Raw genomic sequence first — 55,367 nt, 5'->3', positions numbered from 1 at the left:
GGTGGACTCCTCCTACGGCAATCTCACCGACTCCCCCGCCCCCGACGTCGTCGTCAACGTGATGACCTGCGGTGACGCCGTCGGCATCGGCACGTACGTCTACCGCAAGCAGAACGACCGGTACGAGAACGTGTTCATGTCCGAGGACGCGGCGGTCTACGCCACGATCGACCGGGGGGACCTCGTCGTCACCAAGCAGGTGTACGCGAAGGGCGACCCGGTCGCGTACCCCTCGGGCGAGGACGTGATCACCTACCGCTGGTCGGGGAACAGGTTCACCCAGCACGACTGGGTGCACAACGACTACAGCCGGGCCGTCGGCGACGGCGAGGGCGCGAGCGCGGGCGTGGAGCCCGCGCCGAGCGAACCCGCCGCGAACTGAGCCGCAGACCCCAGCACACGCACACCGAAGGGCACGCACGATGGCCGAGACCCATGTCCTGTTCGTCGAGGACGACGACGTCATCCGTGAGGCCACCCAGCTCGCCCTGGAGCGGGACGGCTTCCGGGTGACCGCCATGCCCGACGGGCTCTCCGGCCTGGACGCCTTCCGGGCGCAGCGGCCGGACATCGCCCTCCTCGACGTGATGCTGCCGGGCATGGACGGGGTCAGCCTCTGCCGCCGCATCCGCGACGAGTCGACGGTGCCCGTCATCATGCTGTCGGCGCGCGCCGACTCGATCGACGTCGTGCTCGGCCTGGAGGCCGGGGCCGACGACTACGTCACCAAGCCCTTCGACGGCTCCGTCCTGATGGCCCGCATCCGGGCCGTGCTGCGCCGCTTCGGCCACGCGGGCGGGGCCGGCGCCGGCGAGCACGACGAGCCCGCGGACGGCGGCGGGCTCCTCGTCTTCGGCGACCTGGAGGTCGACACGGAGGGCATGGAGGTCCGCAGGGGCGGGGTGCCGGTGGCGCTGACCCCGACCGAGATGCGGCTGCTCCTGGAGTTCTCCTCGGCGCCGGGCACCGTGCTGTCGCGGGACAAGCTCCTGGAGCGGGTCTGGGACTACGGCTGGGGCGGTGACACCCGGGTCGTGGACGTCCATGTGCAGCGGCTGCGCGCCAAGATCGGCCAGGACCGGATCGAGACCGTGCGCGGCTTCGGTTACAAGCTCAAGGGCTGACCCCGTGCAGGTGAAGCTGTTCCCGCTCCGTACCGGGGTCCGCTGGAAGATCGCCGTCGCCATCGCGGCGGTCGGCGCCCTCATCGCGGTCACCCTGAGCATCGTCGTGCACAACGCCGCCCGCATCTCGATGCTCGACAACGCGCGCGAGGTGCAGATGGAGCGGCTGCTCTTCGCGCAGCGGATGTACGAGACGTCGAAGCCGAAGGAGCCCCGCTTCGGCACGAAGATCAACGATCCGGCGCTGCCGTCCCCGCTGCACCAGCTGATGCGGGACAAGCGGCGCGGGACGTACGTGCAGGAGCACCGGCACGGCGGGCCGCCGGACGTGTGGGCGGCCGTGCCGCTCGCCAACGGCGACGTGCTCTCCCTGCACATCCCCTTCGCCGACCGCAGCGCGACGATCATGAACGATCTGGACCGGGCCCTCGTCATCGGCTCGGTGTCGGTGGTCTTCGGCGGCTGCGCGCTCGGCGTCCTCATCGGCGGGCAGCTGTCGCGGCGACTGCGGAAGGCCGCCGTCGCGGCCGGGCGGGTGGCCCAGGGCAATACGGACGTACGGGTGCGGGACGCCGTCGGCGGAGTCGTACGGGACGAGACCGACGACCTGGCGTGGGCGGTGGACGCCCTGACCGACGCCCTGAACGAGCGGATCGAGGCCGAGCGGCGGGTCACCGCCGACATCGCGCACGAGCTGCGCACCCCCGTCACCGGGCTGCTCACGGCGGCCGAGCTGCTGCCGCCGGGGCGTCCGACCGAGCTCGTACGGGACCGGGCACAGGCCATGCGGACGCTGGTCGAGGACGTCCTGGAGGTGGCCCGGCTCGACAGCGCGTCGGAGCGGGCCGAGCTCCAGGAGATCTCGCTCGGCGAGTTCGTGGAGCGGCGGGTGCGGGCCCTGGATCCGGAGGTCGTCGTCCGGGTCGTGCACGAGTCCTGGGTGAACACCGATCCGCGCCGTCTGGAGCGGGTCCTGGGCAATCTCCTCGCCAACGCGGCCAAGCACGGCAAGCCGCCGGTCGAGGTCACCGTCGAGGGCCGGGTGGTCCGCGTCCGCGACCACGGGCCGGGTTTCCCGGAGGCGCTGCTCAAGGAGGGCCCGAGCCGGTTCCGTACGGGCACGAGCGACCGCGCGGGCCAGGGCCACGGCCTGGGCCTGACGATCGCGGCGGGCCAGGCGCGGGTCCTCGGCGCCCGGCTGACCTTCCGGAACGTGGCCGCGGAGGGGGCTCCGGAGGGGGTGGGCGGCGCCATCGCGGTGCTGTGGCTGCCGGACCACGCGCCGACGAACACGGGCAGCTTCCCGATCCTGCGGCTGCCGGAGTGAGGGTACGGCGGAGGGGCCGGGTCCATGAACAGGACCCGGCCCCTCCGCCGTACGTACCGCTGCCGTCAGACCGTCTCGGCGACCTTCGCGGTGTCGCCGGACTCCGCCTTCGGGGCCGCGGCCGGTCCGGCGCCGCGGAGCGCCACCTCCTTGACGAAGAAGGCGAGGACGAAGCCGAGGACGGCGACGGCCGAGGCGACGAGGAAGGCGCCGTGCGTGCCGGTGGCGACCGCGTGCTGGTAGGCCTCGCGGAGCGCGGCCGGCAGCTTGGCGAGGCTCGCCGCGTCGAGCTGGGCGGTGCGCTCGGTGAGCCCGCCACCGCCGCGGGAGGCCATCTCGTCCTGGACGCGGCTGGTGAAGAGCGCGCCCATGATCGCGACGCCGAAGGAGGAGCCGAGCGTCCGGAAGAGGGTGGTGGAGGAGGAGGCGACGCCCATGTCCTTCATCTCCACGCTGTTCTGGGCGACCAGCATGGTGATCTGCATGAGGAAGCCCATGCCGGCGCCGAGGAGGGCCATCCAGATCCCGGAGACGAGGCGCGAGGTGCCGGTGTCCATCGTCGAGAGCAGGAAGAGGCCGGCGACCATGAGCGCGCCGCCCACGATCGGGAAGACCTTGTACTTGCCGGTGCTGGTGGTGAAGCGGCCGACGAGCAGCGAGACGACCATCATCGACAGCAGCATCGGCAGGAGCAGCAGGCCGGAGTTGGTGGCCGAGGCGCCCTGGACGGACTGCTGGAAGATCGGCAGGTAGAGGACCGCGCCGAACATCACGAAGCCGGTGATGAAGCCGATCAGGGACATCAGGGTGAAGTTGCGGCTGCGGAAGATGTGCAGCGGCATGATCGGGTCGCTCGCCCGGGTCTCGACGAAGAGGAAGGCCGCGAGCGCGGCGACGCCGCCGATGATCAGGCCGACGATGGTGGCCGAGCCCCAGGCGTACTCCGTGCCGCCCCAGGTGGTGACGAGGACGATCGCGGTGATGCCGGCGGTCAGCAGCGCGGCGCCGAGGAAGTCGATCCGGGTGTCCGTGGCGCGCTGCTTCTTCGGCAGGTGCAGGACGGTGGTGAGCATGGCGAGGGCGACGACACCGAGCGGCAGGTTGATGTAGAAGGACCAGCGCCAGCCCCAGTGGTCGGTGATGGTGCCGCCGACGAGGGGGCCGCCGATCATGGCGAGGGCCATGATTCCGGCCATCATGCCCTGGTACTTGCCGCGCTCACGGGGCGGGATCAGGTCGCCGATGATGGCCATGACGCCGACCATCAGACCGCCGGCGCCGAGGCCCTGGATCGTGCGGAAGCCGATGAGCTGGCCCATGTCCTGGGCCATGCCGCTGAGCGCCGAACCGATCAGGAAGATCACGATCGAGACGAGGAAGACGCCCTTGCGGCCGAACATGTCGCCGAGCTTGCCCCAGATGGGGGTGGAGGCGGCGGTGGCCAGCGTGTAGGCGGTGACGACCCAGGAGAGGTGCTCCAGGCCGCCGAGCTCACCGACGATCGTCGGCATCGCGGTGCCGATGATCATGTTGTCGAGCATCGCGAGCAGCATCGCGATCATGAGGGCGAGGAGGACGACGCGTACGCTGCGCGGCTGCGGGTCCGCAACCTCCCCCTCTGCTGCCTGAACGTTCTGTTTCGTCGCCATGTCGATCCCTTACTTGCCGCCCGGCTAGTTACTACACTGGGACGGTAGGCCCGTAACTAGCCGGGCGTCAAGTAAGTTTTCTGGAAAGCGGAGACCCGTCATGGCCCGAGGCAACACCCGCCAGCGCATCCAGGACGTGGCTCTCGAACTCTTCGCCGAGCAGGGCTACGAGAAGACCTCGCTGCGCGAGATCGCGGAGCGGCTGGACGTCACGAAGGCGGCGCTCTACTACCACTTCAAGACCAAGGAAGACATCATCATCGGGATCTTCCAGGACCTGGCGCGCCCGATCGACGAGCTGGTCGTCTGGGCCGGCGAGCAGCCGCGCACCCTGGAGACCAAGCAGGAGATCCTGCGCCGCTACCAGAGGGCCCTGCGCGCCGCTGCCCCGCTGTTCCGCTTCATGCACGAGAACCAGGCGACCGTGCGCGACCTGAGCATCGGGCTCACCTTCAAGGAGCGCTTCATCGCGCTCAACAAGTTCATCCAGGAACCCGACGCCCCGATGAAGGACAAGGTCCGCGCCGTGAGCGCGATCTTCGCGCTGCACGCCGGGACCTTCTTCATGGAGAACGTCGAGGGCGACCCCGAGGAGAAGCAGGAAGCCGTCCTCGAGGTCGCCCTCGATCTGATCGAGCAGGCCCAGGGGGCCTAGCCGCGGGTGCGTCAGACGCCGACGCCGTGGGCCCGCAGGAAGGTCATCGGGTTGACGGCGGAGCCGTAGTTCGGGGTCGTGCGGATCTCGAAGTGCAGGTGCGGGCCGGAGGAGTTGCCGGTGTTGCCCGAGAGGGCGATCTGCTGGCCGGCGCCGACGGCCTGGCCGATGTGGACCTGGATCCGCGACAGGTGGGCGTACTGGGAGTACGTGCCGTTGGCGTGCTTGATGACGATCGCGTTGCCGTACGCGGGGCCGTCGCCGCCGCCGTTCGGGCCGGCCTTCACGACGGTGCCGGCGGCCGCGGCCTTGACCGGGGTGCCGACCGGGACGGCGAAGTCCTGGCCGGAGTGCTTGTGGGCCCACATGGCGCCGCCCTGGTTGAAGCTGGCGCTGAGGGCGTAGACGGAGACCGGCTTGACCCAGGCCGGGGTCGCCTTCTTGACGGCCTTCACCGGGGTGGCCTTCACGGCGGTGGCCTTGGCGGCGGCGGCCTTCACCTGGGCGGCGAGGTGGGCCTGGGCGTCGGCCTGGGCGGCGACGGCGGCGGACGCGGTGAGCGCGACCGGGGCGGTCGCGACCTTGCCCTCGGCGGCGAAGGCGGACCCTGCTCCGGCCACCAGCGACGCTCCCAGACCCGCGGCGGCGAGAGCGACGGCGGTGATACGGGCGGCGGGGTTCATGACGCGCTTCGACATACGGGGGAAGACCTCCGGGAAGTACGGGACCCGACGCGGACGGTCGCCGTGTCGGGCTTGCTCATCCTTGGTAACCCGGCCCCCAGCTCATCCCAAAACACCCCATCTACGACATTGCGTCGTAGCGATCTCCGGGGAAGTTCGCCGCGCGACGACCCCGGAGGGGGCTCGCGAAATCGGACATAACGGAACAAGAGAATCGGTTTACGCGCACGTCGCGGGGCCCGGAACCGCCCGAAACGCCGCCCGACGCCTGGTTCGGGACCTCCCGGGACCAAAGCCCCGACGGTTCACTCCGAAACATCCCGAATCCACACCAAAGGTCGCCACTATTCCACTTAGTACCCCTCGAAACGCCTGTGCGCCTTGTCACCAGCGCCCGCCCCCGAATGGGACCTGGGTCACGCAACCGAGCCGCCCCGAACGCCGTCCCGCACTACGCTGATCACTTCGGGACACCACGGGGGGCACACATGGAACCGGCACTCATCGGCACGCGCCTCGCCTCGGCCGCGATCAGCCCGCTGCTGAGGAAACTGCTGGTCAGCGACGGCCCGGGGGCAGGTCTCACCGGCTCCTCGAAGATCCGGCTCTCCTCCCTGGTCTCCTTCCGCGGCGAGAAGCGCACCCTCACGGAGAAGGACGTCCGGAAACTCGCCGCGACCCTCGTCGGCCGCTCGACGGGCGGCCCCGGCGAGACCCCCTTCCCCGCCGACGAGACCGAGGCCGTCACCGACACCCTCGCCCGCACCCTCCTCTCCCTCGGCGACCTCGACATGGACGACGTCCAGGCCGTCCGCCTCGGCCACCGCGACCTCGCCCGCCGCCTGCGCGCCGCCGCCCCGGCCCCCGACGGCCTCTCCACCGACTCCGTCCTCTACCTGGAGTCGATGACGGAGTGGGCCTGCCTCCACATCCTGGAGTTCTTCACCCAGCGCTCCACGTTCATCGCCCGCAGCCTGGTGGAACAGACCAGGAACCAGGCCGAACTCCTCGCCAAGGTCGACGCCGTCCTGACCCGCACCCCCCGCGCCGACGGCCGGGACACCGACTTCGAGCACCGGTATCTGTCCCACCTCGCGAAGCGCCACGGCCGGCTCACCATCTACGGGATCGACCTGCACGAATCACCCCGGGAATGGCCGCTGGACATGGCCTACCTGTCGCTGGAGGCGACCGGGACCGGCCCCCGGCCGGACGAGACGATCCGCCTCCTCCCCCAGCGACGGGAACACACACCCGTCCACGCCGACCTGGCCCTGGCCCGCCACGACAAGGTCCTGCTGCGGGGCCTCGCCGGCTCCGGCAAGACCACCCTCGTCCAGTGGCTGACCGCGTCCGCCGCCTCGGACGCCCCCGCCGAGGGCATGGCGTACCTGAGAGGCCGCATCCCCTTCGTCCTCCCGCTGCGCACCCTCACCCGCCACGGCGAGCGCCTCCCGGCCCCGGACCGCTTCCTCCGCGCCGCCGACTGCCCGCTCACGGCACCCGACGGCTGGGCCGACCGGGTCCTGGCCGCCGGACGGGGACTGATCCTCGTCGACGGCATCGACGAGATCCCCGAGGCCGAACGCGGACGCGCCCGCGCATGGCTCCGGGGCCTCCTCGACGCGTACGACGGCAACCGCTGGCTGGTCACCGCCCGCCCCACCGCCGTCGGCAGCGACTGGCTGGCCCGGGACGGCTTCACCGACCTGACCCTCGCCCCCATGTCACGCGCCGAGGTCGCCACCTTCGTGCGCCGCTGGCACCAGGCCGCCGGGCCCGAGGCCGAACCGTACGAGCGACCGCTCCTGGACGCCCTGCACACCAACGAGCACGTCGCCCAGCTCGCCACCAACCCCCTGATGTGCGGACTGATCTGCGCCATCCACCGCGACCGGCGCGGCTATCTGCCCCGGGGCCGCAAGACGCTCTACGACTCCGCGCTCTCGATGCTCCTGTCCCGCCGGGACCGCGAGCGGGACATGGCGAACCCGTACGGGATCGAGCTGGACGAGGCACCGCAGATCCAGCTGATCCAGCGGCTCGCGTACTGGCTCACCCTGAACGGCCGGCTCCAGCTGGACCGCGACCACGCCGAGGCGATCGTCGCGGAGGCCGTCCCCGCCATGATCGAGGCCTCCGCCTACGCCCCGGACCAGGTCTTCACCCATCTCCTCCACCGCAGCGGTCTGCTGCGCGAGCCGACGGCCGAATCCGTCGACTTCGTCCACCGCACCTTCCAGGACTACCTGGCGGCCAAGGCCCTGGTGGACCGCTGGGACATCGGCGTCCTCGTGGAACACGCCACGGACGACCGCTGGGAGGACGTCATCCGCATGGCGGTCGGCCACGCCCGCCCACGCGAGTGCGCCGAGATCCTCCGCGAACTCCTCAAGGCGGCGGACGCCGCCGAGGACCGCCCGACACAGCTCCGCCTCCTCATCCTGGCGGCGACCGCGCTGAACCACGCGACCGAGGTGACACAGGAGGTACGGGAGGAGGTACGGGCCCGGGCGGCGGCCCTCGTCCCGCCCCGCTCGCCGGAGGAGGCCAGGGAACTGGCGACGGCGGGCCGGCTGGTCCTGGACCTGCTGCCGGGTCCGGAGGGACTGAGCGACGAGGACGCCCGCCTGGTGGTCACGACGGCGACGCACGTCCCCTCCGACGCGGCGATCCCGTATCTGGCCCAGTTCGCCGAGCACACGTCGGTCGAGGTCCGCGCCCAGCTGATCTGGGGATGGCGGCGCTTCGACGACAGCGCCTACGCCGAGTCGGTCGTGACGGTCATCGACCCGGCCGACCTGGACTTCTCCGTCGCCCGCGACGGTCACGTCGCGGAACTCCTCCGCCGGGGAATGGCCCCCGACCGGCTCACCATCGACGCGGACGTCTCCGACGGGGCCGTGAGGGAACTCCTCACCGCCTGCGACCCGGTCCGCCTCAACCTGACCCGCGAGGGCGAGCACCCCGACCTGACGGCGCTCTCCGGCCTCACCCGGCTGGAGAAGCTCGTCCTGGACGTCCCCTCCGCCCCGTACTGGCGCCTGAGCGACCTCCCCACCGGCGCACCGCTGGTGGACCTCGCCTTCTCGGCCTGGCCCCAGGAGGGCCTCGCGGCGCTGCGCTCCGCCACCGGCCTCCGCGAACTCGACCTCTGGCAGGCCTACCAGGTGACGGCCCACGACTGGCGGGAACTCGCCTCGCTGACCCAGCTGAACTTCCTCGCGATCGACGCGACGGACCTCGAATCGGCGCCGGCCGATGTCACGCTCCCGCACATCCGGACCCTCCTGTTCTCCGCTCCCCTCGGCAAGCCGCCGCTGGAGACGGTCACGCGGCTGTTCCCCCTCGCCCAGCGACTCGGTCTCTTCGTCGAGGAGCTCCACGGGCAGGAGGTCGACGTGACACCGCTGGGGCGGCTGGAGCACCTGAAGATCTTCCACATCAACGCCACGCGCCTGAAGGGCGCCGACCGGCTCCCCCCCGCCGTGGAGATCATCTCCTTCTGACCACGGCCCCTTCCGGCCGCGGAAAAGGGGCGGCCCCGGAACCACCAGGTTCCGGGGCCGCCCCTTGTGCGCCTACGCCTTACGCGTCCTTCGACAGGTTCGGGCCCGCGCCGCCCGTGGCCTCGATCGGCGGGGCGTCCGGGAGGGAGGTCTTCTCCTCGCCGCGGAAGGTGAACTTGCGCTCTTCGCCCTCGCCCTCGGTGTCCACGACCACGATGTGACCGGGGCGCAGCTCGCCGAAGAGGATCTTCTCGGAGAGCGTGTCCTCGATCTCGCGCTGGATCGTCCGGCGCAGCGGCCGGGCGCCCATCACGGGGTCGTAGCCCTTCTTGGCGAGGAGCTCCTTCGCGGTCTGGGAGAGCTCGATGCCCATGTCCCGGTCCTTGAGGCGCTCGTCGACGCGGCTGATCATCAGGTCGACGATCTGGAGGATGTCCTCCTGCGTCAGCTGCGGGAAGACGATGATGTCGTCCACACGGTTGAGGAACTCCGGGCGGAAGTGCTGCTTCAGCTCGTCGCTGACCTTCGCCTTCATCCGCTCGTAGTTGGACTTCGTGTCGCCCTGGGCGGCGAAGCCCAGGTTGAAGCCCTTCGAGATGTCCCTGGTCCCGAGGTTGGTCGTCATGATGATGACCGTGTTCTTGAAGTCCACGACCCGGCCCTGGGAGTCGGTCAGGCGACCGTCCTCCAGGATCTGGAGAAGGGAATTGAAGATATCGGGGTGGGCCTTCTCGACCTCGTCGAAGAGGACGACGGAGAACGGCTTGCGGCGCACCTTCTCGGTGAGCTGGCCGCCCTCTTCGTAGCCGACGTATCCGGGCGGCGAACCGAAGAGACGCGAAACCGTGTGCTTCTCGCTGAACTCCGACATGTCGAGGGAGATCATCGCGTCCTCGTCGCCGAAGAGGAATTCGGCGAGCGCCTTCGAAAGCTCGGTCTTACCGACACCGGACGGACCGGCGAAGATGAACGAACCACCGGGGCGCTTCGGGTCCTTCAGACCCGCACGGGTGCGGCGGATGGCCCGCGAGAGGCCGATGACGGCGTCCTTCTGGCCGATGACGCGCTTGTGGAGCTCGTCCTCCATGCGGAGCAGACGCGAGGACTCCTCCTCGGTCAGCTTGAAGACCGGGATGCCGGTGGCGGTCGCGAGGACCTCGGCGATCAGCTCGCCGTCGACCTCGGCGACGACGTCCATGTCGCCGGCCTTCCACTCCTTCTCCCGCTTGGTCTTCGCGGCGAGGAGCTGCTTCTCCTTGTCGCGCAGGGAGGCGGCCTTCTCGAAGTCCTGCGAGTCGATCGCGGACTCCTTGTCGCGGCGGACGCCGGCGATCTTCTCGTCGAACTCGCGGAGGTCCGGCGGCGCGGTCATCCGGCGGATGCGCATCCGGGAGCCGGCCTCGTCGATCAGGTCGATCGCCTTGTCCGGGAGGAAGCGGTCCGAGATGTACCGGTCGGCCAGGGTCGCGGCCTGGACGAGGGCCTCGTCGGTGATGGAGACCCGGTGGTGGGCCTCGTACCGGTCACGGAGACCCTTGAGGATCTCGATGGTGTGCGGCAGCGACGGCTCGGCGACCTGGATGGGCTGGAAGCGGCGCTCCAGGGCCGCGTCCTTCTCCAGGTACTTGCGGTACTCGTCGAGCGTGGTGGCACCGATGGTCTGGAGCTCACCGCGGGCCAGCATCGGCTTGAGGATGCTGGCGGCGTCGATCGCGCCCTCGGCGGCGCCCGCACCCACGAGGGTGTGGAGCTCGTCGATGAACAGGATGATGTCGCCGCGGGTGCGGATCTCCTTGAGGACCTTCTTCAGGCGCTCCTCGAAGTCACCGCGGTAGCGGGAGCCGGCGACCAGCGCGCCGAGGTCCAGGGTGTAGAGGTGCTTGTCCTTGAGGGTCTCGGGCACCTCGCCCTTGACGATGGCCTGCGCCAGGCCCTCGACGACGGCGGTCTTGCCGACGCCGGGCTCGCCGATGAGGACCGGGTTGTTCTTGGTGCGGCGGGACAGCACCTGCATGACCCGCTCGATCTCCTTCTCGCGCCCGATGACCGGGTCGAGCTTGGATTCGCGGGCCGCCTGGGTGAGGTTGCGGCCGAACTGGTCGAGGACCAGGGACGTCGAGGGGGTGCCCTCGGCAGGACCGCCGGCCGTGGCGGCTTCCTTGCCCTGGTAGCCGGAGAGCAGCTGGATGACCTGCTGCCGCACCCGGTTGAGGTCGGCGCCCAGCTTCACGAGGACCTGGGCGGCGACGCCCTCGCCCTCGCGGATCAGGCCGAGCAGGATGTGCTCGGTGCCGATGTAGTTGTGGCCGAGCTGGAGGGCCTCCCGGAGCGACAGCTCCAGGACCTTCTTGGCACGAGGGGTGAAGGGGATGTGCCCGGACGGGGCCTGCTGGCCCTGGCCGATGATCTCCTCCACCTGCTGGCGGACCGCCTCGAGCGAAATCCCGAGGCTCTCCAGGGCCTTAGCGGCGACACCCTCACCCTCGTGGATAAGGCCCAGAAGGATGTGCTCGGTGCCGATGTAGTTGTGGTTGAGCATCCGGGCTTCTTCCTGAGCCAGGACGACAACCCGCCGCGCGCGGTCGGTGAACCTCTCGAACATCGTTAATCGCTCCTCAGAGCGGTCAGTCAGTTAGGGGTCGATCCCCTCCCTGTCCTTCCGCAGCTTAGTCCCGCAAGCGGGGACCGCTCATTCCAACTGCCGACATCCGTCCGGATCACCCCCCTTCTCAGTGGGGAGACCTGCTGCCGAACAGCCGACAAATGCTCCAACCCGATGGTGCGAGACGATGTTCCCGCAGGCCAAGTAGTTACCCTCGCCATGACTACGCCGATGGCGAACGTGAGACGCCGAAGCCCGCGAGTCGTCCCTCTCCACTAGGAATGTCTTACCCGTAAGGACTGACACTCCATGCGGCGCACCCCGGTTCCCTCCGCTACCAGCGAACACCCTCACGCTGCCGAATGCACGCGTACGCCCCATCACGGACACCTTGCGCGTTCGTCGGGGGACCGTGTGTCACCGCGGGCGTAACCAACACGCCCTCGCGGGAGTTCCCCCGGTATGGCCGTCACCGTCCCGCTGCCCCGTACGCCGCCCGAGGGCGGGATCGCGCGGTGGTACGAGGACGAGCTCGGCTGGGCCACGGCGGCGGGCCCGCCGGTGGCTCTGGTCACCGGGCTGCGCTTCGACGTCCTGGAGCTGCCCGCGGCGGCCGGCCGGGGCGTGCTGCGCCGGATGGGCGCGGCGACGGGTCCGGTGGCCCTGCTGGGGCACCGGATGGGGCTGCTCGTGGCCGCGGGGAGCGCGGAGGAACTGCCGGGGCTGCTCGACTGGCTGGAGTGGGGCGGGATCTCACTGGATCTCGTGGCCCTCGGTGCCGACGGCCGGATGACCGCGCCCCTTCCCCCGGGGCGGAGCGGATCCGGCGCGCCGGGCGCCGCGGTGTGGCTGCGGGCGCCCGCGCCGGGTCGCGAGGTCGAGTCCTCGCTGCCGGCGCTGCGGTCCGCGCCGTGGGGCGTTGCGGATGCCCCGTGTCTGGTGCGTCTCGTGGCCGCCGCCGCGGCGGAGTGCCACCGGGTGCGGCTGCTGAGTGCCCGTGTCGGTGGGACCGCTCAGCAGCTTTCGCCTCAGCGGTTCGCGTCCTCGTAGGCGGCCTTGATGTCGGCGGGAACGCGACCGCGGTCGTTGACGTTCAGGCCGTTCTCCTTGGCCCACGCGCGGATCTTCGCGGTGTCCTGGCTGCCCGTCGCCACGGCGCGGCCCTTGCCGCGGCCGCCGGTGGTGCGGCCGCCGGTGCGACGGCCACTCGTGGTGTACGGCTCGAGCAGGCCACGGAGCTTTTCCGCGTTGGCGGTGGTGAGGTCGATCTCGTAGGTCTTGCCGTCCAGCGCGAACGTCACGGTCTCGTCCGCCTCGACGCCGTCGAGGTCGTCGACAAGAAGGACCTGAACCTTCTGTGCCACCGGATTTCCTTTCATCGAAAATGCAGTACGCGGAAAGGAAACCGCTTTTCCCGGAAAAACACAAACCCCTGGGAGAGGTTCAGAACCCCGGCAACGCGGGAAACGTGCGCGATTCGGACATAGGGTTCCGCGAGAGGATCGCCGGGCTTCCCCGTCACAGGTGCAGAAGCATCCTGCTGTTGCCCAAGGTGTTCGGCTTCACTCGTTCGAGACCGAGGAACTCGGCGACTCCCTCGTCATAGGAACGGAGGAGCTCGCTGTAGACATCTCCGTCGACGGGGGTCTCGCCGATCTCGACGAAGCCGTGCTTCGCGAAGAAGTCGACTTCGAAGGTCAGGCAGAATACCCGCCGCACCCCGAGCCATCGGGCGGTGTGCAACAACTTGTCCAGCACCTGATGTCCGACGCCGGCGCCCTTGAAGTCGGGATCCACGGCGAGAGTACGGACTTCGGCGAGGTCTTCCCACATGACGTGGAGTGCGCCGCAGCCGACGACCGTGGAGTCCTCGTCGCGTTCCGCGACCCAGAACTCCTGGATCGACTCGTAAAGGGTCACGGTCGCCTTGTCGAGCAGGATGCCGCGCTGCACGAAAGGATCGACGAGACGGCGGACCGCGGCCACATCGGTGGTGCGGGCCCTGCGTACGGTGACGGCTTTGGCAGAGGTCGACATGGGGGGACGTTATCGCTACGGGCGGGGTGTCCCTTCGCCGCCCTCGGCCTCCCGCGGGGCGGCGGGGAGGGGGGTGTCGCGCTGGACGATCCGGATGGCGTCGTTCAGCGACTCGCGCTGTTCCGGCGACATCATCCCGAAGAAGGCGACGAGTGCCGCGGCGGGGTTGTCGCTCTGCGCCCAGGCCTGGTTCATCAGCGCGGCGGAGTAGGCGGCGCGGGTGGAGACCGCCGTATATCGATAGGCGCGGCCTTCGACCTCCCGGCGGACCCAGCCCTTCTGATGGAGATTGTCCATGACGGTCATGACGGTGGTGTAGGCGATGGACCGTTCCTGCTGAAGGTCCTCCAGGACTTCCCGGACCGTGACCGGGCGGTTCCATTGCCAGACGCGCGTCATCACCGCGTCTTCGAGTTCTCCCAAGGGGCGGGGCACATTGCCACCCTAGTGGGAGAAACAGAAATAAACGCCTATTTCGGCCCCGGAACGACAAAAAGGGTGCACGACCGGAAGAGGTCGCGCACCCTCGGTACTGCGGTACGGGGCGGGCCGGGGCCCGGGTCAGGAACCGTCCGCCTGGCGGGCGGCCTCGGCGCGGGCGAGGGCGGCGTCCACGACCGCGTCCTCCTTGGCCTTGTTCGGGCCGCCCTGGCTCTTGACGATCGTGACGACGAGGCCGATGAAGAAGGCGGCCATCACGACGGGGGGCAGGAGCGCGGATACGTATTCCATGCCGTCCAGAGTAGCTATCCGGCGACCCGTTCCTCGGGCGGGGGCGGCGGAACGGGCCTTCGGCGCGGCGGGAAGACCTCGGAGGGCTTGGGCACCGGGCGCTCGGCCGGGGCGGGCGGCTTCGGCTTGGGCTCCTCGGCCGCCGCGCGCCCGCCGGGCAGCGCGAACAGCCGGGCCCGGGAGGGGGAGGGCGCGGCCGAGGCGGTGGCCTGGGAGACCCGGGCCAGGCGCGTGCGCACGGAACGCTCGGCGAGGACCTGGCAGCGGGCGAGCAGCTCGGCGGCGGCCGGGTTGTGGCGCAGCGCGCGCAGGGCGGCGAGGTCGTCGGCGCCGGGGTCGTAGCCGGCGGCCAGCGCGTCCCGGAGGAGCTCCAGGTAGCCGCCGAGGGACCCGGGCAGCGCCTCGCGGTAGCGGGCCAGGTCGGCGAGGAGGAAGGCGCGCAGCCGGCCGGCCTCGCGTACCGCCTCGTCCACGGAGTCGGCCAGGCGCAGGCAGTCCTGGACGTCCTCGTCCTGGAGGGGGGCGGGGTGGAGGGCGATGGCGAGGGCACGGCGGAGCACACGCAGTTCGTCCGCGCTGAACGCCATGCCGCCGCGGGATCCGTATGGCGTGGGCATGGGCCGACGATACGCGCTAATCGGACAATTTCCTCTTAGCGATCATTCCGGCGCGCCGGAATGATCGCCCCCGCTCACGGGACGCGCCTACATGCGCGAGACGTTCCGCTCGTAGACCAGGCGCAGGCCGATCAGGGTCAGCCAGGGCTCGTGCTCGTCGATCTCCTTCGAGTCGCCGAGGACCATCGGCGCCAGGCCGCCGGTCGCGATCACGGTGACGTCGGAGGGGTCGCCCTTCGGCCCGACCAGCTCCCGCTTCATCCGGGACACCACGCCGTCGACCTGGCCGGCGTACCCGAAGACGATGCCCGACTGCATGGCCTCGACCGTGTTCTTGCCGATCACGCTGCGCGGGCGGGCCAGCTCGATCTTGCGGAGCATCGCGCCCTTGACGCCCAGCGCCTCCACCGAGATCTCGATGCCCGGCGCGATCGCCCCGCCCGCGTACTCGCCGCGGACGGTGATCGCGTCGTACGTCGTCGCCGTGCCGAAGTCCACGACGATCGCCGGACCGCCGTACAGCTCGACGGCCGCGACCGCGTTGATGATGCGGTCGGCGCCGACCTCCTTGGGGTTGTCCGTGAGGATCGGCACCCCCGTCTTGACGCCCGGCTCCACGAGGACCGCCGGCACGTCCCCGTAGTACCGGCGGGTCACCTCGCGCAGCTCGTGCAGCACCGAGGGGACCGTCGCGCAGATGGCGATCCCCTCGATGCCGTCGCTCAGCTCGACGCCGAGCAGCGGGTGCATGCCCATGAGGCCCTGGAGCAGGACCGCCATCTCGTCGGCGGTACGGCTCGGGTCCGTGGAGATCCGCCAGTGCTCGACGATCTCCTCGCCGTCGAAGAGCCCGAGCACCGTGTGCGTGTTGCCGACGTCGATGGTGAGCAGCATCAGGAGCGCACCTCGCGCAGGTCGAGGCCGATGTCGAGGATCGGGGAGGAGTGCGTGAGGCCGCCGACCGCCAGGTAGTCGACGCCGGTCGCCGCGTACGCCGCCGCGTTCTCCAGGGTCAGCCGGCCCGAGGACTCCAGGACGGCGCGGCCCGCGACCAGCGCGACGGCCTCCTCGGTCTCGATCGGGGTGAAGTTGTCGAGCAGGATCAGGTCGGCGCCCGCGTCCAGGACCTCGCGGACCTGGTGCATCGTGTCGACCTCGACCTCGATCGGCACCTCCGGGAACAGCTCGCGGACGGCCTTGAAGGCCTCGGCGACGCCGCCGGCCGCGACCACGTGGTTGTCCTTGACCAGGGCCGCGTCGGAGAGCGACATGCGGTGGTTGACGCCGCCGCCGCAGCGGACCGCGTACTTCTCCAGGGCGCGCAGGCCCGGCGTCGTCTTGCGGGTGTCGCGGACCTTCGCGTTCGTGCCCTCCAGGGCGTCCGCCCACGCGCGCGTGGCGGTGGCGATGCCGGAGAGGCGGCACAGGATGTTGAGCGCGCTGCGCTCGCCGGTCAGCAGGTCGCGGGTGCGGGCGGTGACGCTGAGGAGCACCTGCCCGGCCTCGACGCGCTCGCCGTCCTCGACGTGCCGCTCGACCTCGAACTCGTCGGTGCAGACGATCGACAGGACGGCCTCGGCGACCCGCAGGCCGGCCACGACACCGGCCTCGCGGGCGGTGAAGTCGGCGGTGGCGACGGCGTCCTCGGGGACGGTCGCGACGGTCGTCACGTCGACCCCGCCGTCGAGGTCCTCGGCGATCGCGAGGTGGGCGATGTCCTCGACCTGGACGGGATCGAGACCGGCGTCGGCGAGCAGCTGCGCGAGGGCGGGGTCGAGACCGCACTCGAACTCCTCGCCGTCGCCGCAGCCGCAGCCGTCGCCGCAGCCGCCGGTCTCGTCGGCCTCGTCGGAGGAGATCGTGTTGATCTGGATGAGAGGGACGTCCACGGGCTCGGGACGGGCTTCCTCGGGCGTGCTCACTTACGGCTCCCTGGGTGCGTCGAGGGTGGGGGGGAAGTCGGCGGTTTCGGTGGTGCGGACGTCGAGGGTCCGCTCCGGGGTGAGGCGGGCGACGAGGTGCCTGCGCCAGCGCGCGTCGTCCCGGTCGGGGTGGTCCTCGCGCCAGTGGCAGCCGCGGGTCTCCTCGCGGCGGGACGCCGCCGCGACCAGGAGGCGGGCGACGGAGAGCAGGTTGGTGGTCTCCCACGACTCGACGCCCGGCTCGGCGGACTTCCGGTCACCGGCCTCGTCGTCGGGTGCGGCGGGCGGGAGGTGGAGGGCTTCCAGCTCCCGGGAGGCCGTGCTCAGGCTCTCGGCGGACCGGAGCACTCCCGCGCCCAGCGTCATGGTGCGCTGGATACGGGGCCGGGCGCCCGGGTCGAGCAGCGGCAGGACCGCCGGGGACGGGTGCTCCACCGGGACGGCCGGGCCGCGGCCGGCGGCGCGCGCCACGACGTCCTGGGCGATCCGCTCGGCGAAGACCAGGCCCTCCAGGAGCGAGTTCGAGGCGAGCCGGTTGGCGCCGTGGACGCCCGTGCAGGCGACCTCCCCGCACGCGTACAGGCCCGGCACGGTGGTCCGGCCGGACAGGTCCGTGCGGACGCCGCCGGAGGCGTAGTGGGCGGCGGGCGCGACCGGGATCGGCTCCGTCACCGGGTCGATGCCGTGGGAGCGGCAGGCCGCCAGGATCGTCGGGAAGCGCTCCGCCCACATCTCGGCGCCGAAGTGGCGGGCGTCGAGGTACATGTGCTCGGCGCCCTGCTCCTGCATCCGGCGGATGATCGCCTTGGCGACGATGTCCCGGGGCGCCAGCTCGGCCAGCTCGTGCTGCCCGAGCATGAAGCGGACCCCGTCGGCGTCGACCAGGTGGGCGCCCTCGCCCCGTACCGCCTCGGAGACCAGCGGCTGCTGGCCCTCGGAGCCGACCCCGAGGAAGAGCACCGTGGGGTGGAACTGGACGAACTCCAGGTCGGAGACCTCGGCCCCGGCGCGCAGCGCGAGCGCGACGCCGTCGGCGGTGGAGACGCCCGGGTTGGTGGTGGCGGAGAAGACCTGGCCCATGCCGCCGGTGGCGAGGACCACCGCGGGCGCGTGGACGGCGCCGACGCCGTCGTGCTGGCCCTCGCCCATGACGTGCAGGGTCACGCCCGCCGTACGGCCCTCGGCGTCCGCCAGGAGGTCCAGGACGAGGGCGTGCTCGATGAAGCGGACGCCCCGGTCCCGTATCGCCTCGACCAGGGCGCGGGAGATCTCGGCGCCGGTCGCGTCCCCGCCCGCGTGGGCGATCCGGCGGCGGTGGTGGCCGCCCTCCCGGGTCAGCGCGATCTCGCCGTCGGAGGTCTTGTCGAAGTCGGCGCCGGTCGAGATCAGGCGGCGGACGGCGTCGGGGCCGTCCGTGACCAGGGCCCGCACGGCGCTCTCGTCGCAGAGCCCGGCACCGGCGACGAGGGTGTCGTCGAGGTGCTGCTCGGGGGTGTCGCCCTCGCCGAGCGCGGCCGCGATGCCGCCCTGGGCCCAGCGGGTCGAGCCGTCGTCGAGGCGCGCCTTGGTGACGACCACCGTACGGAGCCCGGCGGCGGTGCAGCGCAGGGCGGCGGTGAGCCCGGCGACCCCGGAGCCGACCACGACGACGTCGGCGTCGATGGCCCAGCCCGGCGCGGGCGCGTGCAGCCGTATTCCGGTCACTTGGAGGCTCCGAAGGTCAGGGGGACGTTGTCGATGAGCCGCGTGCTCCCCACGCGCGCGGCGACGGCGAGGACCGCCTCCCCGTCGTGGCCGTCGGCGACCTCGGTGAAGTCGGCCGGGTCCACGAGGGCCAGGTAGTCCAGGGTGAGCGGCGGCTCGGCCCTGGCCGCCTCGTCCAGGACGGCGCGGGCCGCGGCCCGTACGGCCCCGGCGGCGCCGCCCTCGGCGGCCTGCGCGACCGCGTGGGCGTCGGCGGCGGCCCGGGCCTCGCCGATCCGGGAGAGCGCCTCGGCGCGGTCCTGGGTGCCGGGCAGGGCCTCGGCCCGCGCGCGCAGCGCCTCCTGGGCGGCGAGCCGCTCGCGGCCCGCGAACAGCGCGCGGGACAGCGCGAGGGCCGTCCGGCGCTCGCCCTCCGACAGGTAGCGGTTGCGGCTGGAGAGGGCCAGGCCGTCGGTCTCGCGGACGGTCTCCACGCCGACGATCTCGACGGGGAAGTTCAGGTCCTTGGCCATGCGGCGGATCAGGGCCAGCTGCTGGGCGTCCTTCTGGCCGAAGAAGGCCAGGTCGGGCGAGGTGAGGTGGAGCAGCTTGGCGACGACGGTCAGCACGCCGTCGAAGTGGCCGGGCCGCGAGGCGCCTTCGAGCCGCTCGCCCATGGGGCCGGCGGTGATCCGGACCTGGGGCTCGCCGCCCGGGTAGACCTCGTCGACGGAGGGCGCGAAGACGACGCTCGCGCCCGCGTCGAGGGCCAGCTCCAGGTCGGCGTCGAGGGTGCGGGGGTAGCGGTCGAGGTCCTCGCCGGCGCCGAACTGCAGCGGGTTGACGAAGACGGTGACGACGACGAAGCCCTTGTCGCCCACGCGCTCGCGTGCGGCCCGGATCAGGGTGGCGTGCCCCTCGTGGAGGGCGCCCATGGTCATGACGACGGCGGTGCTGCCGGGCACGCTCCAGTGGGCGACCGCGTCCGCGAGGTCCTCGGCCGTGGGGACCAGCTCCGCCGGCTCGTGGCGCACGGGTCGGCCGCCCTCGGCGCGCTTGCTGGCGAACGGGCTCATCGGTCATCTCCTTGCGGTCCGTCGGCGGGGCCGGCGGGGTGGGCGGCTCCGCTCGCCGTGTCGGCGAGCACGCCCAGCAGGTCCTCGGCCAGCTCGGGCTTGAGCAGGCCGTGCGCGAGCGCCCGGTCGGCGGTCGTGCGGGCCATCGCCAGATAGCCGGCGACGGTGCCGGGCGCGTGCTTGCGCAGCTCGGCGACATGGGCGGCGACCGTACCGGCGTCACCGCGCGCGACGGGGCCGGTGAGGGCCGCGTCCCCGGACCGCAGCGCGTTGTCCAGGGCGGCGCCCAGGAGCGGGCCCAGCATGCGGTCGGGGGCGGCGACGCCGGCCTTGTGGAGCAGCTCCATCGACTGGGCCACCAGCGTGACCAGGTGGTTCGCGCCGAGGGCCAGGGCCGCGTGGTAGAGCGGCCGGGCCTCCTCCGCGATCCACTCGGGCTCGCCGCCCATCTCGATCACCAGGGCCTCCGCGGCGAGCCGCAGCTCCTCGGGCGCGGTCACCCCGAAGGAGCAGCCGGCGAGCCGCTGGACGTCGACGGCGGTGCCGGTGAAGGTCATGGCGGGGTGCAGGGCGAGCGGCAGGGCACCGGCCCGGCGGGCGGGGTCGAGGACCCTGGCCCCGTACCGCCCGGAGGTGTGCACGAGCAGCTGCCCCGGGCGCACGGCCCCGGTGTCGGCGAGGCCCTCGACCAGGCCCGGCAGCGCGTCGTCCGGCACGGTCAGCAGGACCAGGTCGGCGAGGGCGAGGACGCGGGCGGGCTCCACGACGGGGACGTCGGGCAGGAGCTCGGCGGCGCGGCGCCGGGAGGCGTCGGAGACCGCCGAGACGGCGACGGGACGGTGCCCGGCGAGCCGGAGCGAGGCGGCGAGGGCGGGTCCCACCCGGCCGGCGCCGACGACTCCGACGGTGAGACGGGCGGGTCGGTCCTCGGCCCGGGGCTCCGATGCCCTGGGCTCTGGCGCTGCTGGTGCGTTCACGGTGGGGACGGCCTTCCGTTCCAGTCCTCGGCGGGTACCGGACGATTTCTGGTCATGCTACGCCAGCGTTTCGCGGCGCTCCGTGGACTGTCCACAGGGTGTGGGCGGTGGTGTGATGATCGGCTCATGAATCCTGAGACTCCTGTGGACACTCCTGCCGAGACTCCTGTGGACGAGGAAGCGGTCCGGCTCCACCGGGCCAGGGTGTGGGGCGGTGCCGCACGCAGGCTGTGGGACACCTCGGTGGACGGCACGGTCGGGTCGCGCCTGCGCGGACTGGCCGCCTGGGCGGAGGCCGCCGGCCACGCGGACGCCATGCCCGACACGTACGGGAACGGGCTCGTGGAAGAGCTGGAGCGGCGCGTCGCCGAGGAGCTCGGGCTGCCCGCCGCCGTCTTCTTCCCGACCGGCACCATGGCCCAGCAGGTGGCGCTGCGCTGCTGGGCCGGGCGCACCGGCAGCCCCGTCGTCGCCCTCCACCCGCTCGCCCACCCCGAGGTCCACGAGGGCGGGGCGCTCGGGACCGTCTCCGGGCTCCGTACGGTCCACCCGGCCGGCGGGCCCCGGCTGCCGACCGCCGAGGAGGTGCGGGACCACCCGGAGCCCTTCGGGACGCTGATGCTGGAGCTGCCGCTGCGGGACGCCGGCTTCGTGCTGCCGTCCTGGGAGGAGCTGACGGAGGTGGTGGAGGCGGCCCGGGAACGGGACGCGGTGGTCCACTTCGACGGGGCCCGGCTGTGGGAGACCACGACGCATTTCGGCCGCGGGCTCCCGGAGATCACGGAGCTCGCCGACAGCGTGTACGTCTCGTTCTACAAGTCGCTCGGCGGCCTGTCCGGGGCCGCGCTCGCCGGCCCCGAGGACGTCATGGAGGAGGCCAGGGTCTGGCGCCACCGGTACGGCGGCATGGTCTTCCAGCAGTACCCGGCGGCGCTCTCCGCGCTCCGCGGCCTGGACGTCGAGCTGCCCCGGCTTCCCTCGTACGTGGCACACGCGCGCGTGGTGGCCGACGCGATCCGGGAGGCGTTCGCGGAGGCGGGCACCGGCTGGTCCCGCGTCCACCCGGAGACCCCGCACACCCACCAGTTCCAGGTCTGGCTGCCGTACGACCCCGAGACCCTGACGGCGGCGGCCTTCGCCCAGACCGAGGACACCGGCGCGGCCTTCTTCCGCCGCTGGTTCCCCCCGGCCGCGGGCGGCCCGCCGGGGGTGGCGTTCACCGAGGTGACCGTGACGGAACCGGGCCTGGAGTGGACGGCGAAGGACGTGAAGGAGGCCGTACGGGACTTCCTGGCGCGCGTCGGGGGGTGACCGCTCCCGGGCCTCCGCCGGGGGCACAGCCGGCGCGGTGCAGGGCCTCCGCCAGGGGCACAGCCGGCGCGGTGCAGGGCCTCCGCCGGGCGGGGCGCAGCAGCGGTGCGCAGCAGCAGTGCGGGGCCTCAGCCGGCCGGGTGCAGCCAGCGGTGCAGGGCCGCGCGGACGGTGCCGCGGGCCGGGCGGCCCGCCACCACCCGCGCGAAGCGGCGGCGGTCGCGGACGGCCCGCAGCACGGCGAGGTCGTGGGTGCCGGGCTCCGGCGGCGTCGGTTCGCCGAGCCGGGCGGCGCGGTAGGCGTCGAAGACGTACTGGTGCAGTGCGTTCATGTCCTCACCGTGCGCCGCTCCGCCGCGCTCCGGCCCCCGGATTGACGACCCCCGTCAATCCGGGGCCCGCCGATTGACGACCCCCGTCAAACGGGGCGACAGCTCCCCCGCCCCACCCCGCACCATGGACGGGTGAGCGTGACCATCGACATCACCGGACTGCCGCACGAGCGGATCGCCTTCTGCCCCTCGCCGCTGGCCGAACTGGGCGCCGCCCTGCACGCCCTCGCCGAGCCCACGCACCACCCCCGGCTGCACGCCTGGACCACCACGACGGCCGCCGCGCTCAAGCCGGAGCTCGCGGACCGCCTGCACGAGGCCGACTTCATGTGGCGCTCGACCCGCTCCGACATCCTGCTGCCCGCCCGCCCCCGCGAGACCCTCGCCGAGGAGCTGGACGACCTCGACCGCATGGACGACGAGAAGTACGTGGCCTCGGCCCTGGAGATCTCCTGCGCCAGCCACTACACGCACGGCGCCCCCTCCCCGCTCGTCGACGAGCGGATGCGGCGCCGCGCCCTCGACCTGGCCGCCGCGCGCGGCCCGCGCCAGGCCGCCTTCGTCGAGCGGATGCTCGCGGACCCGCCCGCCACGCGCGCGTGGGTCCGGCGGCTCCTGGAGGACTGCGACGAGGCCTTCTTCGCGGACACCTGGCGCCGCGTCCGGATCCAGCTCGCCGCCGACGCCCGTCACAAGACGGAGCTGATGCGCCGCAAGGGGCTGGCCGAGGCCGTCGCCGACGCCTCCTCCGCGATGGTCCTGGAGGAGGACGCGCACGGCTCCCGGATCGTCGTCGACAAGCTGATCCAGGGCCGCACCAGCGCCGAGGGCTCGGGCGTGACGTTCCTGCCGACCGCCTTCGGCTGGCCGCACCTCTTCGCCCTGCACGCGCCCGGCTGGCAGCCGGTCGTCCAGTACCCGATCCCCGACCGGGACCTCGGCGGCGCGGCCTCCGTCGAGACGGTCAAGCTGCGCCTGGAGGCGGTCGCCCACCCGATGCGGATGCGGCTGTGCCGCAGCCTCGCCCGGGGCTCGTACACGACGGGCGAACTGGCCGACGCGTACAACATCACCGCCCCCGAGGTCTCCCGCCACCTCGCGGTCCTCAAGAAGGCCGGCCTGACCACCACCCAGCGCCGCGGCCGGTACGTCCTCCACCAGCTCGACGTCGCCGTCGTCGCCCGGCTCGGCAGCGACTTCCTGGAGTCGGTGCTCCGCTAGGCCCGGTCCGACCCCGATCCGCCGGACAGGGCCTAGACCGCGCCGCCGCCCGCCCGGACCAGGCCCGTCTCGTACGCCAGGACCACGACCTGGACCCGGTCGCGCAGGCCCAGCTTGGTGAGGATGCGGCCCACGTGGGTCTTCACCGTCGCCTCGGAGAGGACCAGCCGGGCGGCGATCTCGCCGTTCGACAGGCCCTGCGCGACCAGCATCATCACCTCGCGCTCCCGCTCCGTCAGCCGCTCCAGCTCCTTGTGCTGGGGCTCCTTGCCGGATGAGGGCAGCATCGGCGAGAAGCGGTCCAGGAGCCGGCGCGTGGTCGAGGGCGCCACCACCGCGTCACCGCTGTGCACCGAGCGGATCGCGGCGAGGAGCTCCGCCGGCGGCACGTCCTTCAGCATGAAGCCGCTCGCGCCCGCCTTCAGGCCCGAGAACGCGTACTCGTCGAGGTCGAAGGTCGTCAGGATCAGCACCTTCGGGGCCCCCGGCTCCGCGCAGATCCGCCGGGTCGTCTCCACCCCGTCCAGCTTCGGCATGCGCACGTCCATCAGGACGACGTCGACCGCCGTGGAGCGCAGCACCTCCAGCGCCTCGACCCCGTCGCCCGCCTCCGCCACGACCTCCATGTCCGGCTGGGCGGCGAGCACCATGCGGAAACCGGTCCGCAGCAGCACCTGGTCGTCGACGAGCATCACGCGGATGGACATCAGGTCAGTTCCTTAAGGGTCGTCAGTGAGCGGGCTTGAGGGGGAGCAGGGCGCTGATCCGGAAGCCGCCGCCGGGACGCGGGCCCGCGTCCAGGGTGCCGCCGACCATGCCGACCCGCTCGCGCATACCGATCAGACCATGGCCCCGCCCGTCGGCGCCGCCGTCCTCGTACATCTCCTGCGGAGCGCCCCGGCCGTCGTCCTCGACGAGCAGGCCGAGACCGTCGTCGAAGTAGACGAGCCGCACGCTGGCGCCGACGTCCGGCCCGCCGTGCTTCCGCGTGTTGGTGAGGGCCTCCTGCACGATCCGGTACGCGGTGAGCTCGACGCCGCTGGGCAGCGGGCGGGGGCTCCCCTCGATCGCGAAGTCGACGGTGAGACCGGCTCCCCGGACCTGCTCGACGAGGTCCTCGATCTGCTGCACGTCGGGCTGCGGCACGTACTCCCCGGCCTCCTGGTGCTCGCCGGTCCGCAGGATCCCGAGGAGTCTGCGCATCTCGGCGAGCGCCTGCCGGCCCGTCGTGGAGATCGTCTCCAGGGCCTGCTTGGCGGTCTCCGGGGAGGAGTCCATGACATAGGCGGCGCCGTCGGCCTGGACCACCATCACCGACACGTTGTGCGCGACGACGTCGTGCAGCTCGCGGGCGATCCGGGCCCGCTCGGCGGCGACCGCGACCTTGGCCTGCGCCTCGCGCTCCTGCTCCAGGCGGGAGGCCCGCTCCTCCAGCTGCGCGAAGTACGCGCGGCGGGTGCGGAGCGAGTCGCCGAGGACCCAGGCGAGGGCGAACGGCACGGTCATGATGATGACGAAGAAGACCTTGGCCGCGTCCGAGCCCGGTCCTCCCATGGGCCATCTGAGCTGGGAGAGGGTGGCCGCGCCGAGCCCGCCGATGAGCGCGAGCCGGGACGCCCATCTGGGCCCGTCGTGCGCGGCGACGGTGAAGATGATCACGAGCATGGCGAAGTCGGCCATGAACGGCACCAGGTCGAAGGCCAGCTGGGCGACGCCCAGCGCGACCGCGAGGACCAGCATCTTCTCCGGGGCCCGCCGGCGCAGGGCCACGACCAGGGAGAACAGCGCGGCGACCACGCCGTACCCGACGGGGTGGCCCATCCTCGGGCTGGACGTCGCCACCCACAGCACGGAGAACCCGAGGAGGACGACGGCCCAGAAGACGTCGACGCCCGTCGGGTGTCTGCGGATGAAGTCGTAGAGGCGCTGCACGTCACCCAGAGTAGGGAAAGGCGATGGGTGCCCGGATCAACCGTGGGGTCGATCCTTGGCGCGGGCCCCGTACTCCCCGAGGTGGAGACTGGGGCACGTGACGGATGAGACGTGTCAGTGGCAGGGGTGGCGGGAGGCCACGGAGCGGGCGCTGTACGGCCCGGGGGGCTTCTATCTGCGCCCCGAGGGCCCCGCGGGGCACTTCCGCACCTCGGTGCACGCCTCCCCGCTCTTCGCGGCGGCCGTGGCCCGGCTGCTCGGCGAGGTCGCGGAGGAGCTGGGGACGGCCGAGGTCGACCTGGTGGACGTGGGTGCGGGGCGCGGCGAGCTGCTCACCGGCGTGCTCGCGGCCGTCGGGTCCTCGCTCTCCGTACGGGCGTACGCCGTCGAGCGCGCCGGCCGCCCGGACGGGCTCGACCCGCGGGTGGAGTGGACGGACCGGGTGCCCCGGGGCGTGCGCGGGCTGCTCTTCGCGAACGAGTGGCTCGACAACGTGCCGGTGGACCTCGCCGAGGCGGACGCGGCGGGCACGGTCCGGTACGTGGAGGTCGGCCCGGACGGCAGCGAACGGCTCGGCGCCCCCGTCACCGGCCCGGACGCCGACTGGCTGGCCCGCTGGTGGCCGCTGCGGGAGCCGGGCGCGCGGGCCGAGATCGGGCGGCCCCGCGACGAGGCCTGGGCGGCGGCGGTCGGCTCCCTGGCGGCGGGCCGCGCGGTGGCCGTGGACTACGCGCACGTACGGGACTCCCGACCGCCCTTCGGCACCCTGACCGGCTTCCGCGCGGGCCGCGAGGTCCCCCCGGTCCCGGACGGCGGCTGCGACCTGACGTCCCACGTGGCGATGGACGCGTGCGCCGCCCTCCCGGCGGGGCTCCCGGCGGCCGAGCTGGTCACGCAACGGGAGGCCCTGCGGCGGCTCGGGGTGACCGGGGAGCGGCCGCCGCTCTCGCTCGCCTCCACCGATCCCGCCGGTTACGTCCGGGCGCTCGCCTCCGCCGGAGAGGCGGCCGAGCTCACCGCGCGCGGCGGTCTCGGCGACTTCCTGTGGCTGATCCACCGGGTCCCGGGGGCCCGGGACGGCAAGGGATACTGACCGCATGACGGAGACGACGGTCGGAATCGGCGGCGCGGCGGAGAGCACCGACATGGTGCTGAACATCGGGCCGCAGCACCCCTCGACCCACGGCGTGCTCCGGCTCCGGCTCGTGCTCGACGGCGAGGTCGTCCGGCACGCCGAGCCGGTGATCGGCTACATGCACCGGGGCGCCGAGAAGCTCTTCGAGGCGCGGGACTACCGGCAGATCATCATGCTGGCCAACCGCCACGACTGGCTGTCCGCCTTCTCCAACGAGCTCGGCGTGGTCATGGCCGTCGAGCGGATGCTCGGCATGGAGGTCCCGGAGCGGGCGGTGTGGACGCGGACGCTCCTCGCCGAGCTGAACCGGGTCCTCAACCACCTGATGTTCCTCGGCTCGTACCCGCTCGAACTGGGCGGGATCACCCCCGTCTTCCACGCCTTCCGGGAGCGCGAGGAGCTCCAGGCGGTGATGGAGGAGGTCTCCGGCGGCCGGATGCACTACATGTTCAACCGGGTCGGCGGCCTCAAGGAGGACCTGCCGGCCGGCTGGCTGGGGCGGGCGCGGCAGGCCGTCGCGGACGTGCGGTCGCGGATGGACGTGTACGACCGGCTGGTCCTCGGCAACGAGATCTTCCGGGGCCGTACGCGCGGGGTCGGCGTCCTCAGCCCGGAGACCGTCCACGCGTACGGGGTGACGGGGCCCATCGCCCGTGCCTCGGGCGTCGACTTCGACCTGCGCCGCGACGAGCCGTACCTCGCGTACGGGGAGCTCCAGGACACCCTGAAGGTCGCCGTGCGGCAGGAGGGCGACTGCCTCGCCCGCTTCGAGTGCCTCCTCGACCAGACCCACAACTCCCTGGACCTCGCGGACGCCTGCCTCGACCGGATGGACCAGCTGCCGCCCGGCCCGATCAACCAGCGGCTCCCGAAGGTCCTCAAGGCGCCCGAGGGCCACACGTACGCCTGGACCGAGAACCCCCTCGGCGTCAACGGCTACTACCTGGTCTCCAAGGGCGAGAAGACCCCCTACCGCCTGAAGCTGCGCTCCGCCTCGTTCAACAACATCCAGGCGCTGGTGGAACTGCTGCCGGGGACGCTGGTCGCGGACATGGTGGCGATCCTGGGCTCGCTCTTCTTCGTCGTCGGCGACATCGACAAGTAGCCGTCGCCGCCCCCGTCGTGGGCAGTGGTTCCGCCCAGGGGGCCCCGGACGAAGTCCGGGGGAGGGACGACTGCCCGTACGGGGGCGGGGGCGGGGCGTTCCTTACGAGTTGACCGCGCCGCGCAGTTCCGTCAGGTTCAGCTGCTCGGTCTCGTCGTGGGCCGTCAGGTCGATGACCTGGCCGATCGTCCGGGGCGCGGCGACCGGGGTCAGGGGCGGGGTGCCGGTGGCCAGGGCCTCTTCGAGGACTTCCTCGCCCACGACGTCGGCGAGGTCGGTGTTCTGCACGGCCTCGATGGCGGCCGCGGTCTTCTGCGTGCCGAAGAAGTCGAAGCCGCCCTCGGGGCGCGGGACGGGCCTGCGGGCCGCGTAGGGCACGATCGCGGCAGCGACCGGCACGGTCGACAGGGCGGTGGAGGCGGCCGTACGGGTGTGCTGCTCGGTTCCGGCGGCCGCCGCGTGCTTCCCCTGCGGCTCCTCCGTCTCCCGGGCGCGCTCGGCGAGGTCGCGGGCGCGGGCCGCCTCGGCGGTGCGGCGGGCCTGCTGGGCGGCGGCGTTGCGCGGGAGGTCGCGCAGGGCCTGGGCGGCGCGGCGGAAGGCCTCCGGGGTGGGCGTGGAGCCCGCGGCCGGCAGCGCCTTGGCCCCGGTGCCGGGGTTGGTCTCCAGGGCGAGGACGCGGCGGCCCTCCAGGGCGCTGGCGCGCTCGGTCTCTGCGGTGGCGTACCGGCGGAGCAGGTCGGCGTGCTCGCCGCGCAGTCCGGCGAGCTCCACGCGCTTGGCGCGGAGTTTGGCGTCGAGCCGGGAGCGCAGCGCGCGGGACTCCTCCAGGTCGGCCTCCAGTTCGGCGGTCCGCTCCTCGGCCTTCCACACCTCGGCGGTACGCGCCCGGTCGAGCTCGGCGACCTTCAGACCGGCGCTCCGGTCCCAACTGCGCATGAGGACGGCGCCGGTGACGGCGGCGGCCGCCGCCGCGGCCGCGAGCAGCCGCGCGATCACCGGGTCGCCGGGCAGCCAGGCGGCCGCGGCGCAGACGACCGCGGCGCCGGCGACCGCGGAGGGCGGCAGCAGTTTGTGCAGAGGCGGGGAATGGCGGTGACGTCCACGTGGCATGGCCTGAAATTTACCGTGCGTAGGCACCATGTGGGGCGTCGGCCCGGCAATCTCTTGGCCACTTCTCGCCAGCAGAAGTGGATATGAATGGTTCCGGTTCCGTTTCGGGCCGACTCCCCTCCCCCGCCGCCTACTTCTTGAGCAGCCCCTTCGTCTCCAGATACTCCTTGGCGACGTCCTCCGGCTTCGCCCGCTCGGCGTCCACCTTGCGGTTGAGTTCGGCGAGATCCGCTGTGGTCAGCACCTTGGTGATCTTGTCCAGGGCGGCCGCTATCTCCGGAGAGCCGGCGTCCTCGGCGTTGACCACGGGCAGCACGTTGTCGGCGTTCTGCAGCTTCTTGTCATCGGTGAGGAAGACGAGGCCGTAACCGTCGACCGTGGCGTCCGTGGTGGTCGTCAGGACCAGCTGGTCGACCCCGTCCTTCACCGCCTGCTTGGCCTGCGGCGTACCGACGCCCTTGGGGTCGATCCCCGCCACGTCGATCCCGTACGCCTTCTTCAGACCGGGCGCGCAGAAGGGGCGCACGGCGCATTCGTCCCCGGCCGCGATCTTCACCTTCAGCTTGGCGCGGCCGAGATCGGAAAGGGTCGTCAGCTTGTTCTTCGCGGCGAATTCCTTCGTCACCGCGAAGGCGTTCTGATCGACCGCCTCTCCGGCCGCGAGGACCTTCAGGCCGCGCGGTTCGGCGAGCTTCCGCAGCGCGTCGACCGTGGCCGTCACGTCGCCCGTGGCGACCGGCTTGTCCTCGGGCGCCTTCGGGCCGTTCGCCTTCACGTTGAGGAATTCCGCGAGCGTCGCCGCGTATTCCGGTACGACGTCGATCTCGCCCTTCTCCAGCGAGGGTTCGTACAGTTCGCGATTCTTCACGGTGGTGATGGACACCGAGTATCCGGCGGCGCGCAGCGACTGCGCGTACAGCTCGGCGAGGACCTTGGCCTCGGTGAAGGCGGCCGCGCCGACCACCAGCGAGCCCTTCTCCCCACCGGAGCCTCCGGAGCTCCCGGAGTCCTTCTTCCTGCCCTCCTCCAGGCTGTCGCCGCCGCACGCGGCGAGAGCGGCGGTCAGCGCCGCCGTACCCAGCAGCGCGCCCGCGATACGCGAGACCCTGTTCACGAGATCACCCATCCCAGTCAGCGTTCGTCAAGTCTTCTCTTGCGTGCGAAAAGGCGGTCCGCGGCCACCAGGACGCCCTCCACCAGGAGGGCGAGCAGCGCCACGAGCACGGCGCCCGCGACGACCTGCGCGGTGTCGTACGTGGCGAAGCCGGCCGTGATGATCCGGCCCAGGCCGCCCTGTCCGACCATCGCCGCGACCGTCGCCGTGGCGACCACCTGCACGGCGGCCGAGCGGACCCCGGTCATCACCACCGGCCGGGCCAGCGGGAGTTCGACCCTCAGGAAGAGCTGGCCTCCCGTCATCCCCATGCCGCGCGCGGCCCGCACCGCCGCCCGGTCCACCTCCCGCACCCCCACGTACGCGTTGGTGAGCAGCGGGGGCATCGCGAAGAGCACCAGGGCCACCACGGTGGGCACATAGCCGGCGTTCCGCAGGGGCGACACCATGAACAGGGCGAGCACCGCGAAGACGGGGATCGCCCGTCCCACGTTCGACACGTTCACCGCGAGCGCCCCGCCCCGGCCGAGGTGTCCGAGCCACAGGCCGAGGGGAAGCGCGAGCGCCGAGGCGATCAGGAGCGCCGCCCCGCTCACGTACACGTGCTCGGCGAGCCGCTGCCCGATGCCGTCCTCGCCCGTCCAGTGCGCGCCGGTGGCGAGCCAGCCCCAGGCGTCCGTCACGATGCCCATCTCACCCGCCTCCCGGCGCGGTCCGTATCCGGGTCCACGGCGTCAGCAGCCGCTGGAGTCCCAGGAGCAGCAGGTCGGCGGCGACGGCGAGCAGCACGCACAGCACCGAGGCGGCGAGCATCTGCGCCTTGAAGAAGGTCGGCAGCGCGTCCTCGATGAGGTTGCCCAGACCCCCGCGGCCGACGACCGAGCCGACCGTCGTCAGCGCGATCGTGGAGACCGTCGCCATCCGCACGCCCGCCATCAGGACCGGGAGCGCCAGCGGGAGTTCGACCTGCCACAGCATGCGCAGCGGGCCGTATCCCATGCCCCGGGCGGCCTCCCGGGTCTCGGCCGGCACGGCGGCGAGCCCCGCCAGGGTGTTCCGCACGAGGATCGTCAGCGCGTACAGCACGAGGCCGGTGACGACGAGCGCCGCCGAGAGGCCGAAGAGGGGCAGCAGCAGCGAGAACATCGCGAGCGACGGCACCGTGTAGAGCAGGGTGGTCAGCCCGAGGACCGGGCCGGCGAACCGGGGCCTGGCGCGGACGAGCAGCGCGAGGGGCACCGCGACGGCCAGCGCGATCAGCACGGACACGACCGTGATTCCCACATGCTGGAGCAGCGCGTCCGTCAACTCCCCGCTGCGCGTGCGCAGGTACTCGCCGCAGATCCAGTCGTTCGTGACCAGACAGTTCGGCGTGCTCATCGTCCCTCCCCCCGGGTCGCCCGCCCTCCGAACGCTTGTGTGACGACCCTAACCCCCGCCACCGACAATCGCCGGGAGCCGCCACAATGCGGCAACACGCCCTTCACACACCCCCGGTGCCCAGGGGACAGAATGGGGAACCATGATCCGGTTCGAGCACGTGACCAAGCGGTACGACGACGGCACCACGGCCGTCGACGACCTCTCCTTCGAGGTCGCCGAGGGCGAGCTCGTCACCCTGGTCGGCCCGTCCGGCTGCGGCAAGACGACCACGATGATGATGGTCAACCGGCTCGTCGAGCCGACCTCGGGCCGCGTCCTCGTCGACGGGAAGGACATCGCCGGCGTCGACCCCGTCGCCCTGCGCCGCAAGATCGGATACGTAATCCAGCAGGTCGGGCTCTTCCCCCACCGCACGGTCCTCGACAACACCGCCACCGTCCCCGCCCTCCTCGGCTGGAAGAAGGCCGCCGCACGCGCGCGTGCGGCCGAACTCCTCGACCTCGTCGGCCTCGACCCGGCCGTGTACGGCTCCCGCTACCCCGCCCAGCTCTCCGGCGGCCAGCGCCAGCGCGTCGGCGTCGCCCGCGCGCTGGCCGCCGACCCGCCCGTCCTCCTCATGGACGAGCCCTTCGGCGCCGTCGACCCGGTCGTCCGCGAGCGCCTTCAGAACGAGTTCCTCGCGCTCCAGGCCACCGTCCGCAAGACCGTCCTCCTCGTCACCCACGACATCGAGGAGGCCGTCCGCATGGGCGACCGCATGGCCGTCTACGGACAGGGCCGCATCGAACAGTTCGACACGCCCGCCACCGTCCTCGGCTCCCCCGCCACCCCGTACGTCGCGGACTTCGTCGGCAGCGACCGCGGCCTCAAGCGGCTCGCGGTCACCCCCGTCACCGAGGCCGACCTCGACCCCTGGAAGGGAAGTCGCGAAGGGTACGTCGGAGGCCCCGAGGAATACGGGGACGGCACCCCTGTACCCCTCGGGACCTCCCTCAAGGACGCCCTCGCCGTCCTCCTCCAGCACGACACCGGCCGCCTCACCGTCACCGGCGAGGACGGCCGGCCGCTCGGCGTCCTCACCCCGGCCGGCGTCCACCGCGCCCTGCGCCGCGCCTCGGCCGGGGCCGGGGTCAGCTCGCGCTGAGCTTCCCGGCCATCCAGACCAGGCCCGGCGGGATCTCCCGGTTCCACGTGTTGAAGTTGTGGCCGCCGCTCTCCAGCACGATCGACGAGACCTCCGCCGGGCTCTTCACCTTCTTGATGAACTCCCGCGTCCCCTTCAGATTGCCCTCGCCCCGCTTCGACGACGTCACCAGGAACGACGTGCTCCCCTGCTTCCCGTTGTCCAGGCTCCACAGCAGGTCGCCCCGCTTGCGCAGCTCCTCGTCCCCGTGGAACAGGTCCCCCGTCGTGACGTCCTCCGCCGCCTTGTAGTACGCGGAGAGACCCGCCCCCGCCGCGAACCGGTCCGGGTGGTGCAGCGCGATCTTCAGCGCGCAGTAACCGCCCGTCGAGTTCCCCATGAACCCCCAGTTCCGCGGCTTCGTCCCCACCCGGTAGAGACCCGAGACCGCCTTCGGCAGGTCCTCCGCGAAGAAGGTCTCCGCCTGCGGGCCCCCCGGGACGTCCACGCACTCGGTGTCCCTCGGCGGCGCCACCGTCGGACGCAGCATCACCAGGATCATCGGCTGCATCCGCCCGTCCTTCGCCTGGACGTACGCCGTCTTCGGATACTTCAGCCCCTTGATCAGGTTCTCCGCCGTCCCCGGATACCCCGTGAGCACCACCGCGGCCGGGAACGTGCGCTTCGCGTACCGCGCCTGGAAGTACTCCGGCGGCAGATACACATAGGCCGGCGAGACGATCTTCGACCGCTCGCCCGCCACCATGACCTTCTGGATCTGCCCCCCGACCGACGGACGGCCGCCCCCCGGCACGTCCAGCGCCTGCGTCCCCACCACCTTCACGTCCTTCGAGCCGGCCGCGTGGTCGACGACCACCCCCACCTCCTGCTCCTGCCCGAACAGGTCGGCCCACGAGCCGTAGAAGAGGAACGACCGGTTCGCCGCCAGGCCCACCGCCGCGAACAGCGCCACCTGGGTCACGAGGAGCAGCCCCACCCGCCCCGTGACCGCACGCCAGCCGCGCCGCGCGAGCCTCGGCCACAGCCAGACCGTGGCCAGGAACAGGACCACGGCCAGCGCCACGGCCGACACGAGGATTTCGTCACTGGTGAGACCCATGGGACGACCGTGCCTTCTTTCCGAGATTTTCCCGAGAACGGATGAACCCGACCCCGTAAGCCTCCGTCCTAGAAGGCGCATCAGCCGGGACGGCCCACGACACGCCGCAGGGCCCGACCGGAGTCAAGGACCCTGCGCAGGACCACGGGAAGTACGGGAAGCCATGTCTGTCACGGTAGATGGGGACAAATCCGGATTGGTTCCGGTTCAGGTGCGGCGGATTCTCCGCGGCCCCCGCCCCGAGAAGGTCCCCGCCTTCGTCGGCACGGCGTGCACCTTCGTCGGCCTCATCGACATCGCCGCCGGGGTCTTCCCCCGCTTCCGCGTCAGCCGCATGCACGCCATGGCCGAAATCCTCCCCGGCACCCTCGCCTCCCTCTCCGCCGCCGTCTCCCTGAGCGCGGGCGTCCTCCTCCTGCTCCTCGCCCACGGCCTCAAGCGGAACAAGCGCCGCGCCTGGCGCGCCGCCGTCGTCCTCCTCCCCCTCGGCGCCGCCTCCCAGTTCGTCTGGCGCCACTCCGTCCTCGGCGCCCTCCTCTCCCTCGTCCTCCTCACCCTCCTGGTACGCCACCGGAACGAGTTCGCCGCCCTCCCCGACCCCAGCAGCCGCTGGCGCGCCCTCGCCAACTTCGTCGTCATGGGCGCCGGCTCCATCGCCCTCGGCCTCGTCATCGTCAGCGCCCACCCCCGCCGCGTCGTCGGCGACCCCAGCCTCACCGACCGCCTCGAACACGTCCTGTACGGACTCTTCGGCATCGAAGGCCCCGTCGCCTACACCCACGGCACCGACTGGACCGTCGGCTACTCCCTCGGCGCCCTCGGCATGCTCACCGCCCTCACCACCATCTACCTGGCCTTCCGCCCCGAACACCCCGCCGCCCGCCTCACCGACGACGACGAGACCCGGCTCCGCGCCCTCCTCGCCCAGCACGGCGGCCGCGACTCCCTCGGCCACTTCGCCCTCCGCCGCGACAAGGGCGTCGTCTTCTCCCCCAGCGGCAAGGCCGCCGTCTGCTACCGCGTCGTCTCCGGCGTCATGCTCGCCAGCGGCGACCCCATCGGCGACGTCGAGGCCTGGCCCGGCGCCATCGAACGCTTCATGGACGAGGCCAAGGCCCACTCCTGGACCCCCGCCGTCATGGGCTGCTCCGAGACCGGCGGCCAGGTCTGGACCCGCGAGACCGGCCTCGACGCCCTCGAACTCGGCGACGAGGCGGTCGTCGACGTCGCGGATTTCTCCCTCTCCGGCCGGGCCATGCGCAACGTCCGCCAAATGGTCAAACGCATCGAACGCAACGGCTACACCACCCGGGTCCGCCGGGTCCGTGACCTCGACGACGAAGAACTCGAACGCGTCCGCCGCGCCGCCGCCGACTGGCGCGGCACCGACACCGAACGCGGCTTCTCCATGGCCCTCGGCCGCATCGGCGCCCCCGGCGACGGCGACGCCGTGATAGCGACCGCCCACAAGCACGACGACACCGACGGCACGGACTCCCCCTCGGACTCCCCCTACGGCGACCTCAAGGCGATCATCCACTTCGTGCCCTGGGGCCCCGACGGCATGTCCCTCGAACTCATGCGCCGCGACCGCTCCGCCGACCCCGGCATGAACGAGCTCCTCATCGTCGCCGCCCTCCAGGCCTCCCCCGACCTCGGCATCACCCGCGTGTCCCTCAACTTCGCCATGTTCCGCGCCGCCCTCGCCCGCGGCGAGAAGATCGGCGCCGGCCCCGTCCTGCGCGTCTGGCGCGGACTCCTCGTCTTCCTCTCCCGCTGGTTCCAGATCGAATCGCTCTACAAGTTCAACGCCAAGTTCCAGCCACGCTGGGAACCCCGCTTCGTCGTCTACCGCAAAAACGGCGACCTCCCCCGCATCGGCCTCGCCGCCATGCAGGCCGAAGGCTTCGTGAGCCTCTCCCTGCCCCGCCCCTTCACCCGCAGGCGCACCAACCCCGGCCCCCGCCCCTGCGCCCACATCGTCCCCTCCCAGACACCCGACCGAGAGGTCCGCGCGGCCTGATATCGCCCCTGGGCCCTACGCTGGACACATGAGTACGACGATCGACCGGGGCACGGCCCAGGGCCTGCCGGAGTGGGACCGCTGCGCGGTCATGGGCGTGGTCAACGTGACCCCCGACTCCTTCTCCGACGGCGGCCGCTGGTTCGACACCACGGCCGCCGTCAAACACGGCCTCGACCTGGCCGCCGAGGGCGCCGACCTCATCGACGTCGGCGGCGAGTCCACCCGCCCCGGCGCCACCCGCGTCGACGAGGAGGAAGAGCTCCGCCGCGTCGTCCCCGTCGTCCGCGGCCTCGCCTCCGAAGGCGTCGCCGTCTCCGTCGACACCATGCGCGCCACCGTCGCCGCCCGCGCCGTCGAAGCCGGCGCCGTCCTCGTCAACGACGTCAGCGGCGGCCTCGCCGACCCCGGCATGGTCCCCGCCGTCGCCGCCGCCGAAGTCCCCTTCGTCGTCATGCACTGGCGCGGCTTCAGCGACAACATGAACGACCTCGCCGTGTACGACGACGTCGTCGGCGAAGTCCTCACCGAACTCCGCACCCGCATGGAAGCCGTCATCGACGGCGGCATCGCCCCCGAGCGGATCGTCATCGACCCCGGCCTCGGCTTCGCCAAGCTCGCCCCCCACGACCTGGCCCTCGTCGCCCACCTCCCCGAGCTCCGCGCCCTCGGCCGCCCCCTCCTCGTCGCCGCCTCCCGCAAGCGGTTCCTCGGCCACGTCCTCACCCGCGAGGGCGCCGCCCCGCCCCCCGCCCGCGAACGCGACGCCGCCACCGCCGCCGTCTCCGCCCTCGCCGCCCACGCGGGCGCGTGGGCCGTCCGCGTCCACGAGGTACGGGCCACCGCCGACGCCGTACGCGTCGCCAGGGCCGTCGAGGGCGCCGCGTGAGCCGCGCGGACCGCGCCACCGACGAGACGGCCGTCGAAGCCGCCAACACCGCCTTCTACGAGGCCATGGAGACCGGCGACTTCGAACGCCTCTCCGCCCTCTGGCTCGACGACGGGGCCACCCCCATCACCTGCGTCCACCCCGGCTGGCCCGTCCTCACCGGCCGCGGCGAGGTGCTCCGCTCGTACGCCCTGATCATGGCGAACACCGACTACATCCAGTTCTTCCTCACCGACCTGCGGATCTCCCTCGCCGGCGACACCGCCCTCGTCACCTGCACCGAGAACATCCTCAGCGGCGGCCCCGCCGAGGACGGCGCCGAACTCGGCCCCCTCGTCGGCCAGCTCGTCGTCGCCACCAATGTGTTCCGCCGCACATCCGACGGCTGGCGGATCTGGTCCCACCACGCCTCCCCCGTCCTGGGTGACACCGAGGAAACGGGGGGTCCGGAGGACGGCCCCGAGGCTTCGAATCCACCCGCCTGACCCGCCTCCGGCCCCCCAAGGGCAAGCGATGTCGGTCCCCGCAGGTAGATTCGAAGTGGACACCCGGCCGTCCGCACCCGGCTGCGTGACCACCCGAACTACGACATCAGGAGTGATTCGCGTGGATCGTGTCGCGCTGCGCGGCCTCAAGGCCCGAGGCCATCACGGCGTCTTCCCCAAGGAGCGCGAGGAGGGCCAGACCTTCATCGTGGACCTGGTCCTCGGCCTGGACACCCGCCCGGCGGCCGCCGAGGACGACCTCTCCAAGACCGTCCACTACGGGATCGTCGCGGAAGAGGTCGTCGACGTCGTCCAGGGCGAGCCCGTCGACCTCATCGAAACCCTCGCCGAGCGCATCGCCCAGCAGTGCCTCAGCCACGCCGGGGTCCAGGAGGTGGAAGTCGTCGTCCACAAGCCGGACGCGCCCATCACCGTGCCCTTCGACGACGTGACCGTCACGATCACCCGGAGCCGACGATGAAACCGACGCAGAGCGATCCCACCGTCCAGCCCGTGCCGGCCTCCGTCGTCGAAACCGTCGACGCCGCCGACACCACCCTCTCCAACCCCCGCTGGGCCGTCCTCGCCCTCGGCGCCAACCTCGGCAACCGCCTGGAGAACCTCCAGGGAGCCATCGACGCCCTCGGCGACACGCCCGGCCTCCGGGTCAAGGCCGTCTCCCCCGTCTACGAGACGGCCCCCTGGGGCGTCGACCCCGGCAGCCAGCCCTCGTACCTCAACGCCGTCGCCCTCGTGAGGACGACCCTGCCGCCCTCCTCCCTCCTGGAGCGGGCCCACGCCGTCGAGGAGGCCTTCCACCGCGTCCGCGAGGAGCGCTGGGGCGCCCGCACCATCGACGTCGACATCGTCGCCTACGCGGACGTGGTCTCCGAGGACCCCGTCCTCACCCTCCCGCACCCCCGCGCCCACCTGCGCGCCTTCGTCCTCGCCCCCTGGCACGACGTGGACCCCGACGCCCAGCTCCCCGGCCACGGCCCGGTGGCCGACCTCCTCGCCGCCGTCGGCCTCGAAGGCGTCACTCCCCGTACCGACCTGGAACTCCGTCTCCCGGAGTAGTCGTTACGCTCGTGCCAGACCGCCCGCGCGACGACACGAAGGACATCCGGTGAAACAACTGCGGCTGAAGGTGCTCACCGGACTGTTCCTCGTGGCCGGCGTCCTCTCCTGGGGCGGCGCCCGCCTCTGGGACGCGGTCGGCACCCTCCCCAGCGTGCCGATCGCCGCGCCCATCGTCCTCGCCGTCATCGCCGCCGTCCTCACCGCGACCGCGCTCTCGATCCGCGCCCGCCTCAAGGCCCAGCGCGAGCGCCGCCCCGGCGCCAAGGGCGTCGAACCCCTCATGGCCGCCCGCGCCGTCGTCTTCGGCCAGGCGAGCGCCCTCGTCGCCGCCCTCGTCGCCGGCATGTACGGCGGCACGGGCGTCTTCCTCCTCGGCTCCCTCGACATCCCGGCCCGCCGCGACCAAGCCATCTACGCCGCCTTCGCCGTCGCCGCCGGCATCGCCGTCATCGCCGCGGCCCTCTTCCTGGAGCGGGTCTGCAAGCTTCCGGAGGACGACGACGAAACCCGCTCCCCCGCGGCCTGAGCGACGGGCTACACCCGCTCCTGGTACACCCTGACCCCGACCGGCTCAAGCTCCCGGACCACCGCCCAGACCGCCCGTTCGTCCAGCGCCCGGGCCCACTCGTCGAGGTCTTCACCGGAGTCCTGGAAGAACCACGAACCGAAGCCCCCCAAGGCCCTCAGAGCGGGTGTGGGGCCGTACCGAAGCTCGCAGTGCACCTGCACGTAGTGATCGTGGTCGCCGCCCTCGTCGACGACCGCGAACTGCCGCACGAGATCCAGCATGAACGCCGCAGGACCGTCGAAGGCGTAGATCCCGTACTGGAACAGAAGACCATCGGCATCGGGCACGTCCGGGACGTCGAACGGCCGCCGCCCGAAGCGGAGGAAGGCGCACCGAACGGCCTCCGCATCCGGATCGGCCAGCCCCCGCAGTTCGCCGCCGAGCAGTCACGCAGCCTCGTCCACCGACGGTCTCCGCGCCATGACCTGCCCTCTTCATTCGCCGCAGCGGGGATCAGCATAGGTGCGCCCATCAGGCGCCCGTCCCAAGGATCCCCTCCTCACCAGGGCTCCCGCGCGAGGTGCCCGTTCACCAGGAAGGTGGGGTACGGGGAGAGCCGGTAGCCGTAGAACGTGAAGGGCTTGGTGCCGAGCGCGGGGCGGGGGCGGACCTCGTGGACCTGGATCCAGGAGGACTCGGGTGGGTCGAGGCGGTGGTGCTCGGGGGTGAAGGTGCCGCGACTTTGCCAGCGGTCCGACACGCAGAGCTGTGAGACCCCTTTCGCCGCCGGAGTGAACCGCGCTCCGATGATGGGAGCGATTTCAGCCAGGAACGGAACATTGGCGCTGACGATCATCCGCCCGGGCCACTGTTTGATCCGGCAGCCGTCGCCCTCGATGTATCCGTCGAGGAACCCGCTGAACGTGTCGATGTCGCGGAGAACCACCCGGGGGAAGCGTTGCCGCATGTGGTGGGCATCCCCGCCCACGTAGTGCCGCAGCGCGTCGGAGAGGTACGAGGAGACGACCCGCACGCGGAAGCCGGGCAGGTCGCGCTTCAGATAGCCGGACGGTCGGGTCACCGCCTCCAGACGAGCCAGCAGGCCCGTGCAGGCCGTCAGAGCCGTCGCATAGCGCGTCGCGAACGCCTCCTCATTCACGACCAGCGACACGTAGTTCTTGCCGACTGTCCCGTCGGCACACGTGGCGCCGACGAAGTAGCCGAACTCATACCCCGGCCTGATCATCAGCCGTTCCCGGCACAGCTTCTTCGCGTACGTCCAGGCGATCGTCGTCCCCGCCGTGTCCGCCGCCTGCGTCCAGCCGTCCGGCGTGAGCAGGAGCAGGTCCGGACCGGCGGTGAAGGTCATGTGGTCCGTGACCACGTCGACGGCCTGCCGCCCCTTCACCGCCGTCACGTCCACGGCCGTGGTCTGCACCGTCCGGTCGCTGTCCAGCGTCCACATCACGCTGCCCGGAACCACGTTCTTGGCCCGCGCGCAGCCGTCGACCAGGTTGACCAGCATGTTGCTGGTCGGTCCGTACCCCATACCGCCCCCTTGATCAGCGTTGAACTCCGCTGGTCAAGGACGCTATGGAGCAAGCCGGACAGTCCGCTACTAGCGGGCCAATATCAGGGACATAGCCTCAGCGCGTGTAGTAGCGTCACGAAGTTGGCCACGCACCGCCGAGGTCGTCGTCTTCGCGCCCGGCTTGCGGACTCCGCGCAGCGTCATGCACATGTGCTCGGCCTCGATGACGACGATCGCGCCGCGAGCCTCCAGGATCTCCATCAGCGAGTCGGCGATCTGCGTCGTCAGACGCTCCTGAACCTGCGGGCGCCGGGAGAAGACGTCGACAAGGCGGGCCAGCTTGGACAGTCCGGTGATCTTGCCTGATTCGGCCGGAATGTAACCAATGTGAGCTACGCCATGGAATGGCAGCAAATGATGTTCACAGGTGGCCATCAGTTCGATGTCCTTCACCAGGACCATCTCGTCGTGCCCGAGGTCGAACGTCGTCGTCAGGACCTCCTCGGGCTTCTGCCACAGCCCCGCGAAAAGCTCCTTGTACGCCCGTGCCACACGCGCTGGCGTCTCCTTGAGCCCCTCGCGGTCCGGGTCCTCGCCGACCGCGATGAGGAGCTCTCGTACGGCGTTCTCGGCGCGCTTCTCGTCGAACTCGCCGATCGTGCCCTCGCCGTCCAGCGTCACCGGGTCGGTCATCTCTGCCTCGTTCCGTCTGCCTGTGTGCGCGAGAAAAGCCGCGCCCCCACAGGCTAGAACCTGTGGGGGCGAGGCATCCATTCCGGGGTGCCGGGGAGGTCAGTCCTCGGGGTTGTCGACGGGGGCGATGTCGATGCCCTTGGTGGTGTCGACCGAGGGGGTGGCCGTGCCGTTGGCGGTGTTCGTCAGGGCCAGCTCCTTGGGGGAGAGGACCGGGGGACGGGTGGAGGGGGTGCGGCGGGCGGAGCCGGTCCAGGCCGGGCGGGCCGGGCGCTTGACGATGGGGGCGAAGATCTCGGCGATCTCCTCCTTGCCCAGCGTCTCCTTCTCCAGGAGGGCGAGGACCAGGTTGTCGAGGACGTCGCGGTTCTCGACGAGGATCTCCCAGGCCTCGTTGTGCGCGGTCTCGATGAGCTTCTTGACCTCTTCGTCGACCAGCGCCGCGACCTCTTCCGAGTAGTCGCGCTGGTGCGCCATCTCACGGCCGAGGAAGGGCTCGGTGTTGTCGCCGCCGAACTTGATGGCGCCGAGCCGCTCGGTCATGCCGTACTGGGTGACCATCGCGCGGGCCGTGGCGGTGGCCTTCTCGATGTCGTTCGCCGCGCCCGTGGTCGGGTCGTGGAAGACGAGCTCCTCGGCCGCGCGGCCGCCCAGCATGTAGGCGAGCTGGTCGAGCATCTCGTTGCGGGTGGTGGAGTACTTGTCCTCGTCGGGGAGGACCATGGTGTAGCCCAGGGCCCGGCCTCGGGAGAGGATCGTGATCTTGTGGACCGGGTCGGCGTTCGGCGAGGCCGCCGCGACGAGGGCGTGGCCGCCCTCGTGGTACGCGGTGATCTTCTTCTCCTTGTCCGACATGATCCGGGTCCGCTTCTGCGGGCCCGCGACCACGCGGTCGATCGCCTCGTCCAGCGCCTTGTTGTCGATCAGCTTCTGGTCGCCGCGGGCGGTGAGGAGCGCCGCCTCGTTGAGGACGTTGGAGAGGTCCGCGCCGGTGAAGCCGGGGGTGCGGCGGGCGACGGCCGAGAGGTCGACGTCCGGGGCGACCGGCTTGCCCTTCTGGTGGACCTTGAGGATCTCCAGGCGGCCCTGCATGTCCGGGCGGTCGACGGCGATCTGCCGGTCGAAGCGGCCGGGGCGCAGGAGCGCGGGGTCGAGGATGTCGGGGCGGTTCGTGGCGGCGATGAGGATGACGCCGCCCTTGACGTCGAAGCCGTCCATCTCGACGAGGAGCTGGTTGAGGGTCTGCTCGCGCTCGTCGTGGCCGCCGCCGAGGCCGGCGCCGCGGTGGCGTCCGACGGCGTCGATCTCGTCGACGAAGACGATCGCCGGAGCGTTGGCCTTGGCCTGCTCGAAGAGGTCGCGGACGCGGCTGGCGCCGACGCCGACGAACATCTCGACGAAGTCGGAGCCGGAGATCGAGTAGAACGGCACGCCGGCCTCGCCGGCGACGGCGCGCGCGAGGAGCGTCTTGCCGGTTCCGGGCGGGCCGTAGAGCAGGACGCCCTTGGGGATCTTGGCGCCGACGGCCTGGAACTTCGCGGGCTCCTGGAGGAATTCCTTGATCTCGTGGAGTTCCTCGACGGCCTCGTCCGAGCCGGCGACGTCGGCGAAGGTGGTCTTCGGGGTGTCCTTGGTGATGAGCTTCGCCTTGGACTTGCCGAACTGCATGACGCGGGAGCCGCCGCCCTGCATCTGGTTCATCAGGAAGAGGAAGACGACCACGATGAGGACGAAGGGGAGGAGCGAGAGCAGGATCGAGACGAAGGGCGACTGCTTCGTCGGGGAGACGGTGTAGCCCTTCTCGATCTGTCCGGCCTCGAACTTCTCCTGGAGCTTGTCGGCGAGGTCCGCGCCCTGGGTGCCGATGTAGCTGGCCTGGACCTTGTCGCTCTTGTTGATCTTCTGACCGTCGACGAGGTCGATCTTGATGATCTGCTCGTCACCGGTGGTGATCTTTGCCTGCTTGACCTGGTTCTTGTCGATCGCCTGGACGACCTGGCCGGTGTCCACCGTCTTGTAGCCCTCGGACGAGCCGACGACCTGCATCAGCACGACCACGGCGAGGACGGCCAGCACGATCCACATGACCGGCCCACGGAAGTATCGCTTCACGTCCATCCATACGGAGCGAGTACGCCCCGTCCCTCCTGCCCGTAGGTAAATGCTGCTGTGAGAGCTGCTATGTGAAAAAGCTGTTCTTCGGACGGTACCTCAGCATCGTCGCCCGCGACCGCCTTCCCGTGGTTCAACGGAGGGAAGGCGGTGCGGGTTCCCCGTACAGCGGGGGTCTCAGCCGCCGTAGACGTGCGGGGCGAGCGTGCCGACGAACGGAAGGTTCCGGTACTTCTCGGCGTAGTCGAGGCCGTAGCCGACGACGAACTCGTTGGGGATGTCGAAGCCGATCCACTTGACGTCGATGGCGACCTTCGCGGCCTCCGGCTTGCGCAGGAGGGTGACGACCTCGAGGGAGGCGGGCTCGCGCGAGCCGAGGTTCGACAGGAGCCAGGACAGGGTCAGACCGGAGTCGATGATGTCCTCGACGATCAGGACGTGCTTGCCCTTGATGTCGGTGTCGAGGTCCTTGAGGATCCGGACGACGCCCGAGGACTGGGTGCCGGCGCCGTAGGAGGAGACGGCCATCCAGTCCATGGTGACGGGGGTGGAAAGGGCGCGAGCCAGATCCGCCATCACCATCACGGCGCCCTTGAGGACGCCGACGATGAGCAGGTCCTTGCCCGCGTATTCCGCGTCGATCTTCGCGGCCAGCTCTGCCAGCTTGGCGTCGATCTCTTCCTTGGTGATGAGCACCGACTGGAGGTCGGTGCCCATGTCCTTCTCGTTCACCCGGGTCACTTTCGTTGCAGCGTGCGTCAGCCTTGCCGGATGACAAGTCTGCCACCCTGCCGACGGGCTTCGACGCGTCCGGGCAGGTTGATGGCTCCCTGACCGCGCCAGCCGGTGATGAGGCGGTCGACTTCTTCGATGTGGCGGGCGAAGAGGGAGCCGGCGGGGGCGCCCTCGGCGATCACGGCGCGACGCAGGACTCGGCGGCGTACGGCGGGGGGCAGCCCGAAGAGCTTGGCGCATTCGAGGGCGCCCGCCTCGTCGCGTACGGCGGTCTCGGCGTCGGCGGCCCAGGTGTCGAGGGCGTCGGCGTCGTCGCGGGAGAGCTGGGCCGTTCGGGCGAGGGCTTCGACGACGCCCTTGCCGAGGGCCTTCTCCAGGGCGGGGAGGCCCTCGTGGCGGAGCCGGGAGCGGGTGTAGGCGGGGTCGCTGTTGTGCGGGTCGTCCCAGACGGCGAGTTCCTGGGCGATGCAGGCCTTGCGGACGGTCTGGCGGTCGAGCTGGAGGAACGGGCGCCGGTAGCGGCCGGAGGTGCCGGAGACGGCGGCCATGCCGGAGAGGGAGCGGATGCCGGAGCCGCGGGCGAGGCCGAGGAGGACGGTCTCGGCCTGGTCGTCGCGGGTGTGGCCGAGGAGGATCGCGGCGGCGCCGTGGCGCTCGGCGGCGGCGTCGAGCGCGGCGTACCGCGCGTCGCGGGCGGCCGCCTCGGGTCCGCCTTCGCGGCCGACGGTGACGGTGACGGCCTCGACGGGGGTGAGGCCGAGGGCGGTCATGCGTCCGGCGACCTCGGCGGCGCGGCCCTCGGAGCCGTCCTGGAGGCCGTGGTCGACGGTGATGCCGCCGGCGCGCACGGGAAGTTTGCGGGCCTCGAAGGCGAGGGCGGAGGCGAGCGCCATGGAGTCGGCGCCTCCGGAGCAGGCGACGAGCACCAGCGGCGCGTCGTCGGTGGTGTGGTCGGTGAGGACGTCGTGGAGTACGCGGCGGACCGCCAGGCGTATCGCCGCGACCGCAGGATGGGGACCCATGTCCGGTGCCCTTCGTGATGGGGGTGGGGTGCCTCGGTCGGAGTCTTAACGGTCGGAAAGGGGGGTTCGGTCACTCAGAGTGCGTCGATGGTGACAGAAACCCGGCCGTTACCCGAGCATTGCACGCCTCACCCCATGCCCAGGGTCCCTCGGATGGGTGATTGGTGGGGGGTCCTGACGTGTTCTGGTGTCGTGTGCCGCTCCTGTCTCAGGAGTCTGCCTTACGGTGCACCCTCGCGATCCAGTCGGCGGGTGCGGCGATCTCGGTCTTGGTGGGGAGCGTGTTGGGCGAGGTCCAGACGCGGTTGAAGCCGTCCATGCCGACCTGGTCGACGACGGCGCGGACGAAGCGCTCGCCGTCGCGGTACTGGCGGAGTTTGGCGTCGAGGCCGAGGAGCTTGCGCAGGGCGAGGTCGAGGCGGGAGGCACCGCGGGCGCGGCGGGCCTGGAACTTCTCGCGGATCTCGGCGACGGAGGGGACGACCTGGGGGCCGACGCCGTCCATGACGTAGTCGGCGTGGCCTTCGAGGAGCGACATGACGGCGGTGAGGCGGCCGAGGATCTCGCGCTGTTCGGGGGTCTGGACGAGTTCGACGAGGGAGGGGGAGGGTTCGCCCTCCTCGCCCTCGGGGCGGCCGCCGGCGAGGGTCTGGGCGGCCTCGCGGAGGCGTTCGACGACGGTGCCGGGGTCGACGTCGGTGGCGGCCAGGAACGACTGGATTTCGCCCTGGAGATGGTCACGTAGCCAGGGGACGGCGGTGAACTGGGTGCGGTGGGTCTCCTCGTGGAGGCAGACCCAGAGCCGGAAGTCGTGGGGGGAGACGTCGAGTTCGCGTTCGACGTGGACGATGTTGGGGGCGACGAGGAGGAGGCGTCCGCCGCCGTTCGCGCCGGCGGGGAGGTCGCGGGTGGCGGGGGCGAAGGTCTCGTACTGGCCGAGGATGCGGGAGGCGAGGAACGAGAGCAGCATGCCGAGTTCGACGCCGGTGACCTTGCCGCCGAAGGCGCCGAGGACGGCGCTGCCGGCGCTGCCGGAGCGGCGTTCCTGCATCTTGCCGAGGAGCGGGGTGAGGAGCTCGCGGAAGCCGGCGACGTTGGCCTTGATCCAGCCGGCGCGGTCGACGACGAGGACGGGGGTGTCGTGCGGTTCGGTGCCTTCGGGGATCATCCGGGTGTAGGCGCGGACGTGTTCCTCGGAGGCCTTGGCGTGTCTGCGGAGTTCGGCGACGACCTCGCGGGCCTCGTCGCGGCTGACTTCGGGTCCGGGCCGCACGAGGCGGGTCGCGGTCGCGACCGCGAGGTTCCAGTCGACCATCCCGGATGTGCCTGCGCCACCGATGCTCGTCATGTGTCAACCGTACGGGCTCGGGGCCTGTTCGGTGAGGGTTCGAGGCGGGGCGTGTGGGCTCACTTGCGGCCGGCGAGGGCGGCGGAGAGCCGGTCGAGGGCGGGCTGTGCCTCGTACGGGGAGAGGGTGCGGCCGGCGAGGAACGCGAAGGCGAGGAGGCGTCCGTCGGGGGTGACGACGGTCCCGGCGAGGGTGTTGACGCCCGTGAGGGTGCCGGTCTTGGCGCGGACGAGGCCGAGGCCGGCGGGTGCCGTGCCGTAGCGGTTCGCGAGGGTGCCGGTGAAGCCGCCGACGGGGAGCCCGGTGAGGAGGGGGCGCAGGGTGGGGCGGGCGGGGTCGGCCGCGCGGGTGAGGAGGTCGGTGAGGAGGGCGGCGGAGACGCGGTCGTGGCGGTCGAGTCCGCTGCCGTCGGCGAAGCGGGCGCCGGCGACGGGGGCGCCGAGCCGGGTGAGTTCGTCGCGTACGGCCTTCTCGGCGCCGGTGAAGCTGGCGGGCTGCTTGCGGACGAGGGCGGTCTGCCGGGCGAGGGCTTCGGCGAGGTCGTTGTCGCTGTTCGTGAGGGTGTGCTCGACGAGGTCGGCGAGGGGGTCGGACCAGGTGCGGGCGAGGGGGGCGGCCTGGGGGGTGCGGCCGGGGGCGGGGTCGCCGGCGATCTTGATCCCGGCCCGGGTGAGGAGGTCCGCGAAGGCGCGGGCGGTGTCGCCGGCCGGGTCGGCGGTGCGGGGGGCGGGGCCGCTGCGGCTGTCGTCGAGGCGTCCTTCGCGGGTCATGAGGGCGACGACGGGGGCGAGGTTGTCGTTGGGGCCGATGGGGTGGAGGGCGGGGCCCCGGTAGAGGCTCGTGTCGTAGGCGAGGCGTACGGAGGTGTGGCCGGCGGCCTTGAGGGCGCGGGCGGTGTCGGCGGCGAGGGCCCTCAGGCGGGCGGGGTCGAGGGTGGGGTCGCCGCCGCCGGTGAGGGTGACGCTCTTTCCGTCGGGGGCGGCGGTGACGGTGGTGGGGATGCGGTGCTCGGGGCCGAGGGCGGAGAGCGCGGCGGCAGTGGTGGCGATCTTGACGGTGGAGGCGGGGGTCATGGGGGTGCCGGCGCCCTCGCCGTAGAGCTGCCTGCCGGTGGCGGTGTCGACGACGGAGGCGGTGCGGAGGGGGCCGAGGCCGGGGTCGGCGAGGAGCGGGACGAGGACGGCGGCGAGGTCGGCGGTGCGTCCGGCGGGGGCGTGCAGGGGGGTGAGGACGCCGGGGGCGCTGGGGGCGGGCGCGGGGCGGCGGGGGGCGGCGGCCGGCTTCGCGGGGGCGGCGTGATGCGCGCCACCCGCCGCGGGGGCGGCGGCGCGGGCCCGCTCGGCCGTACGCTGGCCTCCGTCCCATGGTCCGGCCGCGGTGACCGCCGCGGCGGCCAGGACGAGACCGAGGGCGGCGGAGCCCGCCGTGAACTGCCACGTCCTCGGCTCCGGCATTGCTGACCAGCCCCTTTCGCGATCACACACGTGCGTGAGGGACACTTAATCACCGCGCGTCGTCGCGAGCATTCACTTGTGTTGATTCAGGAGGAGCCACCCGTGGAGTTCGACGTTCTCATCGAGATCCCGAAGGGGTCGCGGAACAAGTACGAGGTCGACCACGAGACCGGTCGCATCCGCCTGGACCGTCGTCTCTTCACGTCGACGGCCTACCCGACCGACTACGGCTACGTGGAGAACACCCTCGGCGAGGACGGCGACCCGCTGGACGCGCTCGTCATCCTCGACGAGCCGACCTTCCCGGGCTGCCTCATCAAGTGCCGCGCCATCGGCATGTTCCGCATGACGGACGAGGCCGGCGGCGACGACAAGCTGCTGTGCGTGCCGGCGACGGACCCGCGCATGGAGCACCTGCGGGACATCCACCACGTGGCGGAGTTCGACCGCCTGGAGATCCAGCACTTCTTCGAGGTCTACAAGGACCTGGAGCCGGGCAAGTCGGTCGAGGGTGCCGACTGGGTCGGTCGCGCCGAGGCCGAGGCCGAGATCGAGAAGTCGTTCGCGCGCCTCAAGGAGCAGGGCGGCCACTGAGTCCGGCTCGCTTCTGATCGCGCGAAAGGCGGTGCGCCCCTGGGGGGTGCACCGCCTTTCGCGCATTCGTGGCGCCTTCATACCTTCATACTGGAATCCACGATTCCCTGGGGATGAGGCGGAGAGAGTGGTGGCGGAGCCGGAGGGCCCCGAGGAGGCTCCTGAGGACGTTGCGCCTGAGGACCGGAAGCCGCAGTCGGACGAGGCGCGCAGCGCGTTCGTGCCGCCGGCCGGGGTGGAGCAGCCCGCGCCGCCCGAGGAGGAGCATCCGACCTCCGAGTTCGCCCTGCCGTCGGGTCTGACGCCGGAGCCGCCGCAGGAGACGGAGGGTTCGGCGTTCGCCCCGCCGTCCACGTACTCGGCGAAGGACTCGCCGCCCGCGTTCACCCCGGCGTACGGGGTCCCCCTGTCGCTGCTTCCGCAGCACGCTCCGTGGCAGGACCGGATGCGGACGATGCTGCGGCTGCCGGTGGGTGAGCGGCCGGTGCCGGAGGCGCCGCGCAAGGAGGACGAGTCCGGGCCCTCGGTGCCGCGCGTGCTCGACCTGACCCTGCGCATCGGCGAACTGCTGCTCGCGGGCGGGGAGGGCGCGGAGGACGTCGAGGCGGCGATGTTCGCGATCTGCCGCTCGTACGGGCTGGACCGGGTGGAGCCGACGGTGACGTTCACCCTGCTGTCGGTCACCTATCAGCCCTCGCTGGTGGACGACCCGGTCACGGCGAACCGGACGGTGCGCCGCCGGGGTACGGACTACACGCGGCTCGCGGCCGTCTACCAGCTGCTCTCGGACATCAACGCGCGGGCGCACGAGGTGACGCCGGAGGAGGCGTACCGGCGGCTCGCGGAGATCCGGCGGAACCGGCACCCGTATCCGGGCTGGGTGCTGACGGCGGCGGCGGGCGTGCTGGCCGGGGCGGCCTCGGTGCTGCTCGGCGGCGGTCCGACGGTCTTCCTGGTGGCGGCGCTCGGCGCGGTCCTCGGCGACCGGCTGGCGTGGCTGTTCGCGGGGCGGGGGATGCCGGAGTTCTACCAGTTCCTGGTGGCGGCGATGCCGCCGGCGGCGATGGGGGTGCTCCTGACGCTGCTGCACGCGGATCTGCGGCCGTCGGCGGTGATCACCGGTGGCCTGTTCGCGCTGATCCCGGGGCGGGCGCTCGTGGCGGCCGTGCAGGACGGTCTGACCGGTTTCTACATCACGGCCTCGGCGCGGCTCCTGGAGGTCGCGTACCTCTTCGTCGCGATCGTGGTGGGCGTGCTGTCGGTGCTGTACCTCGCGGTGCAGTTCGACGCGCAGCTGAACCCGGAGGGGGTGCTGCGGCCGGTGGAGCGGCCGGTGGTGCAGATCCTGGCGTCGATGGTGCTGTGCGCGACCTTCGCGATCCTGCTGCAGCAGTCGCGGGCGACGGTGCTGTTCGCGACGCTGAACGGCGGGGTGGCGTGGGTGGTCTACGCGTCGATCGCGGTGACCGCCGGGGGCTCGGCGGTGATGGCGACGGCGGTGGCGGCCGGTCTGGTGGGACTCTTCGGGCAGCTGATCGCCCGCTACCGCCACACCTCGTCGCTGCCGTACGTGACGGCGGCGATCGGGCCGCTGCTGCCCGGTTCGGCGACGTACTTCGGGGTGCTCGCGATCGCCCAGCACAATCTGGACCAGGGCTTCGCCTCCCTGGCGAAGGCGGCGGCGCTGGCCCTGGCGATCGCGATCGGCGTGAACCTGGGGAGCGAGCTGGCCCGCCTCTTCATGCAGGCCCCGGGCGCGGCGGCGGCGCGGCGCGCGGCGAAGCGCACCCGGGGGTTCTAGCTTCGGGTCCTACCGCTTGGCGTGGCGGCCGCGGGAGGGCTGCGGGGCCGGGATGCCGGGGGTGTCGTGGTCGGCGGTCTGCGGCGGGTTCTTCTTGGCCTGGGAGCGGGCGCGGAGGAGCTCGATGGCGACCGGGATGACGGAGATCAGGACGATGCCGACGAGGATCATCTCGATGTGCTTGTGGACGAACTCGACGTTGCCGAGGGAGGCGCCGAGCAGGGTCACGCCGGCGCCCCACAGCAGGCCGCCGATGAGGTTGAAGACGAGGAACGAGCGGTAGTTCATCCGGCTCACGCCGGCGATGATCGGCGTGAACGTCCGGACGATGGGGACGAAGCGGGCCAGGATGAGGGACTTCGGGCCGTGCTTCTCGAAGAACTCGTGCGCCTTCTCGACGTTCTCCTGCTTGAACAGCTTGGAGTCGGGGCGCGTGAAGAGGGCCGGGCCGACCTTGCGGCCGAAGAGGTAGCCGGCCTGGTCGCCGAGGACGGCGGCGGCCACCACCAGGGTGCAGACCAGCCACAGCGGCTTGTCGAGCTTGCCGGTGGTGACGAGCAGGCCGGTGGTGAAGAGCAGCGAGTCGCCGGGCAGGAAGAACCCGATGAGGAGGCCGGACTCGGCGAAGACGATGACCAGGACCCCGATCAGACCAAAGGTCCCGATCAGATAGTCCGGATCCAGCCAGCTCGGTCCGAGGGCAAGCGTGTTCACGGGTTCCGGGCTCCTGCGGTCGGTGGGGGCTTGGGGGGACGGCTGGCCCCAAGCTATCAACGCGGGCCGATCGCCCCCGGTTCCACCCGGTCCCCACGGGATGCGGACCGGGCCCCCGCCCCTGAGGGTGGGGGGTCAGGAGGTGCATGCCGATGGGCATCGACGAGTACGGGGGCGGCCAGGGGCCGCACCCCGAGGTGCTGGTCGTGACGACGAACGACGTGCCGGGCTACGAGGTCCGGCAGGTGATCGGTGAGGTCTTCGGCCTCACCGTCCGCTCCCGCCATCTGGGCAGCCAGATCGGCGCCGGCCTGAAGTCGATGATCGGCGGTGAGCTGAAGGGCCTGACGAAGACCCTCGTGCAGACCCGCAACCAGGCGATGGAGCGCCTGGTGGAGCAGGCGAGGGCGCGCGGCGCGAACGCCGTGCTCATGTTCCGCTTCGACGTGACGGAAGCGGCGGACGTGGGCACGGAGGTGTGCGCGTACGGCACGGCCGTGGTGATCGCGCCGCGCGCCTGAGGCCGCCGCTCGCGGGCCTTCCGGTCGGGCCGCGCGCCCGGGCCCGCTCCGGTCAGGCCGTGCGGCGGGCGGCGTTCGCCCGGACGGCCTCCCGCAGGTGCTCGGGGAGGCCGGGGTGGATCGCCTCGTAGAACGCGTGGAAGTTCTCGTCGGCGACGTACATCTCGGCGAGCTCCAGGTGGGTCCTCGGGTGGCACTCGAAGAACCAGGTGGTGAGGTGGCGGCGGTGGGCCTCGGCGAGGTCCATCGCCTCCTCGGACGCCGGGTCCGCGCCCTCGGCCATCAGGGCGGCGTAGGCGGCGCCCCAGGCGTCCACCTCGTCCTTCATCCGCTGCCACTCCTCCTTGCCGTACCCGGCGGCACGCGCCTGGGCCTGCTCGTGGGAGTGGGAGCCGCCCCAGCGGCGGGCGGTCTCCTCGGCGTAGCGCTCGGGGTCCTTGTCCCCGAAGACCTCGAACTTCTCCTCGGGCGTGAGGTTGATGCCCATCTTCTTCGCCTCCATGGCGTGCTCGACGGCCGCCGCCATCCTCGTGAGCTCGCCGATCCGCTCGGTCAGCAGCGCGTGCTGGCGCCGCAGGTGCTCCTGCGGGTCGGCGTGCGGGTCGTCGAGGAGGACGGCGACCTCTTCGAGGGGGAAGCCGAGCTCCCGGTAGAACAGGATCTGCTGGAGCCGGTCGAGGTCCGCGTCGTCGTAGCGGCGGTGGCCCGCCGTGCTGCGGCCGCCCGGCGAGAGCAGCCCGATCGCGTCGTAGTGGTGCAGGGTGCGCACCGTGACCCCGGCGAAGCCGGCCACCTGTCCCACGGAGTAGCCCATCGGCCGTCCGCCCTCTCTCTGTCGGTACGCCGTTCAGCCTGGGTCCTGACGCGACGTGAGGTGCAAGTCCCACCCCTGACACCGTTCGGGGTGTTAGGTCCCTTTTGCTCACTTATGGTGGGGCGGTGGCCACTGATCATGCTCCGCCTCCGGCTCCCACCCCCGTGCAGACGCCCGCCCGGATCCTGCTCCCCCAGATCCTCCCCGCGCTCCTCGTCGGCGTGGGGGCGAGCCTGCTCTTCCTCGGGATCAGCGCCCTCGCGGAGCAGTTCCAGCACGTGCTCTGGAACAACCTGCCGGACGCGCTCGGCATCGGGAACTACTCCTCCCTCTGGATCATCACCATGCTCACGGCGACGGGCATCGCCGTGGGTCTGGTCGTGTGGAAGGTGCCGGGCCACGCCGGCCCCGACCCGTCCTCCGAGGGGCTCGGCGGGGCGCCGCTCGCCCCCGCGGTGCTGCCGGGGCTGCTGCTCGCGAGCACCCTCATGCTGGCCGGCGGCGTCAGCCTCGGCCCCGAGAACCCGATCATCGCCACCAACATCGCGCTCGCCTACTGGCTCGGCCGCAAGGTGGCGCCCGCCGCACCGGGCGCGGCCTGGGTCGCGCTGGCCTCGGCCGCCACCATCGGCGCCCTGTTCGGCACCCCGGTGGCGGCCGCCCTCGTCCTCTCCGAGGCCCTGGCGGGCCGGCCGGGCCCCGGCTCCCTCTGGGACCGGCTCTTCGCCCCGCTCGTCGCCGCCGGCACGGGCGCCCTGACCACCCAGCTCGTGTCCGATCCCAGCTTCGACATCGGACTCCCGCCGCTGACCGACCCCGGATTCGACGACATCCTGGCCGCCCTGGTGATCGCCTCCGCCGCCGCCGTGTTCGGCCTGGTCGCCTGCTACCTCTTCCCGTACGTCCACGCCGCCTTCCGGCGGCTGCGGCACCCCCTGGTGATGCTGCCCCTCGGCGGCCTCGTCCTCGGCCTGCTCGGCGCCCTCGGCGGGCACCTGACGCTCTTCAAGGGCCTGGAGGAGACCAAGGAGCTCGCCGCCTCCGTCGGCAGCTGGTCCTCGGGCGAGCTGATGAAGATGGCCGTGGTCAAACTCCTCGCCCTCCTGGTCGCCGCCTCCTGCGGCTTCCCGGGCGGCCGGATCTTCCCCGCCGTCTTCATCGGCGCCGCCTTCGGCCTGTGCGCCCAGGCCCTCGTCCCCGAGGTCCACCCGGCCGTCGCCGTCTCCTCCGCCGTCCTCGGCGTCCTGCTGGCCACCACCCGGCAGGGCTGGATCAGCCTCTTCACCGGCGCGGTCCTCGCCTCGTCGCCCGCGATGCTCGCCGTGCTCTGCCTCGCCTCGCTCCCGGCCTGGCTGATCGTCACGGGCCGCCCCCAGCTCGAACTCGACCACGAGGGCCACGCCCTGCACTGACCCCCGCGACCGGCCGGGTTCCGGATCAGGTCGCGTACGGGTTCTCCCGGCCCTCCCCGAGCACGCCCACGAAGGGCTCGCCCTCGCCCGCGAACACGTACGCCCCGTCCTCGATCCGCTCGATCAGGCCGAGCGTCCACTCCTTGCCCGCGTCCGCCGAGTGGACCCACATGTGCATGATCTCGCCGATGTGGCCGAGCTGCTCCGGGCCGCCCTCCGGCGTGTAGTACTCCGTGACCGACGTCCGCCACTCGTCGAGCGCCCGCACCCGCCGGCGCAGCAGCTCCGCCACCTCCTCGCGGGGCAGGTCCACCATGAAGCCGATGGCCGCCGACAGGACGTCCGTCTTCTGGTCGTACGTGGTCAGCGCCTCGCGCAGCAGCGCGAAGTACTCCTCCGCGCCGGCCTCCGTCAGCTCGTACTCGACCCTCGGCGGACCGCCCGCGACGCTCGGCGCGACCTCGTGCGCGTGCAGCAGTCCCTGCTTCGCCATCTGCTTCAGGGCGTGGTAGATCGAGCCGGGCTTGGCGTGGGACCACTCGTGCGCGCCCCAGTACTCCAGGTCGCTCCGCACCTGGTAGCCATGGGCGCGGCCGTGCTGCTTGACCGCGCCCAGGACGAGAAGTCGGATCGCTGACATGCCCCGATGTTAGTCAACCTTGACTAGGCGGTGGCGTTCTCCTCCGCGATCAGGTCGAAGGAGCCCTTGCCGTCCAGGGACTCGCGGATGACGTCCGCGTGGCCGGCGTGCCGGCCCAGCTCCTCGACCAGGTGGAGCAGCATCCAGCGGATCGACACCCGCCCGTCCTCGGGGAACCAGGGCCTGTCGGGCAGCGGGAAGGTGTCGTCCAGGCTGGGCACGCTCCGGACGAACTCCTCCGTCTCCTTCGCCACCCGCTCCATGAAGGCCACCGTGCCCGCGCGGGTCTCGTCGCCGACGAGCTGGAAGCTCTCGTGCCAGTTCGACTCGTCCCGGGGGCCCAGCTCGTTCGGCTGCTGCTGCGCCATCCGCAGCCAGTTGAGCTCGCCCTCGGCGACGTGCTTGATCAGGCCGGAGAGGCTCAGCTCGCTGACGCTCGGGCGGCTCGCCGCCTGCTCGTCGGTGAGACCGAAGGACGCCCGCACGACCGCCTCGCGCTGCGCCTTCAGGAAGTTGAGGAACGCGCCGCGCTCGTCACCGTGCTGCTCCGCGGGAACAAGGGCCACCATGATGTCCACCTTCTGTCGTCCGTGCGTCGGTCGGTGTCGTTTCCCCCGACACCGACCAACGTAGGCGCCATGTAGGACAGATCGTGGCCTAGACGGCTCTAGAAGGGGAAGCGGCTGCGGCCGTGCTGGATCGAGATCCACTTCTGGGTGGTGAAGGAGTCGACCATCGCGTCGCCGTTGAGCCGGCCGATGCCCGAGTGCTTCTCGCCGCCGAAGGGCACGATCGGCTCGTCGTGCACGGTGCCGTCGTTGATGTGGATCATGCCGGTGCGGATGCGCCGGGCGACCCGTACGCCCCGCTCGACGTCCCCGGTGTGGACGGCGCCGCTGAGCCCGTACGGGGTGTCGTTGGCGATCCGCACGGCCTCCTCCTCGCCGTCGAAGGGGACGATCAGCGCGACCGGGCCGAAGATCTCCTGGCTCAGGACCGGGGCGTCGGCGGCGATGCCGGTGAGGACGGACGGGGAGACGAGGTTGCCCTCGACCGTGCCGTGCAGGAGCGCGGTCGCGCCGGCCGCCACGGTCTGCTCGACGACCGAGGAGACCGCCTCCGCCTGCTGGGAGTTGATGAGGGGACCGATGTGGGTGGCGGGGTCGGCCGGGTCGCCGACGCGCAGGGTCTTCACCTTCGCCACGAACTTCTCGGTGAACTCCTCCTCCAGCGTGCGGTCCACCAGGATGCGGTTGGCGGCCATGCAGACCTGGCCCTGGTGGACGAAGCGGCTGAAGACGGCCGCGTCGACCGCGTAGTCGACGTCGGCGTCGTCGAGGACGATCAGGGCGCTGTTGCCGCCGAGTTCGAGGACGGCCTGCTTGAAGTTCTGCGCGCAGACCGTGGCGACGTGGCGGCCGACCTTGTCGGAGCCGGTGAAGGAGATGACCTTCGGGACCGGGTGGGTCAGGAGCGCGTCGCCGATCTCGGCGATGTCGGTGACGACGACGT

Annotated in this window: 55 protein-coding genes (2 of these 55 only partly in view); 21 read left to right on the top strand and 34 right to left on the bottom strand. The window is 71.8% G+C overall.

Features of this window, described 5'->3' with window-relative positions; all coding sequences use genetic code 11:
• The 3 genes in view from ACFYUS_RS30610 to cseC are tightly spaced (at most 40 nt apart) and all read left to right on the top strand, a layout consistent with a single transcriptional unit that may run on beyond the window.
• A protein-coding gene (locus ACFYUS_RS30610; RefSeq protein WP_388859186.1) for a hypothetical protein crosses the window boundary here: on the top strand, positions 1-382 show its 3' portion. Its footprint begins 377 nt before the window's first position; 382 of the gene's 759 nt are visible here — the last part of the coding sequence; its start codon lies off the left edge, out of view; the stop codon is at positions 380-382.
• 40 nt (positions 383-422) lie between these two features.
• Positions 423-1,124, top strand: coding sequence for a two-component system response regulator CseB (cseB, locus tag ACFYUS_RS30605; protein ID WP_388859183.1), 702 nt, complete (start codon positions 423-425; stop codon positions 1,122-1,124).
• A gap of 10 nt (positions 1,125-1,134) precedes the next feature.
• Positions 1,135-2,451 carry a two-component system sensor histidine kinase CseC gene (gene cseC / locus ACFYUS_RS30600; RefSeq protein ID WP_388859266.1) on the top strand — a complete coding sequence of 439 codons (1,317 nt, stop codon included), beginning with the start codon at positions 1,135-1,137 and terminating at the stop codon, positions 2,449-2,451.
• 65 nt (positions 2,452-2,516) lie between these two features.
• Here cseC and ACFYUS_RS30595 read toward each other — a convergent pair whose 3' ends face one another.
• Positions 2,517-4,100: an MDR family MFS transporter gene (locus ACFYUS_RS30595; protein ID WP_388859180.1), complete on the bottom strand. Its 1,584-nt coding sequence runs from the start codon at positions 4,098-4,100 to the stop codon at positions 2,517-2,519.
• A gap of 100 nt (positions 4,101-4,200) precedes the next feature.
• Here ACFYUS_RS30595 and ACFYUS_RS30590 point away from each other — a divergent pair, with 100 nt between their 5' ends.
• Positions 4,201-4,755 carry a TetR/AcrR family transcriptional regulator gene (locus tag ACFYUS_RS30590; protein ID WP_388859177.1) on the top strand — a complete coding sequence of 185 codons (555 nt, stop codon included), beginning with the start codon at positions 4,201-4,203 and terminating at the stop codon, positions 4,753-4,755.
• Between the two features lie 11 nt (positions 4,756-4,766).
• On the opposite strand, the gene ACFYUS_RS30585 is transcribed toward ACFYUS_RS30590, so the two are convergent.
• The gene (locus ACFYUS_RS30585) at positions 4,767-5,453 is read right to left on the bottom strand and encodes a M23 family metallopeptidase (RefSeq protein WP_388859173.1); all 687 of its coding nucleotides are present in this window, start codon (positions 5,451-5,453) and stop codon (positions 4,767-4,769) included.
• A 473-nt stretch (positions 5,454-5,926) separates the two neighbouring features.
• Here ACFYUS_RS30585 and ACFYUS_RS30580 point away from each other — a divergent pair, with 473 nt between their 5' ends.
• Positions 5,927-8,947 carry an NACHT domain-containing protein gene (locus tag ACFYUS_RS30580; protein WP_388859170.1) on the top strand — a complete coding sequence of 1,007 codons (3,021 nt, stop codon included), beginning with the start codon at positions 5,927-5,929 and terminating at the stop codon, positions 8,945-8,947.
• Between the two features lie 79 nt (positions 8,948-9,026).
• On the opposite strand, the gene ACFYUS_RS30575 is transcribed toward ACFYUS_RS30580, so the two are convergent.
• On the bottom strand, positions 9,027-11,549 hold the full coding sequence (locus ACFYUS_RS30575; RefSeq protein WP_388859167.1) for an ATP-dependent Clp protease ATP-binding subunit: 2,523 nt from the start codon (positions 11,547-11,549) through the stop codon (positions 9,027-9,029).
• A 462-nt stretch (positions 11,550-12,011) separates the two neighbouring features.
• Here ACFYUS_RS30575 and ACFYUS_RS30570 point away from each other — a divergent pair, with 462 nt between their 5' ends.
• Positions 12,012-12,599: an SCO3374 family protein gene (locus tag ACFYUS_RS30570; protein WP_388859164.1), complete on the top strand. Its 588-nt coding sequence runs from the start codon at positions 12,012-12,014 to the stop codon at positions 12,597-12,599.
• On the opposite strand, the gene ACFYUS_RS30565 is transcribed toward ACFYUS_RS30570, so the two are convergent.
• The 10 genes from ACFYUS_RS30565 to ACFYUS_RS30520 all read right to left on the bottom strand — a co-directional run bounded on the left by ACFYUS_RS30565 (position 12,578) and on the right by ACFYUS_RS30520 (position 20,593).
• On the bottom strand, positions 12,578-12,913 hold the full coding sequence (locus tag ACFYUS_RS30565; RefSeq protein WP_388859161.1) for an Lsr2 family protein: 336 nt from the start codon (positions 12,911-12,913) through the stop codon (positions 12,578-12,580). The two genes, ACFYUS_RS30570 and ACFYUS_RS30565, sit on opposite strands and share 22 nt — an antisense overlap.
• A gap of 154 nt (positions 12,914-13,067) precedes the next feature.
• Positions 13,068-13,586, bottom strand: coding sequence for an amino-acid N-acetyltransferase (locus ACFYUS_RS30560; RefSeq protein ID WP_388859158.1), 519 nt, complete (start codon positions 13,584-13,586; stop codon positions 13,068-13,070).
• Positions 13,587-13,601: 15 nt separating this feature from the next.
• Positions 13,602-14,021: a BlaI/MecI/CopY family transcriptional regulator gene (locus ACFYUS_RS30555; RefSeq protein WP_388859155.1), complete on the bottom strand. Its 420-nt coding sequence runs from the start codon at positions 14,019-14,021 to the stop codon at positions 13,602-13,604.
• A 126-nt stretch (positions 14,022-14,147) separates the two neighbouring features.
• Positions 14,148-14,318, bottom strand: a complete 171-nt coding sequence (locus tag ACFYUS_RS30550; RefSeq protein WP_388859152.1) for a hypothetical protein — start codon at positions 14,316-14,318, stop codon at positions 14,148-14,150.
• A 14-nt stretch (positions 14,319-14,332) separates the two neighbouring features.
• The gene (locus ACFYUS_RS30545; RefSeq protein WP_388859263.1) at positions 14,333-14,905 is read right to left on the bottom strand and encodes a hypothetical protein; all 573 of its coding nucleotides are present in this window, start codon (positions 14,903-14,905) and stop codon (positions 14,333-14,335) included.
• A gap of 117 nt (positions 14,906-15,022) precedes the next feature.
• A complete protein-coding gene (locus ACFYUS_RS30540) occupies positions 15,023-15,829 on the bottom strand; it encodes a type III pantothenate kinase (protein WP_388859149.1) in 807 nt (268 codons plus the stop codon).
• Complete coding sequence (gene nadC, locus ACFYUS_RS30535; RefSeq protein ID WP_388859145.1) at positions 15,829-16,857, bottom strand: carboxylating nicotinate-nucleotide diphosphorylase; 1,029 nt, start codon at positions 16,855-16,857, stop codon at positions 15,829-15,831. Before nadC ends, ACFYUS_RS30540 begins: the two co-directional genes overlap by 1 nt.
• Positions 16,858-18,561 carry an L-aspartate oxidase gene (locus ACFYUS_RS30530; protein WP_388859142.1) on the bottom strand — a complete coding sequence of 568 codons (1,704 nt, stop codon included), beginning with the start codon at positions 18,559-18,561 and terminating at the stop codon, positions 16,858-16,860. It abuts the gene before it with no gap.
• Positions 18,558-19,616, bottom strand: a complete 1,059-nt coding sequence (gene panC, locus ACFYUS_RS30525) for a pantoate--beta-alanine ligase (RefSeq protein WP_388859139.1) — start codon at positions 19,614-19,616, stop codon at positions 18,558-18,560. Before panC ends, ACFYUS_RS30530 begins: the two co-directional genes overlap by 4 nt.
• Positions 19,613-20,593, bottom strand: a complete 981-nt coding sequence (locus ACFYUS_RS30520) for a Rossmann-like and DUF2520 domain-containing protein (RefSeq protein WP_388859136.1) — start codon at positions 20,591-20,593, stop codon at positions 19,613-19,615. The genes panC and ACFYUS_RS30520 overlap by 4 nt, the downstream gene beginning before the upstream one ends.
• A gap of 126 nt (positions 20,594-20,719) precedes the next feature.
• Between ACFYUS_RS30520 and ACFYUS_RS30515 the strand changes: the two genes are divergently transcribed.
• Complete coding sequence (locus ACFYUS_RS30515; RefSeq protein ID WP_388859133.1) at positions 20,720-21,904, top strand: threonine aldolase family protein; 1,185 nt, start codon at positions 20,720-20,722, stop codon at positions 21,902-21,904.
• A gap of 128 nt (positions 21,905-22,032) precedes the next feature.
• Here the strand turns inward: ACFYUS_RS30515 and ACFYUS_RS30510 are convergent, their stop codons facing one another.
• On the bottom strand, positions 22,033-22,236 hold the full coding sequence (locus ACFYUS_RS30510; protein ID WP_388859130.1) for a hypothetical protein: 204 nt from the start codon (positions 22,234-22,236) through the stop codon (positions 22,033-22,035).
• A gap of 138 nt (positions 22,237-22,374) precedes the next feature.
• Here ACFYUS_RS30510 and ACFYUS_RS30505 point away from each other — a divergent pair, with 138 nt between their 5' ends.
• Complete coding sequence (locus ACFYUS_RS30505) at positions 22,375-23,457, top strand: DUF5937 family protein (protein ID WP_388859260.1); 1,083 nt, start codon at positions 22,375-22,377, stop codon at positions 23,455-23,457.
• A gap of 32 nt (positions 23,458-23,489) precedes the next feature.
• On the opposite strand, the gene ACFYUS_RS30500 is transcribed toward ACFYUS_RS30505, so the two are convergent.
• Positions 23,490-24,164 carry a response regulator gene (locus ACFYUS_RS30500; protein ID WP_388859127.1) on the bottom strand — a complete coding sequence of 225 codons (675 nt, stop codon included), beginning with the start codon at positions 24,162-24,164 and terminating at the stop codon, positions 23,490-23,492.
• 22 nt (positions 24,165-24,186) lie between these two features.
• Positions 24,187-25,389: a sensor histidine kinase gene (locus ACFYUS_RS30495; protein ID WP_388859124.1), complete on the bottom strand. Its 1,203-nt coding sequence runs from the start codon at positions 25,387-25,389 to the stop codon at positions 24,187-24,189.
• A gap of 97 nt (positions 25,390-25,486) precedes the next feature.
• Between ACFYUS_RS30495 and ACFYUS_RS30490 the strand changes: the two genes are divergently transcribed.
• Positions 25,487-26,482 (top strand): SAM-dependent methyltransferase, encoded by a 996-nt coding sequence (locus ACFYUS_RS30490; protein ID WP_388859121.1) that lies wholly within the window; start codon positions 25,487-25,489, stop codon positions 26,480-26,482.
• A gap of 4 nt (positions 26,483-26,486) precedes the next feature.
• Positions 26,487-27,629, top strand: coding sequence for an NADH-quinone oxidoreductase subunit D (locus ACFYUS_RS30485; RefSeq protein WP_388859118.1), 1,143 nt, complete (start codon positions 26,487-26,489; stop codon positions 27,627-27,629).
• Between the two features lie 102 nt (positions 27,630-27,731).
• Here ACFYUS_RS30485 and ACFYUS_RS30480 read toward each other — a convergent pair whose 3' ends face one another.
• The 4 genes from ACFYUS_RS30480 to ACFYUS_RS30465 all read right to left on the bottom strand — a co-directional run bounded on the left by ACFYUS_RS30480 (position 27,732) and on the right by ACFYUS_RS30465 (position 31,233).
• On the bottom strand, positions 27,732-28,739 hold the full coding sequence (locus ACFYUS_RS30480) for a hypothetical protein (RefSeq protein WP_388859115.1): 1,008 nt from the start codon (positions 28,737-28,739) through the stop codon (positions 27,732-27,734).
• Positions 28,740-28,869: 130 nt separating this feature from the next.
• On the bottom strand, positions 28,870-29,865 hold the full coding sequence (locus ACFYUS_RS30475; RefSeq protein ID WP_388859112.1) for an ABC transporter substrate-binding protein: 996 nt from the start codon (positions 29,863-29,865) through the stop codon (positions 28,870-28,872).
• A 5-nt stretch (positions 29,866-29,870) separates the two neighbouring features.
• Positions 29,871-30,545, bottom strand: coding sequence for an ABC transporter permease (locus ACFYUS_RS30470; RefSeq protein ID WP_388859109.1), 675 nt, complete (start codon positions 30,543-30,545; stop codon positions 29,871-29,873).
• Between the two features lies 1 nt (position 30,546).
• Entirely contained in the window at positions 30,547-31,233 is a 687-nt protein-coding gene (locus ACFYUS_RS30465) for an ABC transporter permease (protein WP_388859106.1), read from the bottom strand.
• A 142-nt stretch (positions 31,234-31,375) separates the two neighbouring features.
• On the opposite strand from ACFYUS_RS30465, the gene ACFYUS_RS30460 reads away from it, so the two are divergent.
• Positions 31,376-32,380, top strand: a complete 1,005-nt coding sequence (locus tag ACFYUS_RS30460; protein ID WP_388859103.1) for an ABC transporter ATP-binding protein — start codon at positions 31,376-31,378, stop codon at positions 32,378-32,380.
• Here the strand turns inward: ACFYUS_RS30460 and ACFYUS_RS30455 are convergent.
• Entirely contained in the window at positions 32,367-33,479 is a 1,113-nt protein-coding gene (locus tag ACFYUS_RS30455; protein WP_388859100.1) for an alpha/beta hydrolase, read from the bottom strand. The two genes, ACFYUS_RS30460 and ACFYUS_RS30455, sit on opposite strands and share 14 nt — an antisense overlap.
• Positions 33,480-33,642: 163 nt before the next feature.
• Here ACFYUS_RS30455 and ACFYUS_RS30450 point away from each other — a divergent pair, with 163 nt between their 5' ends.
• From ACFYUS_RS30450 to ACFYUS_RS30425, 6 genes are all read left to right on the top strand, one after another.
• Complete coding sequence (locus tag ACFYUS_RS30450; RefSeq protein WP_388859097.1) at positions 33,643-35,502, top strand: phosphatidylglycerol lysyltransferase domain-containing protein; 1,860 nt, start codon at positions 33,643-33,645, stop codon at positions 35,500-35,502.
• Between the two features lie 28 nt (positions 35,503-35,530).
• A complete protein-coding gene (gene folP, locus ACFYUS_RS30445; protein ID WP_388859094.1) occupies positions 35,531-36,391 on the top strand; it encodes a dihydropteroate synthase in 861 nt (286 codons plus the stop codon).
• Entirely contained in the window at positions 36,388-36,876 is a 489-nt protein-coding gene (locus ACFYUS_RS30440) for a nuclear transport factor 2 family protein (RefSeq protein WP_388859091.1), read from the top strand. The genes folP and ACFYUS_RS30440 overlap by 4 nt, the downstream gene beginning before the upstream one ends.
• 121 nt (positions 36,877-36,997) lie before the next feature.
• Complete coding sequence (gene folB / locus ACFYUS_RS30435; RefSeq protein WP_388859088.1) at positions 36,998-37,357, top strand: dihydroneopterin aldolase; 360 nt, start codon at positions 36,998-37,000, stop codon at positions 37,355-37,357.
• A complete protein-coding gene (gene folK / locus ACFYUS_RS30430) occupies positions 37,354-37,953 on the top strand; it encodes a 2-amino-4-hydroxy-6-hydroxymethyldihydropteridine diphosphokinase (RefSeq protein WP_388859085.1) in 600 nt (199 codons plus the stop codon). Before folB ends, folK begins: the two co-directional genes overlap by 4 nt.
• Before the next feature lie 49 nt (positions 37,954-38,002).
• Complete coding sequence (locus tag ACFYUS_RS30425; RefSeq protein WP_388859081.1) at positions 38,003-38,482, top strand: DUF3180 domain-containing protein; 480 nt, start codon at positions 38,003-38,005, stop codon at positions 38,480-38,482.
• An 8-nt stretch (positions 38,483-38,490) separates the two neighbouring features.
• On the opposite strand, the gene ACFYUS_RS30420 is transcribed toward ACFYUS_RS30425, so the two are convergent.
• The 8 genes from ACFYUS_RS30420 to dacB all read right to left on the bottom strand — a co-directional run bounded on the left by ACFYUS_RS30420 (position 38,491) and on the right by dacB (position 47,359).
• Positions 38,491-38,811, bottom strand: a complete 321-nt coding sequence (locus ACFYUS_RS30420) for a hypothetical protein (protein WP_388859078.1) — start codon at positions 38,809-38,811, stop codon at positions 38,491-38,493.
• Between the two features lie 212 nt (positions 38,812-39,023).
• On the bottom strand, positions 39,024-40,013 hold the full coding sequence (locus tag ACFYUS_RS30415; RefSeq protein ID WP_388859075.1) for a hypothetical protein: 990 nt from the start codon (positions 40,011-40,013) through the stop codon (positions 39,024-39,026).
• A gap of 69 nt (positions 40,014-40,082) precedes the next feature.
• Positions 40,083-40,688 (bottom strand): GTP cyclohydrolase I FolE, encoded by a 606-nt coding sequence (gene folE, locus ACFYUS_RS30410; protein WP_388859072.1) that lies wholly within the window; start codon positions 40,686-40,688, stop codon positions 40,083-40,085.
• Between the two features lie 99 nt (positions 40,689-40,787).
• Positions 40,788-42,806 (bottom strand): ATP-dependent zinc metalloprotease FtsH, encoded by a 2,019-nt coding sequence (gene ftsH, locus ACFYUS_RS30405; protein WP_388859069.1) that lies wholly within the window; start codon positions 42,804-42,806, stop codon positions 40,788-40,790.
• Between the two features lie 171 nt (positions 42,807-42,977).
• The gene (gene hpt, locus ACFYUS_RS30400) at positions 42,978-43,517 is read right to left on the bottom strand and encodes a hypoxanthine phosphoribosyltransferase (protein ID WP_116165458.1); all 540 of its coding nucleotides are present in this window, start codon (positions 43,515-43,517) and stop codon (positions 42,978-42,980) included.
• Between the two features lie 41 nt (positions 43,518-43,558).
• Entirely contained in the window at positions 43,559-44,557 is a 999-nt protein-coding gene (gene tilS, locus ACFYUS_RS30395; RefSeq protein WP_388859066.1) for a tRNA lysidine(34) synthetase TilS, read from the bottom strand.
• A gap of 208 nt (positions 44,558-44,765) precedes the next feature.
• Positions 44,766-45,905, bottom strand: coding sequence for a zinc-dependent metalloprotease (locus ACFYUS_RS30390; RefSeq protein WP_388859063.1), 1,140 nt, complete (start codon positions 45,903-45,905; stop codon positions 44,766-44,768).
• 59 nt (positions 45,906-45,964) lie between these two features.
• Positions 45,965-47,359 (bottom strand): D-alanyl-D-alanine carboxypeptidase/D-alanyl-D-alanine-endopeptidase, encoded by a 1,395-nt coding sequence (gene dacB / locus ACFYUS_RS30385; protein ID WP_388859060.1) that lies wholly within the window; start codon positions 47,357-47,359, stop codon positions 45,965-45,967.
• 102 nt (positions 47,360-47,461) lie between these two features.
• Between dacB and ACFYUS_RS30380 the strand changes: the two genes are divergently transcribed.
• Both ACFYUS_RS30380 and ACFYUS_RS30375 read left to right on the top strand, forming a co-directional pair.
• Positions 47,462-47,953, top strand: a complete 492-nt coding sequence (locus ACFYUS_RS30380; RefSeq protein ID WP_388859057.1) for an inorganic diphosphatase — start codon at positions 47,462-47,464, stop codon at positions 47,951-47,953.
• 127 nt (positions 47,954-48,080) lie between these two features.
• A complete protein-coding gene (locus ACFYUS_RS30375) occupies positions 48,081-49,754 on the top strand; it encodes a threonine/serine exporter family protein (RefSeq protein WP_388859054.1) in 1,674 nt (557 codons plus the stop codon).
• A gap of 9 nt (positions 49,755-49,763) precedes the next feature.
• Here the strand turns inward: ACFYUS_RS30375 and ACFYUS_RS30370 are convergent, their stop codons facing one another.
• On the bottom strand, positions 49,764-50,468 hold the full coding sequence (locus ACFYUS_RS30370; RefSeq protein WP_388859052.1) for a DedA family protein: 705 nt from the start codon (positions 50,466-50,468) through the stop codon (positions 49,764-49,766).
• 152 nt (positions 50,469-50,620) lie between these two features.
• On the opposite strand from ACFYUS_RS30370, the gene ACFYUS_RS30365 reads away from it, so the two are divergent.
• A complete protein-coding gene (locus tag ACFYUS_RS30365) occupies positions 50,621-50,989 on the top strand; it encodes a YbjQ family protein (RefSeq protein ID WP_388859049.1) in 369 nt (122 codons plus the stop codon).
• A 52-nt stretch (positions 50,990-51,041) separates the two neighbouring features.
• Here the strand turns inward: ACFYUS_RS30365 and ACFYUS_RS30360 are convergent, their stop codons facing one another.
• Positions 51,042-51,803, bottom strand: a complete 762-nt coding sequence (locus ACFYUS_RS30360; RefSeq protein ID WP_388859046.1) for a MerR family transcriptional regulator — start codon at positions 51,801-51,803, stop codon at positions 51,042-51,044.
• 125 nt (positions 51,804-51,928) lie between these two features.
• Here ACFYUS_RS30360 and ACFYUS_RS30355 point away from each other — a divergent pair, with 125 nt between their 5' ends.
• Positions 51,929-53,215 carry an ion channel protein gene (locus tag ACFYUS_RS30355; RefSeq protein WP_388859043.1) on the top strand — a complete coding sequence of 429 codons (1,287 nt, stop codon included), beginning with the start codon at positions 51,929-51,931 and terminating at the stop codon, positions 53,213-53,215.
• Between the two features lie 25 nt (positions 53,216-53,240).
• On the opposite strand, the gene ACFYUS_RS30350 is transcribed toward ACFYUS_RS30355, so the two are convergent.
• From ACFYUS_RS30350 to ACFYUS_RS30340, 3 genes are all read right to left on the bottom strand, one after another.
• A complete protein-coding gene (locus ACFYUS_RS30350; RefSeq protein ID WP_388859040.1) occupies positions 53,241-53,855 on the bottom strand; it encodes a PadR family transcriptional regulator in 615 nt (204 codons plus the stop codon).
• Positions 53,856-53,878: 23 nt separating this feature from the next.
• Entirely contained in the window at positions 53,879-54,424 is a 546-nt protein-coding gene (locus ACFYUS_RS30345) for a DinB family protein (RefSeq protein WP_388859037.1), read from the bottom strand.
• Positions 54,425-54,522: 98 nt separating this feature from the next.
• A protein-coding gene (locus tag ACFYUS_RS30340) for an aldehyde dehydrogenase family protein (protein ID WP_388859034.1) crosses the window boundary here: on the bottom strand, positions 54,523-55,367 show its 3' portion. It continues 613 nt past the right edge of the window; only the last 845 of its 1,458 coding nucleotides appear in the window; its start codon lies beyond the right edge, outside the window; it ends in the stop codon at positions 54,523-54,525.

The organism is Streptomyces sp. NPDC004284, from assembly GCF_042874035.1.
Lineage (GTDB): Bacteria > Actinomycetota > Actinomycetes > Streptomycetales > Streptomycetaceae > Streptomyces.
Note: the sequence above shows the minus strand (reverse complement) of the source record. Positions and strands in the feature narration are given on the sequence as shown.

Excerpts from the sequence above, each read along its gene's own strand:
- cseB (WP_388859183.1), top strand. The coding sequence starts at position 423 with ATGGCCGAGACCCATGTCCTGTTCGTCGAGGACGACGACGTCATCCGT.
- ACFYUS_RS30595 (WP_388859180.1), bottom strand. The coding sequence starts at position 4,100 with ATGGCGACGAAACAGAACGTTCAGGCAGCAGAGGGGGAGGTTGCGGAC.
- ACFYUS_RS30590 (WP_388859177.1), top strand. The coding sequence starts at position 4,201 with ATGGCCCGAGGCAACACCCGCCAGCGCATCCAGGACGTGGCTCTCGAA.
- ACFYUS_RS30585 (WP_388859173.1), bottom strand. The coding sequence starts at position 5,453 with ATGTCGAAGCGCGTCATGAACCCCGCCGCCCGTATCACCGCCGTCGCT.
- ACFYUS_RS30580 (WP_388859170.1), top strand. The coding sequence starts at position 5,927 with ATGGAACCGGCACTCATCGGCACGCGCCTCGCCTCGGCCGCGATCAGC.
- ACFYUS_RS30575 (WP_388859167.1), bottom strand. The coding sequence starts at position 11,549 with ATGTTCGAGAGGTTCACCGACCGCGCGCGGCGGGTTGTCGTCCTGGCT.
- ACFYUS_RS30570 (WP_388859164.1), top strand. The coding sequence starts at position 12,012 with ATGGCCGTCACCGTCCCGCTGCCCCGTACGCCGCCCGAGGGCGGGATC.
- ACFYUS_RS30560 (WP_388859158.1), bottom strand. The coding sequence starts at position 13,586 with ATGTCGACCTCTGCCAAAGCCGTCACCGTACGCAGGGCCCGCACCACC.
- ACFYUS_RS30550 (WP_388859152.1), bottom strand. The coding sequence starts at position 14,318 with ATGGAATACGTATCCGCGCTCCTGCCCCCCGTCGTGATGGCCGCCTTC.
- ACFYUS_RS30545 (WP_388859263.1), bottom strand. The coding sequence starts at position 14,905 with ATGGCGTTCAGCGCGGACGAACTGCGTGTGCTCCGCCGTGCCCTCGCC.
- ACFYUS_RS30540 (WP_388859149.1), bottom strand. The coding sequence starts at position 15,829 with ATGCTGCTCACCATCGACGTCGGCAACACGCACACGGTGCTCGGGCTC.
- panC (WP_388859139.1), bottom strand. The coding sequence starts at position 19,616 with ATGAGCCCGTTCGCCAGCAAGCGCGCCGAGGGCGGCCGACCCGTGCGC.
- ACFYUS_RS30515 (WP_388859133.1), top strand. The coding sequence starts at position 20,720 with ATGAATCCTGAGACTCCTGTGGACACTCCTGCCGAGACTCCTGTGGAC.
- ACFYUS_RS30510 (WP_388859130.1), bottom strand. The coding sequence starts at position 22,236 with ATGAACGCACTGCACCAGTACGTCTTCGACGCCTACCGCGCCGCCCGG.
- ACFYUS_RS30500 (WP_388859127.1), bottom strand. The coding sequence starts at position 24,164 with ATGTCCATCCGCGTGATGCTCGTCGACGACCAGGTGCTGCTGCGGACC.
- ACFYUS_RS30485 (WP_388859118.1), top strand. The coding sequence starts at position 26,487 with ATGACGGAGACGACGGTCGGAATCGGCGGCGCGGCGGAGAGCACCGAC.
- ACFYUS_RS30480 (WP_388859115.1), bottom strand. The coding sequence starts at position 28,739 with ATGCCACGTGGACGTCACCGCCATTCCCCGCCTCTGCACAAACTGCTG.
- ACFYUS_RS30475 (WP_388859112.1), bottom strand. The coding sequence starts at position 29,865 with ATGGGTGATCTCGTGAACAGGGTCTCGCGTATCGCGGGCGCGCTGCTG.
- ACFYUS_RS30470 (WP_388859109.1), bottom strand. The coding sequence starts at position 30,545 with ATGGGCATCGTGACGGACGCCTGGGGCTGGCTCGCCACCGGCGCGCAC.
- ACFYUS_RS30465 (WP_388859106.1), bottom strand. The coding sequence starts at position 31,233 with ATGAGCACGCCGAACTGTCTGGTCACGAACGACTGGATCTGCGGCGAG.
- ACFYUS_RS30460 (WP_388859103.1), top strand. The coding sequence starts at position 31,376 with ATGATCCGGTTCGAGCACGTGACCAAGCGGTACGACGACGGCACCACG.
- ACFYUS_RS30455 (WP_388859100.1), bottom strand. The coding sequence starts at position 33,479 with ATGGGTCTCACCAGTGACGAAATCCTCGTGTCGGCCGTGGCGCTGGCC.
- ACFYUS_RS30450 (WP_388859097.1), top strand. The coding sequence starts at position 33,643 with ATGTCTGTCACGGTAGATGGGGACAAATCCGGATTGGTTCCGGTTCAG.
- folP (WP_388859094.1), top strand. The coding sequence starts at position 35,531 with ATGAGTACGACGATCGACCGGGGCACGGCCCAGGGCCTGCCGGAGTGG.
- folK (WP_388859085.1), top strand. The coding sequence starts at position 37,354 with ATGAAACCGACGCAGAGCGATCCCACCGTCCAGCCCGTGCCGGCCTCC.
- ACFYUS_RS30415 (WP_388859075.1), bottom strand. The coding sequence starts at position 40,013 with ATGGGGTACGGACCGACCAGCAACATGCTGGTCAACCTGGTCGACGGC.
- folE (WP_388859072.1), bottom strand. The coding sequence starts at position 40,688 with ATGACCGACCCGGTGACGCTGGACGGCGAGGGCACGATCGGCGAGTTC.
- ftsH (WP_388859069.1), bottom strand. The coding sequence starts at position 42,806 with ATGGACGTGAAGCGATACTTCCGTGGGCCGGTCATGTGGATCGTGCTG.
- hpt (WP_116165458.1), bottom strand. The coding sequence starts at position 43,517 with ATGGGCACCGACCTCCAGTCGGTGCTCATCACCAAGGAAGAGATCGAC.
- tilS (WP_388859066.1), bottom strand. The coding sequence starts at position 44,557 with ATGGGTCCCCATCCTGCGGTCGCGGCGATACGCCTGGCGGTCCGCCGC.
- ACFYUS_RS30390 (WP_388859063.1), bottom strand. The coding sequence starts at position 45,905 with ATGACGAGCATCGGTGGCGCAGGCACATCCGGGATGGTCGACTGGAAC.
- dacB (WP_388859060.1), bottom strand. The coding sequence starts at position 47,359 with ATGCCGGAGCCGAGGACGTGGCAGTTCACGGCGGGCTCCGCCGCCCTC.
- ACFYUS_RS30365 (WP_388859049.1), top strand. The coding sequence starts at position 50,621 with ATGGGCATCGACGAGTACGGGGGCGGCCAGGGGCCGCACCCCGAGGTG.
- ACFYUS_RS30360 (WP_388859046.1), bottom strand. The coding sequence starts at position 51,803 with ATGGGCTACTCCGTGGGACAGGTGGCCGGCTTCGCCGGGGTCACGGTG.
- ACFYUS_RS30350 (WP_388859040.1), bottom strand. The coding sequence starts at position 53,855 with ATGTCAGCGATCCGACTTCTCGTCCTGGGCGCGGTCAAGCAGCACGGC.
- ACFYUS_RS30345 (WP_388859037.1), bottom strand. The coding sequence starts at position 54,424 with ATGGTGGCCCTTGTTCCCGCGGAGCAGCACGGTGACGAGCGCGGCGCG.